Below are 55,630 nucleotides of genomic sequence, written 5' to 3' on the forward strand. Positions count from 1 at the left end.
ATGGTGTCAGTCCTTCCTGAGGAGGGCCGCCGCGTTGCCGCCGCGTACGGCGTGGAAGTCGGCCTCGGACAGGTGCGCGGCGCGCAGGGCGCCGAGGGGGTCCTCGGTGCCCATGTCGAAGGGGAAGTCGGAACCCAGCAGGACCCGGTCCGCGCCCGCCACCCGGACCAACTCCCGCAGCACGTACGGGTCGTGGACGAGCGAGTCGAAGTACAGCCGCCCGAGGTAGCTGCTGGGCGGGTGGGCACAGCCGGCGCCCGCGTCGGAGCGGGCGGACCAGGCGTGGTCGGAGCGGCCGATGTGGGTGGGCAGGTAGCCGCCGCCGTGCGCGGCGATCAGCTTCAGGCCGGGGTGCCGGTCCAGGACCCCGGAGAAGATGAGGTGCGAGAGGGCGACGGCGTTCTCGGTGGGCTGGCCGACGGTGTTGGACAGGTACCACTGGTCCAGGCGCTCGTCGAGGGTACACCCGAAGGGGTGCAGGAAGACGAGGGCGCCGGTCTCCTCGGCCCGGGTCCAGAAGGGTTCGTAGGCCGGGTCGGAGAGCTCCCGTCCCGGTGCGTGGCTGGAGATCTCGACGCCCAGCAGCTCCTGCTCCAGGGCGTGGTCGAGGGCGCGGACCGTGTGATCAGGGTGCTGGAGCGGCACGAGGCCGAGGCCGCGCAACCGGTCGGGTGCCGCCGAACAGTGCGCGGCGGTCGCCTCGTTGGCGAGCCGGTACAGCTTCTCGGCGGTCACCTCGTCGGCCCAGTAGTGGTAGTGCGAGGGCGAGGGGCTGACCAGTTGCACGTCCACGCCCTGGGCGTCCATCGCGGCCAGACGTACGGGGACGTCGGTCAGCCGAGGGAAGCGCTCGCGGACCATGGGCCCGCTGACCGCGAGGGCGGCGGGGCCGTTGCGGCGGGCGTCCAGCGCCCGCGCCTCGGCGAGCTCCGGCCGGCCCTCCACCAGGGCCTCGACCTCGGGCAGCAGGACATGTGCGTGGACGTCCACGGTGGGTGTGGTCACGGCAGCTCCCGGAGCATGGTCATGGTGCGGGCCATCAGGCCGGGCACGTCGGCGTCACGCACCCCGTCGAGCTGCCACCGCCCGATCTGCACGGACGCCTCCACGACCGGCCGGACACGGGCGATCCGCCGCGCGTGGTACGCCTGGAACAGCGCGTCGTCCCAGGTGTCGGACTCGGTCAGCATCCGGGCGAGCACCCACGCGTCCTCCAGGGACAGGGCGGCGCCCTGGGCGAGGGTGGGCGGGCAGCAGTGGGCGGCGTCACCGACGAGGACGACCCGGCCGCGGTGCCAGGAGCCCTCGACCAGCAGCCGGTCGAACCAGGTGTAGTTGACCTTCGCCGGGTCGGTGATGTGCTCGGTGATCTCCGGCCAGAAGCCGCCGTAGTGCCGGGTGAGGTGGCGCATCTCGTCCGCGTACGACTCGGGCGGTATGGAGGCGCGGTCGCGGTTGGCCTCGACGACGTACGCGTACAGGGTGGTGTCGCTGGTGGGGCAGTAGCCGGCGATGTACGCCGGGCCGCCGTAGGCGAGGTCGGTACGGGTGACGCCGGCCGGGCGCGGGGCCGCGATGCGCCAGATGGCCATGCCGGTCGGCTCGGGCTTGTCGACGATGCCGATCGCCGCGCGGGTCGAGGATCCGAGGCCGTCGGCGGCGATCACCAGGTCGTAGCGGTGCTCGGTGCCGTCGGAGAGGCGGACGCAGACGCCGTCGGCGTCCTGGTCCAGGATCTCGGCGGTGGTGCCGAGACGGATGGTGGCGCCGCCCGCGCGCACGGCGTCGATGAGGATCTGCTGGAGCCGGGGGCGCTGCATGCCGACGGTGGCGGGCAGGTCGTCGCCACCGGTGCGCAGGTCGTCCTGGGCGTGCAGGACGGTGCCGTCGGGGGCGGTGATGCCGACCGAGCCGAAGCCGAAGCCGGACGCCTCCACCTGCTCCCAGACGCCCAGCTCGCGCAGGACGCGCAGGGCGTTGCCCTGGAGGGTGATGCCGGAACCGGCGGTGGCGTTCCAGTCGTCCCTGGCCTCGATCAGGTCCACCGTGAGGCCGGCGCGGCGCAGCAGGATCGTTACGGCGTTGCCGGCCGCGCCGCCGCCGATGACGAGGACCGTGCGGGGTTGGGTCATGGGGAACTCCCTTGTTCCTCGGTCTACTTGACGGCGATCGGGTTGACGGGGGAGCCGACCGCGCCGGTGATGGGCAGGGGCGCGGCGGTGAGCCAGAACGCGTACACGCCGTCGGCCGCGCAGTCCTCGGCCAGGGCGTCCAGGTCCCACATCTCCCCGATGAGCAGGCCGAGGTGAGGGATGGCGACCTGGTGCAGGGGCTGGAAGGCGTGGTCGAACTCGTTGGGTCGTACCTCGAAGCCCCAGGTGTCGGTGGCGATCGCGGCGATCTCGGTGCCGTGCAGCCAGCCGGCCGTGGTGAACGACAGGCCCGGTGCGGGCCCGCCGGCGTACTCGCCCCAGCCGTCGCGGCGGACCCGGGTGAGCTGCCCCGTGCGCACCAGGACGAGGTCGCCGCGTCCCACGGTCACGCCGTGGGCCTCGGCGGTCGCCGTCAGGTGCTCCTCGGTGATCGCGAAGCCGTCCGGCAGTTCCCCGTCGTCGCCGACAACCCGGCCGACGTCAAGGAGCACCCCGCGGCCGGCGACGTGCGCGGCCATGTGCTCGATGCCGGTGACGAGGTCGCCGTCGGAGGTGACGACCTGCTCGGCCCGGCGTCCGTTCCATGCTTTGCCGTGGTCGAAGATGTGCCCGAGCCCGTCCCACTGAGTGGAGCACTGCAGCGGCATCGCGATCACGTCGTCGGCGCCGCCGATGCCGTGCGGCAGCCCCTGGTTGCCGAGGGCGGCGTCGGTGCCGGTGTCGAGCATGGTGTGCACCGGGTTGGTGCGCCGCCGCCAGCCCTTCTGCGGGCCGTTGATGTCGAAGCGCTGGGAGAGGGAGAAGCTCACTCCCCGCCGGATCAGCGCGGCGGCCTCCCGGCGCCCCGCCTCGTCCAGGAAGTTGAGGGTGCCGAGCACGTCGTCCTCGCCCCAGCGCCCCCAGTTCGAGTACGCCTTCGCGGCCCGGGCGATCGCGCCCTCGGGGTCGGTGCGGTCCAGGGTCACGGCGTCACCTCCGCCACGCAACGGGTGCGCTGGGCGCCGAGCCCGGTGATCGAACCGTCCATGACGTCGCCGTCGCGCAGCAGCCGGCCCCAGTGCATGCCGTTGCCGGCCGGGGAACCGGTGAGCACGAGGTCGCCGGGGAGCAGGCGGGCGGTCTGCGAGGCGTAGGAGACCATCCGCGCCACGTTGAAGATCATGTCCTTGGTGGACTCGTCCTGCATCGTCTCGCCGTTGAGCTTCAGCGTCAGCCGGAGGTCGTCCGGGTCGGCGATCGAGTCGGCGGGCACGATCCACGGGCCCAGCGGCGTGAACCCGGGCGCGTTCTTGCTGCGCAGCCAGTCCGTCCCGATCTGCGGCATGTCCCGCCGGAAGACGGTCGCCCGGTCGGTGAGGTCGTTGGCGATCGTGTAGCCGGCGACGTGGTCGAGGGCCTCCTCGACGGACACCCGGTGGGCGGGCCGGCCGATGACCGCCGCCAGCTCCAGCTCCCAGTCGGGCTTCTCGGCCCAGGCCGGGAGCACGACGTCGTCGTAGGGGCCGGTGACGGCGCTCGGCAGACCGATGAACACGTACGGCAGGTCCTCGGCCGCACGCCGGTCCATGATCTCCGCGGCCTCCGCACGCCGCTCCGCCTCCGGCCGTTCGTCGCCCGGCGCCCGGTGCGCGACGTGCAGGTCGATGACGTGCTGCCGGTAGTTCGCGCCGGACTGGAACACCTGACGCGGCTCGACCGGCGCGTGCACCCGGAAGTCGGCCAGCGGCCTCTTCCGCGCGCCGCTGTCGTCGGCCAGCGTCGCGAGCCGCGCGGCGGCCGTGTCCCAGACGGCCAGCAGGTCGCGGACGGTCAACTCCTCGTCCCCGAAGGCGGTTCGGAGGTCGAGAGCCCGGCCGTCGGGAGTGACCAGGGCGGGGAAGGGCGGCCCGTCCGGGGCCGAGAGAGTGGCGAGGGCGAAGGGTCCGGCGAAGAGTGCGGACGCGGCTTCAGGTTTCACGGACATGTCCTCCTGATTGCGGTGTGACCAATCTGGACCCGCCACCCGCGATCGGGGAAATAGATTCTGTGGATGACCAGCATCCACCGCACAGATTTCTCCTGGTCGGCGCCGTACAACCGGGGAAGAGCACGTGAAACCGCGTCGCCCGGACCTCGACCTCGTCGTCGCCCCGCGCCGCGCCGGCGGGCGGATGGCCCACGCGTCCGAGACGTGAGCCGGTTCACCGGCCCGGCATGTGGCCCCGGTGTTCCGTCCGCTGCCGGAGTTCGGCGAGGATCGTGGGGATCGCGTCCGCGTCCTGCGCCGTCACCACCACCACGACCTCGTCCTCGGGGGAAGGCCATTCGGCGGCGATCCGTACGGCCGGATGGTCCGTGAGGCGGTGCAGCAGTGCCGAAAGGTCGCTGTCGGCGGGAACCGGCAGCAGGTGCATCGCCGCCGTGGTCACGAAGGGCGCCGGGCGCGGCAGTTCACCGTCCGTGAGGGTCTCGACGAGCGAGCGGTACGGCTGTGCCGCGCCGCCGGTGGCGAGCGGCACGAGATGGGAGTTGATCAGGTCGCCGCCGAGCCGGGCGCCGATCTCCAGGACGACGGGGCCCTCGGCCGAGCAGCGCAGGTCCACGTGGAAGCCGCCGGTCTCGATGCCCACGGCGCGCACCGCGCGCTCGGCCGCCTCGTGCACGCGGGCGAGCTGCTCCGGGGCGAGCGCGGAGGGGACGATCGTAGTGGTCGTACGCAGCTCCCCGGGCGCCAGGTACTTGTCGGACACGGCGAGGATCACCACCTCGTCCCGGTGCACGAACCCGGAGACCGAGTGTTCACTCCCGTCGACGAACTCCTCGACCAGGAAGGCGTCGGAGTCCTCGTAGTTGAGGGACGTCAGCTTCACCAGCCCGTCCGGTTCGGTGTGCTCGTCGATCACGGCGGAACCGCGGCCCCCCGAGGAGTGGGCGAGCTTGAAGATCAGCGGAAGGCCCAGCTCCGCCACCGCGGCCGTCAGCTCGTCGGCCGTGGTCCCGCTGCGCCAGCGGGGGTTGAGGCCGTGGGGTTCGAGCGCCCGGCGCTGCGCGGCCTTGTCGAGGCACACGGCGGCCGCGGCGACCGAGGGCCCGTGCAGGCCGAGCGCCTCGGCCACCTTGGCGGCGACGTCCACGTAACGGTCGCCCCAGCACAGCACCGCCGCGGGCTCGTGTCCGCCGTCCCGTGCCTGCCGCAGGGCGCGGGCCGCGACGTCCTCGGCGGACTCCGTCCGGGTGAAGACGGCGACCCGGTCGTCGGGCAGCCCGGTGTGTCCGAGGCCGGTGTCGGAGTGGACGTACACGGCGTGGCCCAGCTCCGCCGCGGCGTCGAGCTCGGGCCGCCACTCGAGGGGGGAGCGGCGCAGGCCGAGATGGAGGACGGAACGGTCGGGGGACATGGGGGGCCTTCCTCGGGTCGCTGCACGCAAGAGAGTCGAGAGCCTACGGGCTCAGGGGCGCGGGCCTGTCAACTCGGTTGCTTCCTCTCACCGTTGTCCGCAGGGCGAGAATCACCTGGGCGACCGGCAGGTCGGGCGTGTGCGGCGGCGGCGAGTCCGGCCCGCCTCATCCCTCCGCGAGGCGGGCGGGGAAGCCTCCCGTGGCCACCGGGCCCCAACGGTGGGGAGTGACCCGAACGATGGACTTGCCCTGCTCGACCATGGCAGCCCGGTACTCGTCCCAGTCCGGGTGCTCGCCGGAGATGTTCCGGAAGTACTCCACGAGCGGTTCCACGGACTCCGGGGCGTCGATCACTTCCGCGTCTCCGTCGATCTGCACCCAGGGCCCGTTCCACTCGTCCGACAGCACGACGACGCTCACCGCGGCGTCGCGGCGCGCGTTGCGGGTCTTCGCCCGCTCGGGATAGGTGGACATCACCAGGCGTCCGGCGTCGTCCACTCCGCACGTCAGCGGTGATGCCTGGGGGGAGCCGTCGGCGCGTCGGGTGATCAGCAGGGCTCGATGGCGGGACCGCACGAATTCCAACAGGCCGTCCAGGTCGACGCGCGTGTTGGTGGCGATCGTACGACTCATTTCGGTGTCAGCCTTTCGAGAGAGGTCGAGCAGCGAAGGGGCCGGCCGTCGGCGTGGTCGGGCCCCGGGAGGCTTGCAGCATATGTGCGGGGTCGGCGGCCGGCTGCGGGCAGGACCGTGCGCAGGAGAGAGAACGAAGGGCGCGCCGTCCCGGCGTTGCTCGCCGATCGGCTGCGGCGGGATGGTCCGTCCCGGACGCCGCCGTCCCGGCGTTGCTCGCCGATCGGCTGCGGCGGGATGGTCCGTCCCGGACGAGTGACGGTACGGACTCGATCGCGGTGTCTTGGGCGCGGTGCCTCGAGCGTTCGGTTCGGCTCGGTTCGACGCGTGCGGTGGCGCGACTCCGGCCGGGCCGAGGGCTGCTGCGGCAACCGCATCCCGCACGGGGCGCGACGATCCAGGCGGAGAGCGGAGGGAGGGCCGGTCCGGCCGGTCACTCGGGCAGAGCCGTCCGGAACGCCGTCACCTCGCCCTGCGCGTGGCCTCGTCGACGAGGAAACCGACCCCGATGCCGAGCATCCACGTGTCCTTCGCCAGTGCCGTGCCCTCCTGCGTCGGCCGCAGGCTGCCCTCCTCACGCATACCGGGAGTGCGCAGGTACAGACCCACCAGCCCGGCCGAGAACGCGGTCAGGCCGATCCCCGCCACCACCGTCGGCACGACCGGCAGCAGGAGCGCGGCACCGAGCGCCATCTCACTGGCCGAGAGCAGGCGAACGAAGGTGGCGGGCCGCAGCTTGCCCAGGAACGGATAGGCGTTCTTCGCCATGCCGTGCAACTGAGTGGCGCTCTGCTCGTCGACGCCACGTTTCGCCACGCCGGAGTTGAGGATGAAGGCTCCGGTGGCCAGTCGTGGTGCCACATGCCTGGGTTCGACGGGCAGACGCATGGGAGCTCCTCGCGGCGGTTCAGGCGGACGCGTCCGAGCCTAGGGCGCGCGACGGCACCACGCAGTGCGGGAGAGGGAGGGTTGAGCCGATCGGGAGCCTCGCCGCGTACGCCCCCGCCCGTACGCGGCGTCACTCCCGACGCCGGACGTCTTGGCGGCGCGCCGGCCCGCGCGGACCACGCCGAGCCGATGTTCTCGGACGCGAAGTCCACCACGGCCCGTTGCCGCCAGCGGCGCCCTGACGGCCCGGTGACCCGGGGCTGCGCCGGAACCGGCCGGTTCCTAGCATGGCGTCATGACCGGCAGGGTTCCCGAGGCGATGCGGGCGGCGTACATCGACTGCGTCGGCCCGGCCGACGGCATTCTCTACGGGGAACTCCCCGTGCCTCCCGTGGGGCCCACGGACGTGCTCGTGCGCGTCGACGCCGTGGCCGTCAACCCCGTGGACACCTTCGTACGGTCCGGGGCGTACGCCACGCCGCTGCCGTTCCCCTTCGTCGTGGGCCGCGACCTGGTGGGCGCGGTCGCCATGGCCGGCCCCGGCGCGCCCGGCTTCTCCCCCGGGCAACGCGTGTGGTGCAACAGCCTGGGCCACGCGGGCCGCCAGGGAGCCTGCGCGCAGTACGCGACGGTCGCCGCCGAACGGCTCTACGCGGCGCCGCCCGACATCGCCGGGGAGCACCTCGTGGCGGCCGCCCACCCGGCGGCGTCGGCCTGGCTGGCGCTGTTCCGGCACGGGCGGCTGAGGCCGGGGGAGACCGTGTACATCGGTGGCGGGGCCGGAAACGTGGGCGGCGCCGCCGTCGCGCTGGCCGCGCGGGCCGGGGCACGGGTGGTCGCCACGGCGCGTGCCGAGGACGCCCCGTGGGTGCGCGGGCTGGGTGCCGCCGAGGTGCTCGACCACCGGTCGCCCGATCTCGTCGGGCAGGCGCGCCGGGCCGCGCCCGACGGCTACGACGTCCACCTGGACACCTCCGGGCGCGGGGCGCTCGCCGACGCCGTGGACCTGCTGGCGCACGGCGGGCGCCTGGTCGCGATGGTCGGTCTGGGCAGGGCGGCCACCGAACTGCCGGTGGGACGGCTGTACACCAGGGACGCGAGCATCGTGGGGTTCGCCATCAGCAACGCCACCACCGCCGACCTCGCCGCGGCCGCGGAGGGCGTCGTACGCCTGCTGGGACAGACGCCGTGGCGCCCGCGCGTCGCCGGTCGCCTGCCCTTGTCGATGACTGCGGAGGCCCACCGCAGGCTGGAGGCCGGGGAGGTGCGGGGGCGCCTCGTCCTCACGGTCGCGGCAGGCAACGGACGGTGAGCATCCGCCGGGCGTGTCCGAACGGGGCCCGTCACCGGCCCGGCGGGGTGCCGCCCTCGTCCGGCGTCCCCGCGTGCGGGCGCACCGTGCCCAGACAGCGCCGCACGCTGATCTCGATGACGACCCTCGCCGGGTTCGCCCGGGGCTGCCGGTAGCGGGCCGCGTACCGGGCCTCCGCGTCCCGGACCGCCTCGGCGTCCTCCCGCACGGTCGCGACGCCCTCCAGGGTGGACCAGCGCCTGCCGTCCACCTGGCTCACGGCCACGACGGGACGCTCCGCCCGCTCGACGTTGCGCACCTTGGCGGTACCCCGGCTCGTGATGACCCGTGCCGTGCGGGTGGCGTGGTCGTACGTCACCCCGACGGGGACCAGGTGCGGGGTTCCGTCGGCGCGCGGCGTCGACAGGAAGCACACCCGGCGCTCCTGCCAGAACCTCACGAACTCCGCGTCCGCGTCGTCCCGTGCCCCGGTGTCCATCTGATCTCCTTGCGTGAGCTGTGGGCGTTCCCGTCGGCCGGGACGGCATCGTCGGCACCGCCCGGCGCCCCCGGCCGGACCGTGCCCCGGCCGGACCGTGCCCCGGCCGGCTCGTGCCGTGGGCGGATCGCGCGCCTGGGCGAAGGAGCCGACCGGCGAAGGAACCTTAGCCGGAAACGGTGGAAGGACCCGGCCAGGGGGTGACACCGGCCCGCCCACGGGGAAGCCGTGTCCCGAAGGTTCGCGCACCGCCGACGGGACGGAGACAGGGGATGGCCACCACGCCGGGCGGGACCCGAGCGCCCACGACGTCGCCCCAGAGCATCCGGCTGCCCGGCATCCTCCTCGGGATCGGACTCGGCGGCTTCGTCGACGGCATCCTGCTCCACCAGCTCCTCCAGTGGCACCACATGCTCACCAGCACCAACCACGACCGGATCGGCGTCAAGTACTACAGCCCGCACACCGTCTCCGGGCTGGAGATGAACACCGTGTGGGACGGCATCTTCCACGCGGTGTGCTGGACCGCCGTGCTGCTCGGCCTGGCCGTGCTGTACTCCCGGGTCACGCACAACCGCCGGGCGGTGTGGGGCTCACGGGTGCTGTGGGGCTGGATCCTGGCCGGGTGGGGCGTGTTCAACCTGGTCGAAGGTCTCCTCGACCACCAGATCCTGGGCATCCATCACGTCCACGGAGGCCCCCACCAGGCGTGGTGGGACGCCGCCTTCCTGGTCCTCGGCGCCCTGTTCCTGATCGGCGGCCACCTGCTCCAGCGCGGTGGACGGCCCATCGACCCCGACACACCCCGCGGCGCCGTCCGGGCCGGAGGCCACGCCTGATGGACGGCGCCCCCGCCGGGCACCACGAGGGTCCGGGCAGCGGCGCCGGTCTGCTGGAGGCCGCGCCGACCGTGCTGGTGCCGACCCTGCTGCTCGCCGCGGCCGGGGGGTACCTGCTCGCCGTACGCCGGGCCCGTCGCCGCAACCCCGAGCGGGGCTGGAGCGGTTGGCGGTCGGCGTCGTTCCTCGGCGGACTGGCCGTACTGGCCGTCGCGCTGCTGCCGCCGCTCGGGCCGGCCGCGCACACCGACTTCCGGGGGCACATGGCCCAGCACATGCTCGTCGGCATGTACGCCCCACTGGCGCTGGTACTGGCCGCACCGGTCACGCTGGCGCTCCGCACCCTGCCACCGGCGCCGGCCCGTCGGCTGACCGCACTGCTGCACGGCCGTCCCGCGCGGCTCCTCACCCGCCCCGCCGTGGCGCTCGCCCTGAGCACCGGCACCCTGGGACTGCTGTACTTCACCCCGTTGTACGACTCGGTGACGGGCCACCCCGCGGGGCACTGGCTGCTGAACGCCCACTTCCTGGCCTCCGGATGCCTCTTCGCCCACGCCGTCGCCGGCCCCGATCCGGCACCCGCACGGCCCGTCGTACCGGCCCGGCTGGCGTACCTCGGCGTCGCCGTCACCGCCCACGCCCTGATCGCCCAGGCGATGTACGGCGGCTTCTTCGTCCACATCCACGCACCCGTCGACCGGGTCCGGCAGGGCGCGGAGATCATGTACTACGCCGGGGACGTCGCCGAACTGCTGCTCGCAGCGGCTCTGGTGGCCACCTGGCGGCCCGAGCGTCGCGGCCGGCCCGCCCGTGCTCCGTCACCGGCGGGCCCGGCCTCAGGCCGCGTCCCGGCCGGGTGACCGGTGCTCGGCGCGTTCCGGGCCGCGGGCCGGCGCAGCCTCGGCTCTGCCACCCGGAAGGAGACGCAGATGCCGGCGCCGGGCGTGCCGGGCCGGACCCCCGTCGCCGAAGAGCCGGTCCTCCAGGTACGTCATGGCGAACAGAAGCAGCCCCAGTCCGGGCAGCAGTAGGACGGCAACGGTAACCACGTCGCAGGTCCCCCCTCCGCTGTGGATGACGTCCTTGCGGGTGCCCGGGCCGGTGCCGGTGATGGGCCGTCACCGGGTGAAGATGCCGCAACCATCGGACAAAAAGGGTGAACCGGGAGCGGCCGACGGCGTCCGTGTGCCGAGGTGCGTCGGAAGGTCATGTTCGAACCGTCGGTGGGTAGGGACTGCCGACGGCAGAGACATGACCGCCGAGGAACGGAGCACCTGAGCCGATGACGCACACAGTCCCGCCCGCCGACCCGGCCACGGACCCGCAACTGGCGGCCTCGTGGTCGGACTGGGCCGGCGATCACACCGCGGCACTGATCGGGATACCGCTGCGCATCGCGCTCATCGTCGTCGTCCTGCTGGTGGTGCGCGCGGTGGCCAAGCGGGCCATCACCCGGGTCGTCCAGCGCGTGCTGGAACCGTCGGCCGGCGAGTCCGAGAGCAGCCGCCCCCGACGGTCGGGCCGCGGGGTCGTCGTACTGCACCGCGACCGGTCCCGGGCACGGCAACGCCGTGAGCAGCGGGCCCGGACCATCGGCTCGGTGCTCAGCAGCGCCATGACCGTCGTACTGTTCATGGTCGGCGTGGCGATGGTGCTCGACCAGGTGGGCATCGCCCTCGGTCCGCTGCTCGCCAGCGCCGGCGTCGTCGGCCTGGCGATCGGTTTCGGCGCGCAGAGCCTGGTCGCCGACTATCTGTCCGGCCTGCTGATCATGATCGAGGACCAGTACGGTGTCGGCGACTCGGTCGACCTCGGCGAGGCCGTCGGCGAGGTGGAGCAGGTGGGCCTGCGACTGACGCACGTGCGCGACCTCAACGGCGGCCTGTGGCACATCCGCAACGGCGAGATCCTGCGGGTCCGCAACGACAGCCAGGAATGGGCTCGCGCGGTCCTGGACGTCGCCGTGGCCTACGACGCGAACCTCGACACGGTCTACCGCGTGCTGGAGGAGGCCGGCCGCACGCTGCGCGAGGACCCCGACTACGCGGACGTCCTGCTCGAGGACGTCTCGGTGTGGGGCGTGCAGTCGCTGGACGCCGACGGGGTCACCGTGCGTCTCGCGGTCAGGACCGCGCCGCTTCAGCAGTGGGGCGTCACCCGCGAACTGCGGCGCCGGGTCAAGGACGCCCTGGACGCGGCGGACATCGAGATCCCCTTCGCGCGGGCCGTGTGGATGCGCGGCGACCCCCAGGGGCCCGGCTCCGCCGACGCCCTGCGCTGACATTGGGCCCGGCAGGCCCGGCAGGCCCGGCAGGCCCGGCAGGCCTCCCAGGCCTGGGAGGCCTGAGGGCGACGACCTCGCCGGTTTGCGGTATCGGCAAACGTATTCGCCGTTGCGGCGCCGGCGGGTGCAGCCTGCACCCAGGCGGGCCGCGGTCGTCGCGGCCCCGCCGAGCAGACGACCCGTCCGTCCTTCTGGAGGCACCATGACCGACATGCCGGCGCCGGCTCCCGCCGCGGAGTTCTGGGAATCCCGTTACCGCGACTCCGACCGCGTCTGGAGCGGCCGCCCCAACGGCCTGCTCGTCCGGGAGGCGAGCGACCTCACCCCCGGCACCGCACTGGACCTGGGCTGCGGCGAGGGGGCGGACGCCGTGTGGCTGGCCTCGCGGGGCTGGCGGGTCACCGGTGTCGACATCTCCGGCACCGCGCTCGACCGCGCCGCGGGGCACGCGGCCGAGGCCGGGGTGGGCGACCGCGTCGCCTGGGAACGCCACGAGCTGGGCCGGTCGTTCCCCGAGGGCTCCTTCGACCTGGTGAGCGCCCACTACCTGCAGTCCCCGGTCGCGCTCGACCAGCGGACGGTCCTGCGCAGCGCCGCGCACGCCGTCGCGGACGGCGGCACCCTGCTGGTCGTCATGCACGCCGGCTGGCCGTCGTGGCAGACCGAACCGCCCTTCGACGCCGTCTTCCCCACCCTGGACGGGGTGCTGGCCGAGCTCGCCCTCCCCGACGGCGAGTGGACCGTCGAGACCAAGGAGACCGTCCGCAGGCCGAGCGACTCACCCGCGGGCGTCAAGGGTTTCCGCGAGGACAACGTGTGGCGGCTGCGGCGGGTGTGAGGTCTGCCGGCGTCCGGCGTCCGGCCCCGGTTCCCGGGGGCCTCCCCGGGTACTCAGGTGGCGGGCGCGACCGCCACGGCGCGTGGGCACCGGGAGCGAGGGGGCGAGGAAGCGAGGGAGCGGCCATGGTCGGGAAGACGCCGTCGAGCAGGAAGAGACCGAGCGCGCGGAGCCCGTCGCACCCGGAGCGGTCGGCCGCGCGCCTGCGCCGTACCGCCGCCGAGGTGTTCGGCTGGGACAGCCTCCTGCCCGAGCAGCTGGAGGCCATGGAAGAGGTCCTGGCCGGCCGGGACACCCTGGTCGTCATGCCGACCGGCTCCGGCAAGTCGGCCGTCTACCAGGTTCCCGGTGTGCTGCTGAACGGCCCGGTCGTCGTCGTCTCGCCGCTGCTCGCCCTCCAGCGGGACCAGATCGCCGGCCTGCCCGACGACGCGCGCGCCCCCGGCGCCGTGGCGGTGAACTCCGACCTCACCGCCGCGCAGGCCGAGGCCGCCTGGGAGGCGGTGCGGCACGGCGACGCCCGGTTCCTGTACCTGTCGCCGGAACAGCTGGCCAAGGACGAGGTCGTGGAACGACTGGCCGCCACCGGACCCGCCCTCTTCGTGGTGGACGAGGCCCAGTGCGTGGCCTCCTGGGGCCACGACTTCCGGCCCGACTACCTCCGCCTGGAGCAGGCCGTACGACGCGTCGGCCGGCCCCCGGTGCTCGCCCTCACCGCGACCGCGGCCCCACCCGTGCGCCGGGAGATCACCGAACGGCTCGGCATGGACCGGCCCCGGACGACGGTGACCAGCTTCGACCGCCCGAACATCAGGCTCGAGGTCCGCCGCTTCCGGGACGAGGACGACCGGCACCGGGCCGTCGTCGAACGGGCCGCCGCCGAGCCGAAACCCGGCATCGTCTACGCGGCGACCCGCAAGGACACCGAGCGTTACGCCGAGGAGCTGGCCGGCCTCGGCCTGACCGCCGAGGCGTACCACGCCGGGCTGCGCTCCGCCGAACGGGCCCGCATCCACGACGCCTTCCTCGCCGGGGACGCCGATGTCGTGGTGGCGACCTCCGCGTTCGGGATGGGCATCGACAAGGAGGACGTACGGTTCGTGCTGCACGCCTCGCTGCCGGGCTCGCCGGACGCCTACTACCAGGAGATCGGGCGCTGCGGCCGGGACGGTGAGCCGGCCCTCGCCGTACTGCACTACCGGCCCGAGGACACCGGCATGCGGACGTACTTCGCCGCCCACGCCCCCGGCCGCGGTGCGCTGTCCGAGGTCGCCGACGCCGTCCACGACCACGAGAGCGACCCCGCCGGCCTGGACCGGCTGCGCCGGGACACCGGGCTGTCCCGCAACCGTGTCACCGCGGCGGTGAACCTGCTGGAGGAGTCCGGCGGTGTCGCCACGGGGGAGGACGGCGGCATCCGTCCGGACCCCGGCACCCCGCCCGACGCGGCGGCGGGCCGGGCCGAGGACGCCGCCGAGGCCCACCGGCGGACCGACCGGACCCGGGTCGAGATGGCGCGCGCGTACGCGGAGACGACCGGCTGCAGACGGCGGTTCCTGCTCGGTTACTTCGGCGAGGAGTACGAGCCACCGTGCGGCGCCTGCGACGTGTGCGAGGCACAGGGGGACGGGCCGGCACCGCGGGTCCATCCCAGCGCCTCCGCCTATCCGGTCGGCGCCCAGGTGCGGCACGCCGAGTGGGGCGAGGGCACGGTGCTGAGCGAGGACGGCGACCGCATCACCGTGCTGTTCGACCGGGCCGGCTACCGCACCCTGTCACTGGAGTCCCTGGCCGGCCGCGACGACCTGCTCACGGTGCTGAAGAGAGGCTGAGACATGACCCCGTCATCGAGAAGCCGGAGCGGTGACTCGACACGGGGTGGTTCCGGCGCGGGGCCGCGTCACGCGCCGGCCCCGCGCCGACCGGCCGCCGTGGGGCGGCTCACCGTCCGTCAGACGGGCTGCCAGAGGGCAGGCGTGTTCTCGGGCGACCACACACCCTGCGCCTGGTGGCTCTGCAGGCACCGGTACCGCAGGCCCGCGTGGTTCACCGTGGCCCCGGCCTCGTAGACACGGCCCGTGGCCCACGCGTCCGCCGCCACGTCGTCCTGGGGCGAGGGCGTTCCCGCCGCCGCGGAGGTGGTCGTCAGGGTGAGACCGAAGTCGCTGAGCAGCGGGTTGATCGGCTGGTAGAAGGTGGTCCCGCCGCTCGTGCAGTCGCCGGAGCCACCGGAGGTGGTGCCCTGGGCCTGGGCGCCCGCCACGAAGGGGCCCCCGGAGTCGCCGCCTTCCGCGCACACCGTCGTCTCGGTCAGCCCGTCGATGGTGCCCTCCGGGTATCTGACGCTCGTGTCGTGCTGCTGGACGGTGCCGCAGTGCCATCCGGTGGTGGAGCCGGAACGGCAGACCGACGCGCCCACGAGGGCCTCCACCGAGCCGGCCATCTGCACCTTCTGGCCGTCCTCGGCCCGGACGTCCGGGGTGGCGGACCAGTCGGCGTTGACGCCCACCCAGGCCATGTCCTTGCCGGGGAAGGTCGAAGCCTGGAAGACGCCCTGGTCGCTCTGGTCGAACCCGGTGGTTTCGGCCCCCGGCCTGCCGCAGTGACCGGCCGTGGCGAAGCCTTCCTGCTCGTCCTTGGTGACGGAGAACCCGACGGAGCAGCGGGCCCGGCCGTCGATGTAGTAGGCGTCGCCGCCGACGAGGTCCTTCAGCAGGCGCGGCCGGTTCGCCGACACCCGTACGCCCACGTCCTGGCCGTCGACCCCGGCGGCCTCGATGAAATCCTCCGCGGCCGCCTCGCCGGTGGCCTGGACCATGACCCGGTTGGCCTTCACGTCGACGTACCAGACCGTCGTCTCGGGGGTCTGCGCACGGACGGCGGTGGCGTCCAGCTTCTCCTTGATCGCCCTGAGCTCGCCCAGCCCCTTCTTGACGACCGCCGCCTTGGCGCCCTGCGCCTCGATGGCGGCGGTGTCCGCGGTGTCGGTGGTGGCGACGGTCAGCTCCGAGGAGGTCGCACCGCTCACCCAGGCGCCGGCGAAGCGGTCGCCCAGCGTGTTGCGCAGCAGGCCCGCGCGGGTGCCCGCCTCGGCCTCGTTGACCAGGCGGGTCGCCGCCTGGTCCGGCGTCAGCCTGAGGTCGCGTTCCATCGCGTGCAGCACCTGCGTCGACGGTTTGTCGGCGCCGAGCGTCTGGGCGGCGGTGGGCTGCGGCCCCGGCCCGGGCTCGGGTGCGGCCGACGCGGCCGGGGGAAGTGCGGTCAGGGCCAGGGCGCCGAGCGCGGTCAGGGCCGCGCGGCGGCTGCGTGCGGCATGTCTGCCGACCATGCGATGTGCCTCCTTCGAGTGCTGCGCGAGACAGCGGGGATGAGTGAGTGTCAGTGAGCGACGCGGGTGACGTCGGTGCGTCGGGGAGGTGGGGTGACGGTGCGGGTGCGACGGAGTCATAGGCCTTGCCGGAAAGTTCCCGGGCGATGTCGGGTCCGGGCGTCTTACGCGGTACGGGGGACGCACGCGGGTGCCAAGTGCAGTACGCGGACGCGCCCGTGCGCGCCGGGCCACGCTCAGACGGGCTTGAGCCCCGGGGCGCCCGCCTCGGTGACGAAGGACCCGGCCGTGGTGAGGGGAGCGCCGGGCGTGCTGATGGCGGAGACGGTCAGGAAGTCCAGGCGGGCCGCCTGACGGCCGAGTTCGGCCCGGACGTAGCCGCGCTTGCCGTTGTAGAACCTCATGTGCGGGTTGGCCCGCAGGTACAGGTCCCAGTTGGCGGGCTGCTCCACGCCGTCCCGGCCGCTGGCCACCGACGTGCAGGTGACCTCCGTGCCGACGGTGGCCGACGCCGGGTCGTCGAAGTCCTCCTTGACGTCCAGGGCGTAGCCCACGTGGACGTCGCCGGTGAGGATCAGCCAGTTGTCGACCCCGGCGGACCTCGCTCCGGCGACGACCCGGTCGCGTGAGGCGCGGTAGCCGTCCCAGGCGTCCATCGAGAGCGGGGCGTCGGCGGTCACGTCGAACTTGCGCTGGGAGAAGCAGACCTGCTGGGGCATGACGTTCCACAGCGCGGTCGAGCTCCGCCAGCCGTCGATCAGCCACGTCTCCTGCGCGGCTCCCGTGATGGTGCGCGCCGGGTCGTCCGACTCGGGCCCCGGGGCGTGCGGCCGGTCGTCGTAGGCCTGGTCGGAGCGGTACTGGCGGGTGTCGAGGATGTCGAACTGGGCGAGCGTGCCCCAGTGCAGCCGGCGGTACAGCCGCGCGTCGGGTCCCTGGGGCAGCTGGGCGGCGCGCAGCGGCTGGTTCTCCCAGTAGGCGCGGTAGGCGGCCGCCCGGCGCAGCAGGAACTCCTCCGGTGGGATGGCGTTCTCCGGGACGCTGCCGGCGTAGTTGTTCTCGGCCTCGTGGTCGTCCCAGGTGACGACGAACGGGTGCGCGGCGTGCGCGGCCCGCAGGTCCTCGTCGCTCTTGTAGAGCGCGTAGCGCAGCCGGTAGTCCGCGAGGGTCACGGTCTCCCGGTCGAACACGTCGGGGAGTGTGATGTCGGTGTAGTGGCGCTCCCCGCCCTCCGCGTTCACCGCGTACTCGTACAGGTAGTCGCCGAGGTGGAAGACCACGTCGACGTCGTCCTGGGCGAGGTGCCGGTGCACGGTGTAGTAGCCGTCCTGGTAGGCCTGGCAGGCGACGGCCGCCAGTCTCAGCGTCGACGTGGCGCTGTCCGCGGCGGGCGCGGTGCGGGTGCGGCCCGTCGGGCTGAGCCAGGTACCGGTCCGGAAGCGGTAGTAGTACACCGTGCCGGGCGTCAGGCCCCGCACGTCGACGTGCACGCTGTGGGCGTACTCGGCGTGCGCCTCGGCGGTGCCCCTGAACAGGACGGTCGCGAAGTGCTCGTCGAGGGCCATCTCCCACTCGACCGTGACCCGTTCCGTGCCCATCCCGCCGTCCTCGAGGAACGGCTCGGGCGCCAGCCGGGTCCACAGCAGCACCGAGTCCGGCAGGGGATCGCCGGAGGCGACGCCGAGCGTGAACGGATCGCTGCCGATCCGGGCGGTCCGCAGGGACGCGGCGACCGCGCCGCGGGCCGGCAGGTTGGTGGAGAAGGCGAGTGCGGCGGCGGCCGCGGTGACGGTGAGGAAACGCCGGCGGCGAAAGTGCCGGACGGCGGCGCCCAGCACGGCGTCGTGCGGGGAGAAGGCGTGTTCGGCCAGTCGGCGGTGACGGCCCGTGGGCGCCATCTGGTGTCCTCTCGTACGGAGCGGGGGCGGTCCGTGGGCGAGCGGCAGGGGGGCCGGACGGGCCCACGGCGGTCGCCCACGCACGCCGGCACGGAGTCTCGCGTCGCGTCGGGCCGGCGTGCGCGGCGCAGCCCCGGTCACGTCGCGACGGCGTCGACCGCGGTGCGCGGATCCCGCATGCTAGGCAGACCGCATGTCCGAAACCGGCAGGACGTGCGGAGTGATCACACAGGAGGCGGTACACGCGTGTGGACGTCTTCCGCCCGGGGCACCCGGTACGGACGGAGGACGGGTACGCGGCGGAGGAAGGCGGCGGGCGGATCCGATGGCCAGGACACGGCGCTACGACGTGGCGGCCTCCGGTCGCTGGTGGGACCGGGAGGACAACCGCTGGCTGCCGGCCGGCGAGGTGCACGCCTGGGAGCAGGGCATGAACCAGACCGTGTGCGGTCTGTCCCTGCACCGGTCGCAGCTGTCCCGGTTCCCCGCGGTGACCTGGAGCGATGTGCTGCCCGAGTCCGGCGGCGCGGCCGACGCCGTCCGCCGGGTCTGCCCCCGCTGCGCCGCCGCGGCCGGCCGCCGGGGTGCGGGGGCCCGACCGGGCCGGCGGCACGTGGATCCGCGGCCGTAGGGCCGGACGGGACGGTCCGGCCTCGGGCCACTGCCGCACGGCGCCTACGACGGCAGCGGGGCGCGACTGACACGGATCTTGGACTGGCCGTGCGGTCGCCGCTCCCGGGCGACCCGGGCGACGTGCAGCGGCCGTGTCCGGGACGGTGTCCCATGCCCGGATCCCCCCTCGTGTGGGGCGCAGCAGACAGCCGGCCAGGTGCGGCAACGTGCTCTTGCCCGCGTCGTTGCGGCCGACCAGAGCGGTGATGCGGCCGCGGGGCACCGTGAACCGACAGCCACGCAGGGCCCGGCCGCGGTGTGACCGGTACCGGAGCCCGAGGTCCGTGGCGTGCAGCGCGGCGGGCTCGTCGGGCCCGGTCATGCGTCAAACGCCGGTGAACGGGACGGCCGGTGCGTCACCCGACGTGTAGTCTCACCACGCGCCACGGCCCGGCCGCCGACTCCGCTGGAGGACACGCGTGACGACCACCACCCCGCCGGTCACCCTCGACGACGTCCGTTCCGCCGCCGCCCGCATCGAGGGCGTCGCGCACCGCACCCCGGTGCTGCGCTCGCGCACCCTCGACGCCCTCGTGGGCGCCGAGACCTTCCTGAAGTGCGAGAACTTCCAGCGGGTGGGCGCCTTCAAGTTCCGCGGCGCCTACAACGCGGCCTCCCGCCTCACGCCGGAGCAACTGGCCCGGGGCATCGCGGCCTACTCCTCCGGCAACCACGCCCAGGCCGTGGCCCTCGCGGCCCGGGAACTGGGCACCACCGCGGTGATCGTCATGCCCGAGGACGCACCCCCCTCCAAACGGGAGGCCACCGCCGCCTACGGTGCCGAGATCGTCACCTACGACCGCTACACCGGTGACCGCGTCGCCCTCGCCGAGGCCCTGGCCGCCGAACGGGGCCTGAGCATCGTCCCGCCCTACGACCATCCGCACGTCATCGCCGGACAGGGCACCGCCGCCCTCGAACTCATCGAGGAGGCGGGGGATCTGGGCGCGCTCGTCGCACCGGTGGGCGGCGGCGGACTGATCGCCGGGAGCGCCACCGCCGCCAAGGGCCTGCACGCCGGCACCGCGGTGATCGGCGTCGAACCGGAGGCCGGCGACGACACCAGGCGCTCCCTGGAGGCGGGCCGGCGCGTCACCGTCCCGGTGCCGCACACCATCGCCGACGGCCAGGCCCTGCACACCCCGGGTGAGCTGACCTTCTCCCTCAACCGGAGGCTGCTCGACGCCGTCGTGGTGGTCTCCGACGACGAGATCCGGGACGCGATGCGGTTCGCGTTCGAGCGACTGAAGATCGTCCTCGAACCGAGCGGCGCCACTCCACTGGCCGCCCTCCTCAACGGCCGCGTCGGCCCGCTGCCCCGCCGGGTCGGCGTGATCCTCTCCGGCGGCAACGTGGACGCCGCCCGCTTCGCCGACCTCTGCGGCACACCCCGCTGACACCGGGCGTGCGCCGGATGGCCGGGCCCGGTCGGCAGGCGGACGATGGAGTGGTGGGGAGGGAAAGGAGGAGCGTCATGTTCGAGGCCAAGACGCTCGACAAGCCGGACGAGCGGCGTGATTTCCCCCGTGGGCACCTCGAGGCCGTGCACATGGAAGGACTCGATTTCGCCGTCGCCACCTTCGAACCCGGCTGGCGCTGGTCGGAGTCGGTGGCGCCGATCGCGGGCACCGAGGACTGCATGATCCACCACAACTGCTACGTCGTCCAGGGACGCATGTGCGTCCGCATGGCGGACGACGGCACCGAGAGCGAGGTGGGTCCCGGCGACGTCTTCGTCTGCTCGCCCGGGCACGATGCCTGGGTCGTGGGGGACGAACAGTGCGTGGTGTACGACTTCGCCGGAGCCATGGCCAAGGAGTACGCCAAGGGCGACTAGGCGGACATCCGGCGCGTCACATCGGTGGCGACCGACGGGAAAGGGGGCGACCGACGGGGAACGAGCGAGGGGGCGACCGCAGTGACGGTCACCCCCTCCCGCACCGGCGGCCCGCTCACGCGGCCAGGGTCACCGCCCCGACCGCCGGTGTACGCAGCACCCGCCGGGCCGTCGCCAGGCTCGTGCCCAGCGTCACCGCCGCCGACACCGACACCATCGTGAGCCAGACGCCGAGGAACTGGTCCGGCAGCACCGCGTCGGTCCGCACCACCGTGAACGGCACCACGCCGGCCAGCGCGGCCACCGTCCCGAAGAACACCCCCGTGACCGTCAGGATCACGCCCTCGGCGCCGACCACGCCGAGCACCTGCCCGGGCGTCGCCCCCGCCAGCCGCTGCTGACCGAACTCACGGGAGCGGTACGTCGTCGCCGCGTACAGCGAGTTGACCAGCATCACGCAGACGAACACCGCGATGATGCCGACCACCGTCAGGTTGAGCGTCTCCAGGTTCTTGGCATCGACCGACTTGACCAGTCCGGAGGCCTTCACGGCGTCGCTCTCCACCGCCTGCATCGTGACCGTCGCCGTCGACACCGCCGTGAACAGGATCAGCGACACCAGGGTCCCGGCGAGATGACTCGCCCGCTGACGCAGGTTGCGCACGGCCAGCCAGCCGATCGCGCCCCTCAGCGGCAGCCGGTCCAGCACCCCATCGAGCAGCCGCGGCGACAGCAGCGCGAAACCGACCGACAGCAGGATCGCCCCGTAGGCCGGCGGCGCCATCAGCATCTCGTTCGTCGCGGAGAACAGGAAGGTGCAGCAGGCCGTCGCGGCACCGGTGGCCAGGGCGGCGTAGGCCAGGAAACGCTTGGCTCCCTCCCGTTCCCGGTTGCCCCGCGTCACCCGCCGCACGGCCAGGAACGCGGCGCCCGCCGACGCGAGCAGCGTGATGTCCACGCCGCTCATCAGCGCGATCGGACCGAAGGAGTACTCGACGGACCGCGCCACCTGCCCGGTGTCCTGGAACATCTCCAGCAGCGCCCGTCCGCCGAGCATCGCCGGGCCGACCGCCAGCACCGCGCCCACCAGGGCCACGGCCACCGCCTCGCCCACGACCATGCGCTTGATCTGTGCCGGGGTCGCCCCCGAGCAGCGCAGCAGCTCCAGCTCACGGGTGCGCTGACGCACGTTGACCGTCAGCGTCGAGGCGACCGCGAAGAACACCAGCAGGGTCCCGTAACCGCCGACGACCCCCGCCGCCGTGCCCAGCGTCGTCGAGCTCACCGCATCGATGCCGTCCTGGCCGGCCGTGTCGTGCATCGAGTTGAACGCCATGATGATCGCCGCGCCCAGGAAGGCGGACAGCAGGGTCGCGAGAAACCGTCCGGGGCGTTGCCGGATCGACCGCAGGGCCAGCACGAGCATCGCTCACACCCCCGCGGACACGTCGTCGCCCAGGTGCGCGAGCCGCTCCGCGACCGCGTCCGGCGTCGGGGCGTCCATCCGCCCCACCAGCCGTCCGTCGGCGAGGAAGAGGACCGAGTCGGCGTACGAGGCGGCGACCGGGTCGTGCGTCACCATCACCACGGTCCGGCCGTGCACCCGCACCGCATCCTGCAACAGCAGCATCACCTGTCGCGCACTGCGGGTGTCCAGCGCGCCCGTCGGCTCGTCCGCGAAGATCACCCGGGGCTCGGTGACCAGCGCGCGGGCGATCGCCACCCGCTGCCGCTGACCGCCGGAGAGCTGGTCGGGACGGTGGCCCAGCCGGTCCCCGAGTCCGACCGTGGTCAGGATCTCCAGCGTCCGCTTCCGGTCGACGCGCCGCCCGGCGAGCTTGAGCGGCAGCACCGTGTTCTGCGCGACCGTCAGCGTCTCCAGCAGGTTGTACTGCTGGAACACGAACCCGACCCGGCCGCGCCGGAACTTCGTCAGCTCCGCCTCACCGCTGCCCGTCAGCTCCTTGCCGTCCACGCACACGATGCCGCTGTCCGGCCGGTCAAGCCCCGCCGCGCACTGCAGCAGCGTGGACTTGCCCGACCCCGACGGCCCCATCACCGCGGTGAAGGTGCCGCGTCCCAGGCTCAGCGTCACGCCGTCCAACGCGGTCACGGCGTTCTCGGCGGTGCCGTAGGACCTGGTCACCTTGACCAGGCGGAGCGCCTCGGGGGCGGGGCCCGGGTCGCGGTGGCCTCGTACGCCGGTGCGAAACATCGCCATCACCTTCCGTGCGGCACCACCCTGCGCGGTGCCTCGTCGAAGAGGCTACGGAGCGGGGGGCCCGGGCACACGGGGCGCAAAACCCGTATCGGGGGTGTACTCAGTGACACCTCGCCCCGGCGTGCGTCACGATGATCGTCATGATCGACGAAATAACGTGGCTCGCCGAACGGCAGTGCGTCGACGCCAGCGGCCACAGCGTGCTGATGTCCCGTGAACTGACCCCGGAGGAACTGGTGTCGCGCATCGCCGGGGACGCCTCCCCGGTGCGGCGGACCGCCTGCCACCTCGGTGAGCTGACCGGTCGGCAGGTCAACGACGTGCTGGACGAACTCTACGACTGGATCCACGACGGGCTCGCCCTGCGCCACGGACGCGACGGCGACTGGTCGTTCGCGGTCTGCTACGGCGGCTGGCCGGGCGCGCTGGAGGACCCGGGGGCCGTGTCACGCGGCGGAGCCCACGTGTTCCACCTCGAGTACGAGGAGGAGAACGGCAAACCGGTGCCGCCGCAGTTCGCCTACTACCACGACGGCCGGTACCGGTGCGGCTTCAACCTGCACCTGGACCACTCCTGGGGGTACGACGGCGTCGACGGGGACCCCGAACTGTCGCGCCGGATCGAGACGATGCTCGCGGCCGCAGGACTCCCCGAGGAGGACCCCGACGACCTGGAGGCCGTGCACCGCGCCTCGCTGGACGTCCTCGGCCAGGTCTTCGGCCTCGCACTGCCCCGGCAGCGGATCGTGGAGGGCACCCTCGACGCCGTGGTCCTCGAAGAGGCCGACTGACCTCTTCGCTCACCCGTCCACCAGCACCACCTCCAGGGTGCGCGGACCGTGCACCCCTTCGACCCGGTCCAGCTCGATGTCACTGGTCGCCGACGGACCGGAGATCCAGGTCAGCGGGCGTGCCGGGTCGAGGCGCCCGAGGGCCTCGGGGACGGAGGAGACCACCTGGTCCGGCACCCGTACGACGCAGATGTGGTGGTCGGGGACGAGGGTGATGCGACGGCGCCCCTGGTCGGGGGAGCCGTCCAGGACGATCGTCCCGGTCTCGGCGACGGCGACGGCGCAGCCCGTGACCACGCTGTCGACCCGGTCGAGTTCCGGCGCCGTACTCGCGGCCCGGTCCTGGACGAGGGTCGCGTCGACGGACTCCAGCCACTGTGCCGGCAACCCGGGCGGAAGCACCACGCTCCGCGTACCGTGCGCGGACAGGAGACGGGCCAGCAGCCCGGGCAGCTCCTCGTCCGTACACCGGTGCACGACCGCCCGGTAGTCCGCCAGGTTCTCGGCGAGCAGCTCCACCGTCCGGGCGACGGTCCGCCGCCCGTGCTCACGAAGGTAGTCCCGGGCGATCGCCCGCTCGTACGGCTCGTCGTCGCGTGGCACGTCCGCGAGGGCGCGCCGCACGCGGCCCAGGACGCGTTCCCTGCTGGTCCCGCTGCTCACTTCGCCCCGCCCTTTCCGCCCTGCGTGCGCTGCCACCAGTCCCGGAACGGTTCCACCGGCACCTCGGGGAGGTCCCGGCTGCCGCTCCACGCCCGGCCCGGCCCGGGAAGCGTGCGCGGATGGAAACGCCGGGTGCGCGACGCCATCCGCTGGCCGGTGCGGAGCGCGCCCGGATGCGTGAACGCCCACTGCGCCGCCCGCATCGCCGCCCGCTCGACGGCGTGTCCCTTGGCCGGTTTCAGCACCACCTTGTTGCCGTTCCGGACGGCCGGCCCGCCCTGGACCACCCGCTCCCGCAGGTGCACCAGCACCTCGGGGATGTCGATGGCGACCGGGCACACCTCGTAGCAGGCACCGCACAGCGAGGAGGCGTACGGCAGGGAGGCGTCGATCGCGCTGCCCGTGCCCCGCAGCTGAGGGCTGAGGATGGCGCCGATCGGGCCCGGGTACACCGAGCCGTAGGCGTGGCCGCCCGCCCGCTCGTACACCGGGCAGACGTTCAGACAGGCCGAGCAGCGGATGCAGCGCAGGGCCTGGCGGCCGACCTGGTCGGCGAGGGTGTCGGTGCGGCCGTTGTCGAGCAGGACCAGGTGGAAGGTCCGCGGGCCGTCCTCGTCGGCGGTGCCGGTCCACATGGACGTGTACGGGTTCATCCGTTCGGCCGTCGAGGAGCGGGGGAGGGTCTGCAGGAAGACCTCCAGGTCCCGCCAGCTCGGCACGATCTTCTCGATGCCGACGACCGAGATCAGTGTCTCGGGCAGGGTCAGGCACATCCGGCCGTTGCCCTCGGACTCCACGACCACGAGCGTGCCGGTCTCGGCGACCATGAAGTTGGCGCCGGAGATGCCGACCTTGGCCCGCAGGAACTTCTCCCGCAGGTGCAGCCGTGCCGCCTCCGCCAGTTCGGCGGGCGAGTCCGTCAGACCCCCGGGCGCCGGGCGGCCCCACTCGCTCATCTCCTTGGCGAAGATGTCCCGGATCTCGCCCCGGTTGCGGTGGATCGCCGGCACCAGGATGTGCGAGGGGCGGTCCTTGCCCAACTGCACGATCAGCTCGGCGAGATCGGTCTCGTAGGCGTGGATGCCCGCGGCCTCCAGCGCCTCGTTGAGACCGATCTCCTGCGTGGCCATCGACTTGACCTTGACGACCTCGCTCTCGCCGGTCTCCTTCACCAGCCGCGTCACGATCCGGTTGGCCTCGTCCGCGTCGGCCGCCCAGTGGACGATGCCGCCCGCCGCCGTGACCGCCTCCTCCACCTGCACCAGATAGCGGTCGAGGTGGCGCAGCGTGTGGTCCTTGATCTGCTTCCCGGCCTCGCGCAGCGCCGCCCAGTCGTCCAGTTCCGCGACCGCGCGGGCCCGCTTGTCCCGGATGGTGTGCGTGGCGTGGCGCAGGTTGCCCCGCAGCGTCGTGTCGCGCACGGCGGTGCGCGCCGCCTCGGGGAAGGCCGGCATCCCCAGGTACGTCCCGCTCATCCGGCCGCCTCCCGCTCCGTGCTCGCCAGGATCTCCGCGATGTGCACCGGCCGCATGCCCGTCCGCAGCCGCGTCATCGTCCCGCCGATGTGCATCAGACAGGAGTTGTCGGCCGCGCACAGCACCTCCGCGCCGGTCGACTCGGCGTTGCGCACCTTGTCCGCGCCCATCGCCGCCGACACGTCGGAGTTCTTCACGGCGAAGGTGCCGCCGAAGCCGCAGCACTCCTCCGCTCCCGGCAACTCGACCAGCTCCAGCCCCTCCACCGCCTCCAGCAGCCGCCGGGGCCGGTCACCCAGCCCCAGACCACGCAGCCCGTGACAGGTCGGGTGGTACGTGACCGTGTGCGGATAGTACGCCCCCACGTCCGTCACCCCCAGCACGTCCACCAGGAACTCCGTCAGCTCGTACGTCTTCGGCACCACCGGCGCCAGGGTGGCGGCGAGGGTGTCCCCGCGGCCCTCGGCGCGGGCGCGCTCGCCCATGCGGGGATACAGCTCCCGCACCATCGCGCCGCACGATCCCGACGGCGTCACGATCGCGTCGTAGTCCTTGAAGACCTCGGAGAAGTGCCGGGCCAGCGGCTCCGCCTCGTGCCGGTACCCGGTGTTGTAGTGCGCCTGCCCGCAGCAGGTCTGGGCCATCGGGAAGTCGACCTCGACCCCCAGCCCGGTGAGCAGTTTCACGACGGCACGGCCGGTGTCCGGATAGAGCGTGTCGTTGACGCAGGTCAGGAACAGGGCGACACGCATCGCGGCTCCTCGGGGTTGATCATCGGATGAACGCAGGGTAGTCGGGGGAACGCGGGCCGGGCAGACCCCGCTCACCGGTCGGCGAGTCGGGCCTCGGCCGCCCGCCAGAGCGCCGTGTCGCCGCGCGGCTCGTACCGGGTCAACGACTGCGTACGGACGAGCAGTCGGCGCATATCGGCCAGGTCGCCGACCGTGCCGTGGGCCCGGGCCTGCACGAGGACGTTGCCGAGCGCGGCGGCCTCCGTCGGACCCGCCACCACCGGCAGCCCGCAGGCGTCGGCGGTCAGTTGGCACAGCAGCGCGTTGCGGGTGCCGCCGCCGACGACGTGCACCACGTCGACCGGGTGCCCGGCGAGCCGCTGGGCGTCCTCGACGGCCCTGCGGTGGGCCAGCGCGAGCGAGTCGAGGATGCAGCGGGTCACCTCGGCGGGCGTCCGGGGCACCGGCTGCCCCGAGGCGCGGCAGGCCTCGGCGATCCGCTCCGGCATCCGGCCCGGCGCCAGGAACGCCGCGTCGCCCGCGTCCACGACCGACCGCAGCGCCGGCACCCGGGCCGCCGCCGACAGCAGCTCGCCCAGGTCCGGGTCGCCCCAGGCCCGCACGCACTCCTGGAGCAGCCACAGCCCCATGATGTTGCGCAGGTACCGTACGGTGCCGTCCAGCCCCAGCTCGTTGGTGAAGTTGGCGGCGCGGCTCTCCTCCGTCAGCACCGGGGCGGTCAGCTCCAGCCCGGCCAGCGACCAGGTCCCGGTGCAGATGTACGCGAACCGCTCGCCCGCGGCCGGGACGGCGGCCACCGCGGACGCGGTGTCGTGCGAACCGACCGTCGTCACCGGCACGGGGCCCTCCAGCCCCGTCTCCTCCAGCACCCGGGGCCGCAGCACCCCCGCCGGATCGCCCGGCCGGCGCAGCGGCGCGAACAGGCCGAGGTCGATGCCGAGCCGGTCCGCGACGTCGTGCGACCAGTCGCGGGTGCGGGGGTCGATCAGCTGGGTCGTGGAGGCGTTGGTCAGCTCCGTGCCCTGCTCGCCGGTCAGCCAGTGGGACAGCAGGTCCGGAATCAGCAACAGCCGCCGCGCCTGCTCGAACTGGGCCGTGCCGCGGGCCGCGACCAACTGGTACAGGGTGTTGAAGGGCGCGTACTGCAACCCGGTCGCCGCGTACAGCTCCGCCGCGGGCAAGGTGGCCCACACCTTCTCCGCGACGCCCTCGGTGCGTGCGTCGCGGTAGTGCACGGGGTTGCCGAGCAGTGCCCCGTCGGCGTCGAGCAGGCCGTAGTCGACGGCCCAGCTGTCGATGCCGACCGAGTCGACCGGGCCGGCCGCCCGCAGCCCGTCCAGGACACCGGCGTACAGCGCGAGGACGTCCCAGCGCAGCCCCTCGGGCGTGCGGACGGGCCGGTTGGGGAAGCGGTGGGCCTCGGTCAGCTCCAGGCTGTCGGGGCCCGCGCGGCCGACCATGACGCGCCCACTGGACGCGCCGAGGTCGACCGCGGCGTACGACTTCACCGTGCCGCTCATCGTCAGGGCGCCGCTCACCGCAGGAAGGCGGCGGCGACACCCGCGTCGACCGGGACGTGCAGGCCGGTGGTGTGGGTCAGGTCGCCGCCGGTCAGCGCGAACACGGCGTTCGCGACGTGCTCCGGCAGGACCTCCCGCTTCAGCAGCGTGCGCTGCGCGTAGAACTCGCCCAGCTTCTCCTCCGGCACCCCGTACACGGCCGCCCGCTGCGCGCCCCAGCCGCCCGCGAAGATCCCCGAACCCCGCACCACGCCGTCCGGGTTGACCCCGTTGACGCGGATGCCGTGCTCGCCGAGCTCGGCGGCGAGCAGCCGTACCTGATGGGCCTGGTCGGCCTTGGTGGCGGAGTAGGCGATGTTGTTCGGGCCGGCGAAGACCGCGTTCTTCGAGGCGATGTAGACGATGTCGCCGCCCAGCTCCTGCGCGGTCATCACCCGGGCCGCCTCGCGCGAGACGAGGAAGGAGCCGCGGGCCATGATGTCGTGCTGGAGGTCCCAGTCCTCGGCGGAGGTCTCCAGCAGCGGCTTGGAGATGGAGATGCCCGCGTTGTTGACCACCAGGTCGACCCCGCCGAACGCCAGCACGGCGGTGCGGAACGCCTCGGCGATCTGCTCCTCGGACGTGACGTCCACGGTGACGGCGACGGCCTTGTCCGGCCCGCCCAGCTCCTCGGCGACCGCGGCGGCGTTCTCGCCGTCGAGGTCGGCGATCACCACGCAGGCGCCCTCGGCGACCAGCCGCTGCGCGATGGCCCTGCCGATGCCGGAACCGGCGCCGGTGACCAGGGCGGTCCGGGTGGCCAGCGGCTTGGGCTTCGGCATCCGCTGGAGCTTCGCCTCCTCCAGCGCCCAGTACTCGATGCGGAACTTCTCCGACTCCTCGATCGGCGCGTACGTCGACACCGACTCCGCCCCGCGCATCACGTTGATCGCGTTGACGTAGAACTCGCCGGCCACCCGGGCGGTCTGCTTGTCCTTGCCGAAGCTGAACATGCCCACGCCCGGCACCAGCACGATCGCCGGGTCGGCGCCGCGCATGGCGGGGGAGTCCGGCTCGGCGTGCCGCTCGTAGTAGGCGGCGTACTCCTCGCGGTAGGCGGCGTGCAGTTCCTTCAGCCGGGCGACCGTCTCCTCCAGTGGGGCGGTCGGCGGAAGGTCGAGGACCAGGGGCCGGACCTTGGTGCGCAGGAAGTGGTCGGGGCAGGAGGTGCCGAGGGCGGCGAGCCGCGGGTGCTCGGCGCGGGCGAGGAAGTCCAGGACCACGTCGGCGTCGGTGAAGTGCCCGACCTGCGGCCGGTCCTGGGAGGCGAGGCCACGGACGTACGGCGCCAGCGCCGCCGCCCGCTCCCGCCGCTCCGCCTCGGGCAGCGCCTCGTACCCGTCGACCACCGCGCCGAACGGTTCGGCCTTCCCCCGCTCGGCGAGGAAGGCCTCGGCGGTGCGGATGATGTGCAGCGAGTTGCGCTCGCACTCCTCGGAGGTGTCGCCCCAGGCGGTGATGCCGTGCCCGCCGAGCACACACCCGATGGCCTGCGGGTTGGCCTCCTTGACCGCCGCGATGTCCAGCCCGAGCTGGAAACCGGGCCGCCGCCACGGCACCCACACCACGGTGTCGCCGAAGCACTCGGCGGTCAGCTTCTCCCCGTCCGCGGCGCAGGCCAGCGCGATCCCGGAGTCGGGGTGGAGGTGGTCGACGTGCGCGGCCTCGACGAGCCCGTGCATCGCGGTGTCGATCGAGGGCGCGGCGCCGCCCTTGCCGTGCAGGCAGTAGTCGAAGGCGGCGACCATCTCGTCCTCGCGCTCGACGCCCGGGTAGACGTCCTTGAGCGCCCGCATGCGGTCCAGCCGCAGCACGGCCAGCCCCGCCTCGGTGAGCGTCCCGAGATCCCCACCGGATCCCTTGACCCACATCAGTTCCACGTCACCCCCGGTGACGGGATCGGTCTCGGTGCCCTTCGCGGACGCGTTGCCGCCGGCGTAGTTGGTGTTACGGGGGTCGGCGCCGAGCCGGTGGGAACGGGCGAGGAGGGCATCGGCAGCAGGGTGGGTCGCCATGTCTTCACAGTCCTTCTTGAACGAGGGGTGGGGGAGCGCCCCTCTTGAGGGGCGCGGGGAACTGCGCGACCAGCCACAACCGGCCCGCAGTCGCAAAACGACAGAAACCCGGCAGACGCCTACGCCCCCCACCCGGCCTGCTGCCCACCAACCCGCTCGGCGACAACCTTCTCCGCCCACCCGCAGGAGCGATACGCCTTGAGGGGCTCGGGGGCCAGCCCCATCTCCTCCCGCACCTCACGGAGCAGCGGACGCACGTCCGTGTTGTACGCGTCCATCAGCACGGCGTTCGCCTCGAGAACGTCCCCCGCCCGCTGCGCGGCGCCCAGCGCCTCCGCGTCGACCAGCAACGCCTTGGCCGTGGCCTCCTGCACATTCATCACCGACCGGACAATGGCCGGAATCTTCGCCTCGATGTTGTGGCACTGGTCGAGCATGAACGCCACATCGGAGGTGAACCCGCCCCCGCGCACCACCTCGTACATGATCCGGAACAGCTGGAAGGGGTCGGCCGCGCCGACCATCAGGTCGTCGTCCGCGTAGAACCGCGAGTTGAAGTCGAACCCGCCGAGCTTGCCCTCCCGCAGCAGCGTCGCCACGATGAACTCGATGTTCGTGCCGGGCGCGTGATGCCCGGTGTCGACCACGACCTGCGCCTTCTCGCCCAGCTTCAGACAGTGGGCGTACGCCGTGCCCCAGTCCGGCACGTCCGTCGTGTAGAACGCCGGCTCGAACAGCTTGTACTCCAGCAGCATCCGCTGCCCCTCGCCGAGCCGCTCGTACACCTCGGCCAGCCCTTCGGCCAGCCGGTCCTGCCGGGACCGGATGTCGTCCTGGCCGGGGTAGTTGGTGCCGTCGGCGAACCACAGTTTCAGGTCACGCGACCCGGTTGCGTCCATGATGTCGACGCACTCCAGCAGGTGGTCCACGGCCTTCCTGCGCACCACCGCGTCCGGGTGGCAGATGCTGCCCAGCTTGTAGTCGTCGTCCTGGAACGTGTTGGAGTTGATCGCGCCGATCCGCACGCCCCGCTCCTCGGCGTGCTTGCCCAGCGCGGCGTAGTCCTCGACCTTGTCCCACGGGATGTGCAGGGCGACGGTCGGGGCCACGCCGGTGAACTCGTGCACCTTCGCTGCGTCGTCCAGCTTCTCGAACGGGTCGCGCGGCACGCCGGCCTGGGCGAACACCTTGAAGCGGGTGCCCGAGTTGCCGTACGCCCACGACGGCGTCTCGACGACCTGGGTCTTGAGCGCGGCCTTCACCGCGGCGAGCTCGGTCACTTCGGCGCTCCTGTGGCATCGGGTCGTGACCAGCTGTGAGACACGACCATGTGTGAAACGATTCAGAACGCGAAGTTATGAGCCACCCGAGGGGGTGTCAACCCTTCCGGCCGTCCCAGCTCTTCGTGACTCGGCCGTGACCTTCGGCTATCGAAAGTTTTTCGACCCAAACCCATTGACGTGACATGCCCTGACTGCGCTACCGTCCCGGCAACCCAGTTGAAACCTTTCACGACGCCGTGAGGGCCGTCCCGCCCGGCGTCGTCGAGGAGCCCCCATGACCCACCCGTCCGACGCGGGTAAGGCCCCGGTCCTGGCGCTCAGGGACGTCTCCAAGTCCTTCGGCGCGGTCCGGGCCCTGCGGGACGTCTCCCTGGAGCTGTTTCCCGGCGAGGTGCACGCCCTCGCCGGTGAGAACGGTGCCGGCAAGTCGACCCTCATCAAGACGCTCGCCGGAGTGCACCGGCCGGACGCCGGCCAGGTGCTGCTCGACGGTGCGCCGGTAGTCTTCCACGGCCCCGGCGACGCCCGCGATGCCGGTATCGCCGTCATCTACCAGGAGCCGACCCTCTTCCCCGACCTGTCGATCGCCGAGAACATCTTCATGGGCCGCCAGCCCCGGCGCGCCCTCGGCCGTATCGACCACAAGGCGACCCACGCCGCCACCGCCGACCTGATGCGGCGCCTCGGGGTCGAGCTCGACCCCGACCGCCCGGCGCGCGGCCTGTCCATCGCGGACCAGCAGATCGTGGAGATCGCCAAGGCCCTCTCCTTCGACGCCCGCGTCCTGATCATGGACGAGCCGACGGCCGCCCTCACCGGCAGCGAGGTGGCCCGCCTCTTCGGCGTCGTGCGCACCCTGCGGGACCAGGGTGCCGCCGTGCTCTTCATCTCCCACCGGCTGGAGGAGATCTTCCAGATCTGCCGACGCGTCACCACGCTGCGCGACGGCGCCTGGATCGCCAGTGAGCCGCTGGACGGCATGACCGAGGACGACCTGGTCCGCCGCATGGTCGGCCGCGACCTCGACGAGCTCTACCCCAAGCAGGAGGTCCAGCCCGGCGAGGTCGCGCTGAGCGTGCGCCGGCTGACCCGCGAGGGCGTCTTCACCGACGTCTCCTTCGAGGTGCGGCGCGGCGAGATCGTCGGCCTCGCCGGACTGGTCGGCGCCGGGCGCACCGAGGTGGCCCGCGCCGTGTTCGGCGTGGACCGCTGGGACGCCGGTGAGGTGGAGGTGGACGGCCGCGCACTCGTCAACGGCGCCCCGTCCACCGCCATGGCCGCCGGACTCGCCCTCGTCCCGGAGGACCGGCGGGCCCAGGGCCTGGTGATGGACATGTCCATCGAGCGCAACATCGGCCTCACCGGCCTTCGTACGACCGTGAAGGCCGGGCTGATGGACCGGAGCGCCGAGCGCAGCCGGTCCCTGGACTGGGCGGTCAAGCTCCAGGTGAAGTACGCCCGCATCGCCGACACCGTCTCCACCCTCTCCGGCGGCAACCAGCAGAAGGTCGTCCTCGCCAAGTGGCTGGCCACCGGCCCCAAGGTGCTGATCGTCGACGAGCCGACCCGCGGCATCGACGTCGGGACCAAGGCCGAGGTCCACCGGCTGCTGAGCGAACTGGCCGCCGACGGCGTGGCCGTCCTCATGATCTCCTCCGACCTGCCGGAGGTCCTCGGCATGGCCGACCGCGTGCTGGTGATGCACGAGGGCCGGCTGACCGCGGAGATCCCCCGCACCGACGCCACCGAGGAGACCGTGATGGCCGCAGCCACGGGGAGGGCCGCCGCATGACGGTCACCGCACCCGACCAGGCCCCCGTCGCCGATGTGCCCGAGGCCGGCGCCACCCGGCTCGTCGACCGCATCTTCAGGATGCGCGAACTGGCCATCCTGCTCGTCTTCCTGGTGATGATCGCCGTCACCCAGGCCGGCAACAGCGAGTTCCTGTCCGAGCAGGGCATCAAGGACCTGCTGCTGAACGCCACCATCCTGGTCCTGGTCGCCACCGGCCAGTCCCTGGTCGTCATCACCCGCAACGTCGACCTGTCGGTCGGCTCCACCCTCGGCATCAGCGCCTTCGCCGCGGGCACGTACCTCCAGGACGGCGGCAACCCCGTCGTGGCCGTGCTGCTCGCGGTGCTGATGGGTGTCGGCTTCGGCCTCCTCAACGGACTGCTCGTCAGCCTCGGCCAGGTGCCCGCCCTCGTCGTCACCCTCGGCACCCTGTACATCATCCGCGGCATCGACTCCATCTGGGTCGGCTCCCGCCAGATCACCGCGGCCGACCTGCCCGGCGGCTTCGTCGACTTCGGCTCCGGCGGCCTGTCCGCGGTGCCGTGGCTGGCCATGATCGCCGTCGCGGTGCTGATCGCCACGGCCTACTACCTCAAGCACTTCGGCAGCGGGCGCGAGCTGTACGCGCTCGGCTCCAACCCGGAGGCGGCCCGGCTGGCCGGCATCCCCGTCCGCAAGCGGATCCTCACCGCGTACACCTTCTGCGGTGCCCTCGCCGGCCTCGCGGGCGCCCTGTACCTGGCCCGGTTCGGCAACGTCGACTCCGGTACCGGCAACGGCTACGAGCTGACCGTCGTCAGCGCGGTCGTGGTCGGCGGCGTGGTCTTCACCGGCGGCTCCGGCAGCGTCTACGGCGCGGCCCTCGGCGCGCTGCTGCTCACCTCGATCAACAGCATGCTGCCCGCCCTCGGCGTCAGCTCCGTGTGGGTGCTGGCCATCAACGGGATCCTGCTCATCCTCGCCATCGCGGTCGACCGGATCGTCGCGCTGCGCGTGGCCACCGCCCTGAAGAAGAGGAACGCCCGCCATGGCTGACAGTTCCCTGACCCGCGCCATCCGCTGGGACACGGTCGTGGGTGCGCTCCTCGTCGTCGTCCTGCTGTTCTCCTTCGGTTTCGTCGACGGGTTCGGCAACTCCCTCAACCTGTCCTTCCTGATCGGCAACACCCTGCCGATCGCGCTCATCGCCCTGCCGATGACGCTGCTCGTGGTCTCCGGTGAGATCGACCTGTCGGTCGCGTCCACCGCGGGTCTGTCCGGCGCGGTGATGGGCGCCCTGTGGAACCAGGGCATGACCATCGAGACGATCATCCCGATCTGCCTGCTGCTCGGTGTGGCGTGCGGGCTGCTCAACGGCCTCCTGGTGACCCGCCTCGGCCTGCCCTCCCTCGCCGTCACCATCGGCACGCTGGCCGCCTACCGGGGCATCGCGCAGATCGTGCTCGGCTCCGACGCGGTGACCGACTTCCCCGCGCAGTACCTGGACTTCGCGGCCGGCCGCATCGGCGACACCTTCGTCCCGTACGCCTTCCTGCCGTTCCTCGTGCTGCTCGCCATCGCCGTGGTCGCCCTGCACGCCACCCCGTTCGGGCGGTCGCTGTTCGCCATCGGCGCCAGCGAGGAGGCCGCGCGCTTCGCCGGCATCCGGGTCCGGCGGCAGAAGCTCATCCTGTTCACGCTGACCGGCCTGATGTCCTCCCTCACCGGCATCTTCTGGGCGCTGCACTACGCCAGCGCCCGCTACGACAACGCCACCGGCCTGGAGCTCTCCGTCGTCGCCGCCGTACTCCTCGGCGGCATCGACTTCGACGGCGGCAAGGGCACGCTGGGCGGCGCGATCGCCGGAGTGTTCCTGCTCGGCGCGTTGCAGAACGTGATGAGCCTCCAGGACGTCTCCGCCCAGTCGCAGATCCTGGTCACCGGCGTCCTGCTCGTCCTGTCCGTTCTCGGCCCCCGGGTCGCGCGCCAGATCTCCGTCGCGCGGGCCGGACGCAGAGCGGCATCGCCACCCCTTCCCAAGGCACCCACGCCCACTTCGTAACCGGCTCAGCCCACCCTTTGAAGGAACACATGATGCGCAAGTCGTCGATCCGCCGCACCTGCGCGGCTCTCGCCGCCGTCACCTCCCTCGCCCTGGCCGCCACCGCCTGCGGCGGCACCACGAAGGAGGACGTCAAGGACGAGGGCGGCCAGGCCGCGACCGCCGGCAAGGCGGACCCGAACGCAGCCACCAAGAAGGGGCTGACCGTCGGCTTCCTGCCCAAGCAGGTCAACAACCCCTACTTCACCGTCGCCGACAAGGGCGGCGAGAAGGCGCTGAAGGAACTCGGCTCCAGCTACAAGGAGGTCGGCCCCTCCAGCGCCACCGACACCGCCGGCCAGGTCTCCTACGTCAACACGCTCACCCAGCAGCAGGTCGACGCCATGGCCGTCTCCGCGCAGGACCCGGGCGCCCTGTGCACCGCGCTCAAGCAGGCCATCAAGAACGGCATCAAGGTCGTCACCTACGACTCGGACACCAAGCCCGAGTGCCGCAACGCCTTCATCTCCCAGGCCTCCGCCGACGACCTCGGCCGCACCGAGGTGCAGCTGCTCGCCGAGCAGATCGGCTACAAGGGCGAGATCGCGATCCTCTCCGCCGCGCAGACCGCGACGAACCAGAACGCCTGGATCGAGATCATGAAGGACGAGCTCAAGGACCCGAAGTACAAGGACATCAAGCTCGTCAAGGTCGCCTACGGCAACGACGACGCCCAGCAGTCCTTCCAGCAGACCCAGGGCCTGCTCCAGGAGCACCCGAACCTGAAGGGGATCATCTCCCCGACCACCGTCGGCATCAAGGCCGCCGCCCAGTACCTCTCCGGCTCCAAGTACAAGGGCAAGGTCAAGCTGACCGGGCTCGGCACCCCCAACGACATGCGCAACTACGTCAAGAACGGCACCGTCGAGGCGTTCGAGCTCTGGGACCCGGCCAAGCTCGGCGAACTGGCGGCGCGCACCGCCGTCGCCCTGTCGTCCGGGCAGATCACCGGCAAGGAGGGCGAGACCTTCAAGGCCGGCGCGATGGGTGAGTACACCATCGGCAAGGACGGCGTGATCAACCTCGGCAAGCCGACCGTGTTCAACGCGAAGAACATCGACCAGTTCAACTTCTGACGGCTCGACTTCAAGAACGGGAGCGGTACTTCATGCAGCGCGTCTGTTTCCTGCTCAAGGTCCGCCAGGACCGGATCGCGGAGTACCGCGAACGTCACGCCGCCGTGTGGCCGGAGATGTGCGAGGCACTCTCCGCCACCGGCTGGCACAACTACTCGCTCTTCCTGCGCGACGACGGCCTGCTCGTCGGCTACCTGGAGACCGAGGACTTCGCGGCGGCGCAGGCCGGCATGGAGGCCACCGAGGTCAACGCCCGCTGGCAGGCGGAGATGGGGCCGCTCTTCGAGTCGCTCGACGGAGCCCGCCCCGACGAGGCGATGAAACCGCTCACCGAGGTGTTCCATCTCGCCTGAGGACCGCGCCTGAGGGCCTTGCCTCAGGACCTCGCCCCGGGGCCGCGCCCGAGGTCCTCGCCCGGCAACGGATTCCTCCGCGACGGGCGTGGTGCCGCCGGGGCGGGAGGCCGACCGCCGCCCGGCACACCGCCGGCCCCACCCCGCGGTACGACGAACTCCCGCGGCGGCGGCTCGCCCTGGGGCCACCACGCCCCCCGGCGCTCCACGTCGTCGACTTCCCACGCCCGCCCGACGGGGGCCCACCCTGGGCGGCGCGGGTAATGTGAAGGTCTTCCGGCCGCCCCGCGTCCCTGGTGCGTTTTCCTAGCTCGACCCTGGAGGTCCCTGCCCGATGGCCCAGTCGGTGGGTATCAAGGACGTCGCCCGCGCCGCCGGAGTCTCCGTGGGCACGGTCTCCAACGTCATCAACCGCCCGGACACCGTCGCGACCGAGACCCGCGCGCGCGTGCTGTCCGCGATCGACCGCCTCGGCTACGTCCGCAGCGAGTCCGCGCGCCAGCTGCGCGCCGGCCGCAGCCGGATCATGGGGCTGCTCGTCCTGGACATGGGCAACCCCTTCTTCGTCGACGTCGCGCGCGGTGCCGAGCGCGCCGCGCGCGACGCCGGGCTCGGCGTGATGGTCTGCAACAGCGCCCAGAACCCGGGGGAGGAGGCCGAGTACCTCTCGCTCTTCGCCGAGCAGCGGGTCCGGGGCGTCCTGCTGACGCCGGCCGACGCCACCGGCCGCAACATCGAGGGCTTCCGGCGCCACAACATCCCCTTCGTCCTGGTCGACCGGGTCGCCGAGGGCACCACCGAGTGCTCGGTCTCCGTCGACGACGTCGCGGGCGGCGCGCTGGCGGTGCGCCACCTCGTGGACGCCGGACACCGCTCCATCGCCTACGTCAGCGGGCCGCCCGGCCTCAACCAGGTGCACGACCGCCGCACCGGTGCCCTGCAGGCGCTCGCCGAGGCCGGCCTCGGCCCCGAGGCCCTGCGTGAACTGCCCACCGAACGCCTCGACGTCGCCGCGGGCCGGGACGCCGGCGCCCGCCTCCTCGGCCTCGCCGACCGGCCGACCGCCGTCTTCTGCGCCAACGACCTCCTCGCCCTCGGCGTCCTGCAGGCCATGTACGCGGCCGGGGTCGGCGTCCCCGACGACCTCGCGATCGTCGGCTACGACGACATCGAGTTCGCCGCCGCCGCGGCCGTCCCGCTCACCTCGGTGCGCCAGCCCGCCGTCACCATGGGTGCCATGGCCGCCGAGCTGCTCCTGGAGGAGACGGAGTCGCAGGGCGCGGACCGGGCCCACGCGCACCGGCGGGTCGTGCTCCAGCCCGAACTGGTGGTGCGGCGCTCCAGCCTCGCCGCCCGCTGACGCACCCGTCAGCACGATTTCATGATCCCGGGGGTCGGCGGCCGCAGAAGCATGTGCTGAACTGGGACACGGCCGAAAGATCCGTCCGTACGATCCCTCCGTCCCGGGAGCCCCGTTGAGTCTCAGCTACCGTCAGCCCGGCGTCGTCCTCACCGACCGCCGTTTCACCGTGCCCCTCGACCACGAGAACCCCTCCGGCGAGACGATCGAGCTGTACGCCCGCGAGGCCGTGGCGAGCGAGAAGGCACACCAGGACCTGCCGTGGCTGGTCTACCTCCAGGGCGGCCCCGGCTTCGGGGCCAACCGTTTCGTCGGCCGCCCCGCCTGGCTCGGCCGCGCCCTGAAGGACTACCGGGTGCTGCTCCTCGACCAGCGCGGCACCGGCGCCTCCACCCCCGCCAATCGGCAGACGCTCCCGTTGCGCGGCGGCCCCGCCGAGCAGGCCGACTACCTCACGCGCTTCCGCGCCGACTCCATCGTCCGGGACTGCGAGGCGATCCGCCCCGCGGTCACCGGCGGCGCGCCCTGGACCGTCCTCGGCCAGAGCTTCGGCGGCTTCTGCACCGTCGCCTACCTCTCCCTCGCCCCCGAGGGCCTGGACACCGCCCTGATCACCGGCGGCCTGCCCTCCCTGGACGCCCACGCCGACGACGTCTACCGGGCCGCCTTCCCGCGTATCGAGCGCAAGGTCGTCGCGCACTACGCCCGCTATCCGCAGGACGTCGAACGCGCCCGCCGCATCGCCGACCACCTGCTCACCCACGACGTGGTCCTGCCGAACGGCTACCGCCTCACCGTCGAGGCCTTCCAGTCCCTCGGCATCCTCCTCGGCGGCAGCGAGGGCAGCCACCGCCTGCACTTCCTCCTGGAGGACGCCTTCGTCCGCACGCCGCGGGGGCACGAGCTGTCCGACGCGTTCCAGGAGGAGGCGCAGAACCTCCTGTCGTACGCGGGCCACCCGCTCTACGCCCTCGTCCACGAGGCCATCTACGGTCAGGACGCGCGCCCCACCGACTGGTCTGCCGAGCGGGTCCGCGCCGAGTTCCCGCGGTTCGACGCCGCGAAGACCCTGGCCGGCGACGAGCCCCTGCTGTTCACCGGCGAGTCGATCCACCCCTGGATGTTCGACTGCGACCCGGCGCTGCGTCCGCTGCGCGAGACGGCCGAGCTGCTCGCCGCCCGCACCGACTGGACGCCGCTGTACGACCGGGCCCGCCTCGCCGTCAACGAGGTGCCGGTCGCCGCGGCCGTCTACCACGACGACATGTACGTCGACACCGCCCACGCCCTCACCACCGCCCGTGCGATCCGCGGGCTGCGCACCTGGGTCACCGACGAGTTCGAGCACGACGGCGTACGGGCCGGCGGCCCCCGCGTCCTGGACCGGCTGCTGTCGCTCGCCCGCGACGAGGCGTGAGGGACGACCCCCGGACACCGGGTGCGGTGTCACCGGCACGGGTTAGTGTGCGGGCATGACGGAGCCGGTGACCACCCAACTGGAGCCCATGCCCGCCGACTGGCGGCGCGCCCTCGCCGTCGTCGCCCACCCCGACGACCTGGAGTACGGCTGCTCGGCGGCGGTCGCCGCCTGGACCGACGAGGGCCGCGAGGTCGCCTACGTGCTCGCGACGCGGGGCGAGGCGGGCATCGACACGCTGCCGCCCGCCGAGTGCGGCCCGTTGCGGGAGCGGGAGCAGCGGGCGAGCGCGGCCGTGGTCGGGGTGAGCGAGGTGGAGTTCCTCGGTCACCGGGACGGTGTCGTGGAGTACGGCATCGCCCTGCGCCGCGACATCGCCGCCGCGATCCGCCGCCACCGGCCCGAGCTGGTCATCACCCTCAACCACCGGGACACCTGGGGCGGCGTCGCCTGGAACACCCCGGACCACGTCGCCGTCGGCCGTGCCACGCTCGACGCGGTGGCCGACGCCGGCAACCGGTGGATCTTCCCGGAGCTGACCGAGCGGGGCCTCGAACCCTGGGACGGCGTGCGCTGGGTCGCGGTCGCCGGTTCCTCCTCGCCCACGCACGCGGTGGACGCCACACCCGGGCTGGAGCGCGCGGTGCGCTCCCTGCTCGAGCACCGGACGTACCTCGAGGTGCTGACCGAGGAGGACCCCGAGACGTACGTGCGCGGGTTCCTCACCGGGTACGCCGAGGCCGCGGGTGAGCGGTTCGGCGGGAGGCCGGCGGTGACCTTCGAGGTCTTCGGCCGGTAGCGGCAGGCGGGCACCGACGGCGTTCGCCGCGCCGGCGGTCCGTATGCTGCACACCATGCGAGAACTCACGGACCAGGCGGAACTGCGCGGCGACTGCGAGCGGTGCTTCGGCCTGTGCTGCGTCGCCCTGCCGTTCGCCCGCTCGGCGGACTTCGCGATCGACAAGGACGCCGGGAAGCCCTGCCCGAACCTCCGGGGCGACCACCGCTGCGGCATTCACGCGGGGCTGCGCCGGCACGGCTTCACCGGCTGCACGGTCTACGACTGCTTCGGCGCCGGGCAGAAGGTCTCGCAGGTCACCTTCGGGGGACAGGACTGGCGTACCGGCCCGCCGGAGCGGACACGCCTCGTGTTCGACGTGTTCCCGGTGGTCCGCCAGCTGCACGAGCTGCTCTGGTACCTGACGGAGGCGCTGACCCTGCCCGCGGCCCGCCCGGTCCACGCCGACCTGCGCCGGGCCCTGACCGACACCGAACGCCTCACCGACGGGGCCCCCGAGGAACTGGCCGCGCTGGACGTGGCCGCGCACCGGCAGCGGGTCAACGTGCTCCTGCTCCGTACCAGCGAGCTGGTGCGGGCCGGCACCCGCGGCAGGAAGAAGAACCGCCGCAACGCCGACCTGATGGGTGCCCGGCTCAGGGGCGCCGACCTCAGCGGGGCCGACCTGCGCGGCGCCTACCTCATCGCCGCCGACCTCACCGGCGCCGACCTGCGCGGCGCCGACCTGATCGGCGCGGACCTGCGCGACGCCGACCTGACGGACGCGGACCTGACGGGCGCCTTCTTCCTGACCCAGCCGCAGCTCACCGCGGCCCGGGGCGGTGCCGGCACCAGACTGCCGGACTCAGTCACCCGCCCGGTGCACTGGACAGCGCGGCCCTGACCCGGCGTCCCCGGCGACGGGCGCGCGGTCCGGGTGCGCGGGGGCCTCCGGGGCCGCCGGGGCCCGGCGTTCCAGGCGCAGCCGCAGCCCCTGAGGCATCAGCGTGAGCCGTTCGGTCACCCGCAGCCGGTACTCCGGCTCGGCCCGCAGCTCGTAGCGGCGCAGCAGCAGTCCGAGCACCAGCGTGGCCTCGTGCAGTGCGAACTGCCGCCCGATGCACGCCCGCGCACCCGTCCCGAACGGCTTGAAGGTGTGCGGGGCGCGCGACCGTACGGCCTGCGCGTCGAAGCGGTCCGGATCGAACCGCTCGGCGTCCGGCCCCCACACCTCGGGGTCACGGTGCAGCATCCCGGTGAGCACCAGCGCCCAGGCCCCGCGCCGCATGGGATGCGCGCCGCCCAGCACGGTGTCCTCGCGGGCCTCCCGCGCGAAGGCGGGCGCGGTCGGCCACAGCCGCAGCGACTCGTCCAGCACCCGGCGCACGTACCGCAGTCTGGCCACCTGCTCGTAGCCGGGCGCCTCGGTGTCGCCCCAGACGCGGTCCACCTCGGCGCGGGCCCGGGCCGCGACGTCGGGGTGCTGGGAGAGATAGTGCAGGGCGAAGGAGAGCGCGCCCGAGGTGGTCTCGTGTCCGGCCACCAGGAACGTGATGACCTGGCGGCGGACGTTCTCCGGTGACAGCCGCTCACCGGTCTCGGGATGGGCCGTCTCCAGCATCCGGTCGAGCAGGTCGCCCGCCCCGCCCTCGCCGCGGGCGGCGCGGCGGTCGCGGACCAGGTCGTCGACCGTGCGGTTGAGGTAGGCGATGTCGGCGGCGTTGCGGCGGCCCGCGCCGCGCAGCAGCCACGGGGCCAGCGGGGCGGGCACGGTGTTGATGCGCTGCGCGTGGGTGAGCGTGCCCACCATCGCGGTGACGAAGGGATGCGGGCGGGAGCGCTCGAAGGAGCCGAAGTCGTGCCCGAACCCGGTGCGCGCGATCGTCTCCAGCGTCAGCTTGGTCATGTCGCCGGGCACGTCCACCGCCCGTCCCGCCGCCCGGGCCCGGTCCCACGCGTCGGTGAGCCGTGCGGCCACGTCCAGCATCGTCAGGTGGTAGCCCGCCATGGCCTCGCGGCTGAAACCGGGCGCCAGGACGTCGTGCGCGAGCTGCCAGTTCGGCTCGTGGTTGTACGCCGTGAACAGCCCGTCACCGGCGACGGGGCGCAGGTTGGCCACGCCGAGCCCCACGTGCTTGGCGAACCGCGTCTCGTCCGCCAGGTCGGCGGCGAGCGCGGCACCCCACACGAACACGAACTCCTTGCCGAAGACCCGCCGCCGGAAGATCGGCCCCAGCTGCCGCGCGTACCGCAGCGAGTCCTGCATGGGCGTGCGCCGGCCGGCCCCGACCACGTCCCCGAGCAGGGGGAGGCGGTGGGGAGGGTGCGGGATGCGGTGCAGTTCGGGCCAGCCGATCCCGGCGCTGCGGAACCCCTTCGGCCGTCCGTCCCGGGCCGGCCCGTTCATCGTCTCCGCCATGACGCGATCTCCCTTGACGCAGCGGTGCGTTGCAGGTGCAGAGCAAGCGTGTTGTACATGGATTCAATAACCTGCCTCAGTCTCGTCCCGTCGTTGAACCGGCGTCAAGTAAGGTGCGGGCATGGCCGCCGACCACAGCGGGCGCGCACGCCGCCGGCTCAGCACCGAGGAGCGTCGGGAGCAGTTGCTCTCGGTGGGAGCGCGACTGTTCTCGGAGAGCCCCTACGACGACGTGTGGATCGAGCGGGTCGCCGAGATCGCCGGAGTCTCCCGCGGCCTGCTGTACCACTACTTCCCGGGCAAGCGGGATTTCTTCGCGGCGGTCGTCGAGCGGGAGAGTGAGCGCATGCTGCGGATGACGGCGGCCGTGCCGGGGATCCCGGTCCGTGAGCAGCTCACCGCCGGCCTGGACGCGTACCTGGGGTACGTCCAGGCCCACGCGCACGGCTACCGCGCCTTCCACCGTGCCGACGCCACCGGCGACGAGGCCGTGCGGCGCGTCTACCGACAGGCGCTCGCCGCGCAGGAACGGCAGATCCTCGCGGCCCTGGCCGCCGACCCGGAGTTCGGCCCCGCCTTCGGGGAGCGGACCGACGTACGGCTGGCGGTGCGCGGCTGGCTGGCGTTCACCACCGCGGTGTGCCTGGAGTGGCTGCGGGATCCGGAGCCGGCCCGGGAGCAGGTGCGCGATCTGTGCGCACGGGCCCTGCTCGGCGCGATCACGCCGTCGTGAGCGCCCCCGTCGTACGCCGGAGGGCGTGTGCAAGGCGCTGAAGCGCTCCCCGGTACGGCGGAACGTCACGCACGGACCCCCCTCGTGGTTGGCGCTCACTCCGATCTCCGATAGCTTAGGCAAGCCTTACCTAATGAACTGATGACGGAGGTTGGGGATGGGTGACCACCACACCTGGACGGCCGCGCCCGCCGCGGCGGAGCAGGCCCGCTCCGTGCTCGCCACCGCATGGTCCTGCGCGGTGACCGCGGAGGGCGGCCGCGAGGAGTTCGTCGGCGCGCACACCGTGGCCGACGACGGCCGCGTACTCCTGCACGTGCCCGAGGACAGCGCCCTGCTCGCGGCGGCCATCTGCGCGCCGCGCGGAGAGCCGTCCGCCGTGCTCGAGTTCGCCGACGTCGCGCCGGTCCCGGTACGGGCCCGGATCAGGGCCCGGCTCTGGCTCGCCGGCTGGTGTTCCCCGCAGGACGGCCACCTGGCGTTCCGGCCCACGCGCGTGGTGCTCCGGCAGCCCTCCGGTGCCGTGGTGGTCGACGTCGACGAGTTCGCCGCCGCCGCACCCGACCCGCTGGCCACGGCCGAGGCCCGGCTGCTGACCCACCTCGCCGACTGCCACGGCGACGCGGTGGAGCGGCTCACCCGGCTCGTCGACGCGGACACCCTGCACGGCGCGGTCCGGGTGCGGCCGCTCGCCGTCGACCGGCACGGACTGACGCTGCGCGTCGAACGCGAGCGCGGCCACGGCGACGTACGACTGCCGTTCCACGCACCCGCCGACGACGTCGCGCGGCTCACCGAGCGTGTGCACGTGCTGCTGGCGCAGGCGGGCACGGCGTCGTGCCCGCGGGCCCTACAGCGGCAGCGCACAGACGGCGACGGGTGAGGCGAAGGGCCCTCCCGCCGAACGCAGTTCACCGCTGTCCCGCGCCACGTGGAACACGCTGACGGTGCCGGACCTCTGGTTCGCCGCGAACAGCAGCCCACCGCCCGGCGAGAAGGCGATCTGCCGCGGGAAGTCGCCGCCCACCGGCACCGTGTCCAGCAGCCGGAGCCGGGCGCCGTCCGCCTCCACGGCGTAGCGCGTCAGGCTGTTGTGCCCCCGGTTGGCGAGGAAGGCGTACGCACCGTCGGCCGTCACCAGGATCTGCGCCGGATGGTTGGTGCCGGACCCCGTGCCAGTGGACTGCGCCTCGCCGATGGTCAGGCGCCCGGTGTCCGGATCGTAGGCGCAGGCCGCCACGGTGTTGTCGACCTCGTTGGCGAGATAGGCGTGGCGCCCGCCGGGATGGAAGGTGAGGTGGCGCGGGCCGGCTCCCGGCCGGGTCCGCGCCCGCGCGACCTCGGTGAGCGTGCCCGCCCCCTCGTCCAGGCGATAGGTGTGAACGGTGTCCGTACCCAGGTCCACGGCGAGGACATGGCCTGCGTCCGGGCTGGTGACGATCTGGTGGGCGTGCGGACCCCGCTGCCCGGGACCGGGCGGGGGAGCGGAGTGCGTGACCAGGTCGGTGCGCTCCCCGAGCGCGCCCGAGGCGTCGATCGGATGCACGGCGACGCTGCCCGAACCGTAGTTGGCGCTGAGCAGCCAGCGCCCGCCCGGGTGCACGGACAGATGGCAGGGCCCCGCGCCGCCGGTGCCGCGGCTGCCCAGGACCGCGTGGTCGGACAGGCGGACGGCGGTCACCGCCCCTTCCTCGCGCTCGTTCACCGCGTACAGCGTGCGCCCGTCGGGGTGCGCCGCCAGATACGACGGATCGGCCACGCCGGTGACGGTGCCCCGGTCGGTGATCCGGCCCGTGCGGGGGTCGTACGCGGCGAGGCCGATGCCCTTGCCGCCGCCCTCGACCGAGGTGTAGGTGCCGAGGAGGAGCGGGCGCGGCCCGGGGGTCCCGCTTTCCCGGCCCGACGCTCCGGTGCTCGCGCCCGGTGCCTCGGGCGTCGCCGCCCGGCCGGGTGCCGACGGGTCGCCGCATGCCGTCGCCGCCGGGAACGCCGCCGCGGCGGCGGCCGTCCGTGCGAGGGTGCCGACGAACCGGCGCCTGCTCCAGCCGTCACCGCTCATGCCCGCGCCGCTCCCGTTCGTCGGTCGTCTCCTTCCGCCCGCCCCGCCCCGGCCGGACCGTGTCACCCGGCCACCTCTACCAGTCCCCGTCCTCCACCGGTGTGCCCGGAGCGTCCCCCAGCGGCTTCACCTGATGCGGTGCGGGCACCTGCCACGGCTCGTGGTCGTCCCCGACCCAGTCCCCGACCGGCTTGACGTCCTGGAGCGGCTCGGTGGGCGCGAGGTCGTGGGCGTCCTGGTCGTAGTAGTCGTACCAAGGCAGACCGGCCCGTGTGTACGCGGCGCGGTCCACGGGGGACGGCGGCGGTGCCTCGCCCGTGATGCGCCGCCACTGGGGAGGCGTCACCAGATGCACGAAGACCCGGCCCGCGGGTGGCTCGGCCCAGTCCGTCAGCGGCCGTTCGTCGCGGTACACCTCCTGCCGCAGGGAGCCTCCGACGCCGAGCCCCATCGCCGGCGCGGACCGGGCCCGGGCCGCGCCGGGGGACGCCGGAGCGGCACCCGGCGCGGGCGGGGCGGACATCGGCATCGCGGCGCCGAAGGCTCCACCGGAACGGGCCGCCGCGCGGCGCGCCGACTCCGCCCGGCGGCGCTCCTCCTCCCGCCACAGGGCCAGCTCCCGGTCGTTGAGCCGGAACGCCTGCAACTGCACGCCGCCCCAGACCTCCTCGCCGGTGACCTGGCCCTCGACGGTCGCCCCGAGGCCCAGCGGCACCGCCACGAACTGGCGGACCGTACCCGTCCCGGAGTTGATGCCGTCCAGCCAGGGCTGACGGGGGAGGACCACGTAGTTCTGGGGCTCGCGGGAGAGTCGGTCGCTCCACGGCCTGCCCGAGACCGCGCACACCTTGCCCACCCCGACCTGGAGCGCGGCGGGCTCCGCCGTGCCGGCGAAACTCAGCCACATGGCCTCACGCAGGTACACCGGCAGCATCACGCCGCCGCGTGCCCGCCACGCCTCGGGCACGGTGTCGGCGTGGTCGGCGACCCGACGGACCGGGAACTCACCGAGCCCGGGCGGCAGCGGATGGGTACCCGTCTCCGGCAGCCGCAGGGTGCGCACGAAACGGACCGCCGCACCGCCCGGCAGCCGCAGCGTGTTCCCGTCGATCCGCACGCTGGTGTCGGTCATCCGTACGCCCCCTCTCCCTGCGGCGGGTCCTCCCGCCTCATCACTTGGAACGCCGGCGGGCGGCGCCGCGGTTCCGGCCCAGGGACATCCACCCGCACAGCCGGTCCCGCAGCTCGGTCAGCCGCGGCATGCGCTCGCGCATCTCGCGCGTGTGGCGGTCGAGCTCCTCCAGGAGCCGGCGCGAACGGTGCTCGGTGTCCATCTCGTCGATGATGCGGTTGACCTCGGTCAGCACCGCGCCCTGCAGCTGCCACTGCCGCGCGTCGCGCTGGACCCCGTCCAGGAGCAGCTGGGCCAGCTTGTCCCGGGTGGACGCGGCCTGCCGCAGCTCGGCGGAGAGGCGTTCCTCCGCGGACTCGGCGTCCTCGCTGGCGCTGGTGGTGACCAGGACCGCGAAGCTCACCACGGCGTCGGCGATCTCGGACAGCAACTGCTCGATGGTGGCGCCCGTCTCCGGTGGGAACAAGGGCTCCGGCTCACGTTCCTTGGCGAGGTCGGTGAACGTGCGGGCGAGCACCCGCAGTACCACCGTGCAGATCTCCAGGGTGTCCAGACCGGTGCGCAGCACCACGCGGTGGAGCAGCCCCTCGCGCACGCGGGGATTGAGCCGCAGGCTGTCCTCGGCCTGCCGGAGGTCCTCGTCCACCTCGGCGATGTCGTGGTCGAGACGGCGGGCCTCGTGCAGCCTGGCCGCCGCCTCGAGGAACGGCGTGCTGCCCGCGGCCTCCTCACCCATGCGCAGCATCAGCTGCCGCAGCCGCCGGGCCAGCCCTTCGATCGACTCGCCCGCCTGCTCGACCCACACCGGCGGGGCCAGGACCAGGTTGAAGGCCAGCCCGACGATCGCCCCGATCAGCGTCTCCACCACCCGGGCCCACGCCAGGCTCCCGTGCGAGGTCACACCCAGCACCAGCATCGCGCTGATCGCCACCTCGGCCACGAACTCGTGCGCCCGCACCAGGTGCCCGACGCCCAGCGCCGCCACGATCACCAGGGCCAGGCTCCACCAGCTCAGCCCGACCAGCTTACTGAAGGCGATGGCGACCAGGACACCGGCCACCACGGCGTTCACCCGGCGGAAGCTCATCTTGAGTGTCGCGTACAGGGTCACCTGGACGACCAGCAGCGCGGTGAGGGGCGCGGTGAGCGGCGCCGCCGACTTGTCGGGAGTCAGCCGGACCGCGATGACATACGCGATCGAGGCCGCGGCGGCCGAGCGCAGTGCCTGCACCACCATGGGGTCCTTGAGCCACTTCACCCGCCGCACAGCCGAAGCCGCAGTCCTACGTACATCCCGCATCCTCGGGCTGTTCCCTTCGCCGGGCGCCTCGAACGTACCCGGACAGGACGGTAACCGTACGAAGGAGGCGGGGCGGTGCTCACGCGCCGTACGCCGCCGGACATCCGATCGTCAGGCGGCGACCTTGGCGAGGAAGGCGGACAGGTTGCCCAGGGTCCGGGCGACCTGCTCGTCCAGGGTCAGGCTCTCCTCGAAGCGGGCGCCGCCCTCCGGCACCTTCCTGCCCCGCAGATACAGGGGGCAGGCGAGGTCGGTGCACATGTACAGACCGACCGAGTTGCCCTCGCGGCCGGCCGGGCCCGCCTTGCGCGCGGTCATCAGCGACACCCCGCCCCGGGGGTGAGTGGTCAGACACAACGCGCACATGCTGCGCTGGAGGAAGCCACGCCGGCCCGGCTGGAAACGCAGGGCCACGCCGGTCGGGCGACCGTCCTGCGCGGTGACCAGATAGCTGCGGTCGGGCGCTCCCGGATCCCGCCAGCCCAGGAAGTCGAGGTCGTCCCAGGGGCGCTCGTCGAGGTCACGGGGGACGGCCAGCCGCTTGGCCTCGCCCTTCGAGCAGTTGATGAACGAGTCGCGGATGTCCCGCTCGGTGAGTGGTCTCATGGAAAGCCTCCCGCTGCGATGCCGATACGAACCTAGGGCTCCTAGGATTCTGCCTAGGGTAGATAGCCGCGGGCCGGGAAGGCCACTGGATTTCAGCGAGCGGCAGTTCACGGCATGAATGAGGAGAAGAGCGAAATCGCGGGCGGCACCTCCGCAGAGGTAGGTTGCAGGCCGGGCAGGGTTCGGGAGGAGTCACATGGCGGGGCGGAACGGGCGCACGGTGCGCGACCTCAGGAGGGCCAACCGTACGGCCGTGCTGCAGCGGCTCTACTTCGACGGACCGCTCAGCCGTTTCGAGCTGGGCCCGGCGACCGGGCTGAGCTCCGGCTCCGTCAGCAACGTCGTCGCCGACCTGGTCGCCGACGGCCTGGTCGAGGAGGCCGGCAGCGTCGACTCCGACGGCGGCAGGCCCCGCACCCTGCTGCGCGTGACGCCCGGCAGCGGCCACATGATCGGCGTGGACGTCGGCGAGACCCGGGTGCGCGTCGAGCTGTTCGACCTGACGCTCACCGAACTGGCCCGCGCCGAGCGCCCGCTGACCGGGCAGCGGTACGACGTCGAGGTGATCGTCGGCCACATCCGCGACGGCATCGCCGAGGTGCTGACCACGGCCGGCCTGGCACCCGAGCGGCTGCTCGGCGTCGGAATCGGTGTGCCGGGCATCGTCGAGCACACCCAGGACCGGGGCGCCGTCGTGCACGGCCAGACCATCGGCTGGGACGCGGTCCCGCTGGAGGCCCTGCTCCGCGCCGGCTCCCCGCTGCCCGGCACCGTCCCCTACCTCATCGACAACGGCGCCAAGACCCTCGGCCAGGCCGAGATGTGGTTCGGTGCCGGACGCGGTGCCCGCAACGCGGTCGTGGTCCTCTTCGGTTCCGGCGTCGGCGCGAGCCTCGTCACGCCCGAGGCCGAGCACGGCCGGGCGGTCGAGTGGGGGCACCTGACGGTCCGGGTCAGAGGGCGCCGCTGCCGCTGCGGGGCGCTCGGCTGCCTGGAGGCGTACGCCGGCGCCGAGTCGCTGCTGGCCCGCTGGCGGGAGGAAGGCGGCCGGGTGCCCTCCGGCACCGACGAGGAGACGGCACTGACCTCGATGCTCGCCGCCGCCTATCCGCCCGACGGCCAGGCGGCCGACCCGGTCGCGCTCGCCGTCCTGGAGGAGACCGCCGAGTACCTCGGCGCCGGCCTGTCCGACCTGATCAACCTCTTCCAGCCCGAGCGCATCCTCATCGGCGGCTGGGCGGGGCTCCGGCTGGGCAGCCGCTTCCTGCCCGCCGTACGCCGTCACGCGGTGTCGTACGCGCTGCGGCATCCCGCCGGGAAGGTGACGGTCGATCTGGGGCGGCTCGGCCCGGACGCGGTCACCGTCGGCGCCGCGATCCTGCCGCTGGCCGCCTTCTTCGCCCGCGGCGGCCGACGCCCGGAGCCGGCACCCGAGTACCCGGTCCCCGCCTGGCGCACGGCGATCGAGGAGCGCGCGCCGCGCTGAGGTTTCACCGGTCGCCCCGGAGGTACCCGATGTCGTTCACACGACCGGGAGGACCACAGAAAGGGAGGGCGCCGTGACCGATCACCGCCTCGAAGGACCGGGCGAGAACGGTGCGCCCGTTCCGCGGGACCTGCCGGACCAGCAGGCGGGGACCGGCGAGGACCCGTGGGACGCCGCTCCCGCCGGCGCGCCGCCCGAGACGCCGGACGGCGGGGGCTCCGAGGGCGCCGAAGGCGACGCGGACTCCGCCGCCGGCGACGAGGCCGAGGCGCCCCGGCCCGCGACCGGCTCCGGCTCCGACCACGGTTCCGACGACTCCGACGACTCCGACGTTCCCGACACGGACGAGGCGGGGACGGGCCGTAGGGGCGCACCGCATTCCGGCGCCGTCCACCCCGAGCACCCCGTGCCCGACGAGTCCTCCGGCTGACCCGTCACCGTCGGCGCCTCCGCACGCCGGGCACCGCGGGGGCGGTACGGGCACCGCAACCCGTACCGCCCCCGGGACTTCTCAGCCGACCTTGCGCCCCCGCAGAGGCTCCGTGGCCGCCCCCGCGCCCTGCTGGAGGCCCAGCAGGAACTCCTCCAGCACCTCCGTCGCCGTGTGCACCGGGCGCCAGCCCAGCTCGGCGCGTGCCCGCGTGCAGTCCATGAGCGGCAGCCGCAGCACCGCGTCGAACAGGTGGGGGGAGGCGGGCAGCAGATGCAGCCTCCACGCGGCGGCGATCGCCGAGCGGGCCGCGGTGCGGGGCAGGCGTACCGGACGCGCGCCGAACATCTCGCCCAGCAGCCCGGCGTCGACCGGCGGCTCGGCCGCGAGGTTGAAGGGGCCCCGGGCGTCCTCGGAGCGCGCCGCCAGCCGGTAGGCGCCCGCCGCGTCGTCGGTGTGCAACACCTGCACCCGCAGCCCGGGAATGTCCGGCAGGAAGGGCAGGAGCTCCGGACGCGCCGCCGGACCCGGCAGGAACTTGCCGCCGAAGATCCGGCGCTGCTCACTGGCCGACTCCCGCTTGAAGAGGAAGGCCGGCCGCATCCGCACCACCCGGATCCCCGGATGGTCGCGCTCGAAGATGTCCAGCGCACGTTCCAGATAGGCCTTCTCCCGGCAGTACGCGGCGTCCGGCCAGCCGTGCGTCGGCCACGACTCGTCCACCGCGTGGTCCTTCGGCCCCGGCGAGTACGCGCCGACCGAGGAGGCGTGCACCAGCGCCGGCACCCCGGCCGCGGCCACCGCCTCGAAGACCCGGATGGAGCCGAGCACGTTCGTGCGCCAGGTCGTCGCCGGGTCGTGCGTGGGCTGGAACGCCCAGGCCAGATGCACCACGGCGTCGGCGCCGGCGAAGTGCCCGGTCAGGTCCGCCCGCTCCGAGGCCAGGTCCACCGCGGCCCACTCCGCCTTGGCAGGCGACCACTCGGGGATCCGCCGGGCCAGCCCCAGCACGGACCCGACCTCCGGGTCCTCCGTGAGGAGCCGCACCACGCTGGTGCCCACGTTGCCCGTGGCACCCGTGACCACGATCCTGCTGCCTGTTCCGCTGCTCACCCTGCGCTCCTCTCGGCCGCCTGCCCGTGCAGTCCGTGCGGAGGTCACCGGGTACCCCACCTCGCCGGAGGCATGAGGACGGACGGGGCACGGAGGCAAAGAAGAGCCCCGATCGTGACGGGGGAATCACGATCGGGGCGGTATGAGGCGGATACGGACGGCGGTCGCCTCTCGGCGAAAGGCTCCACAGGGCTTCAGCCGAACGATCGTCCCTGTGGGCAATAGGTGAGGCCCGGGGACACTGTCCCGTCCGTACCCACGCTGTGTTCAACGGGAACGGCCCTCCACGTGTTCCGCAGCCTGTCATGTTCTGGGGTGATCCACATCACTGTGTCCGAGGCTCGCGGACGACGTCGGCCCACAGGTTCTCGGCCTGCAGCAGCAGTGTGCCGAGGACCGCGGTCCGCGCGGGCCCCTGCTGTTGCCGAAGCCCCTCCTGCAACCGCCGGTGCAGCTCCTCCATCGTCGCCTCCGTCGCCTCGGTCGTCGCCTCCTCCGGAGGGTTCCCGACGGCCTCGCCCAGCAGCCGGCCGGCCTCCCCGTGGCATGCGTCGCCGATCAGCTGCAGCAGGCGGGCGTACAGGTCGAGCACCCGACCCTCGGGCGGGGCGGGCGTCCGGTGCTCGTCGGCCGCCACCGCCAGCGTCCGGGTCAGCGCCGTGATGTTCCCGGTGACGTGGCTCCACCGCCGGTCCTCGTCCTCGGACGGGACGGTGGCGGGCGCGCGGTGCAGCTTGCGCAGCGGCCCGGAGGTCAGGCGCAGGCTCTCCCGGCTCCAGGACCGGGCCGAGTACAGCGCGTCCAGCCGCCGCTGCAGCCGCGCCGACTCGTCCGACCAGCCGGCCGCGCTCTGCGCGTCCCACTCGGGATCCCGCAGGCCGGCGGCGACGGAGTGCAGGACATCGCCCGACTCCCGGGCCAGTGCCGCGAGGTTCTCGCGTACGTCCCTCAGGTGGATCGGCGGCAGCACGAGGGCGTTGACCGCCACCCCGATGACCGCGCCGAGCGCCGCCTGTCCCACCCGGTGCCCGACCGCGGAGGCCGAGACCGCGGTGCCGGAGACCAGGACGAACACCGCGGTGGTGGCCGCGTAGATGCCCTGCTGGCCGAAGCGGGACCAGTTGGCGACCAGCATCAGCAGCGGCAGGGACAGCGCCAGCGCCCCCGTGTTGTCGTCCGTGATCGCCTGTGCGGCCGACGCCACGAGGGCCCCGGCACAGATCGCCGAGAACTGCTGCGCGGCCTGCCGCACCGAGCTGTAGACCGTGGCCTGGACGAGGACGAGCGCCACCCAGGGCGCCATCAGTGCCATCGGGTCGTCCAGCCAGACGCCTGCCACGGCCCAGGCGAGCAGTGCCGCGCCCGCCGCCTTCAGCGACTGCACGACCAGGTCGCGTTCCCGTCCGGGTCCCCGCCAGGCGGCCCGGACGGCCCGCCCGACGGCACCCGCCTCCCACCGCACCGCGGCCACCGGCCGTCGCCCCCGGAACAGCTCCCTGACGGTACTCGTCACAGCGGTCATGCGGGGCCGGGTATCCAGGTGATCGGCTGACGCATGAGGACGTGAGCCACGACACGACGCACGTCACGACGGCCCGTGCGACTCATGCGAACGGGCTCTGCTTCAGGGAGGCCAGCAGGTCGGCCGGGTCGGCGTAGACCGCGTCCGCGCCCGCCTCCTCCAGGTCGGCGCGGGGCAGGCCGCCGCAGAGCACGGCCACGCAGCGCACCCCGGCCCTGCTGCCCGCGCGCATGTCCCAGACGGTGTCGCCGACGAAGACCGCCCGCTCGGCCGGCACCCCGGCCAGTTCCAGGGCGTGCTCGACCGGGTCGGGCGCCGGCTTGCCCGCGTCGACGTCGTCGGCGCTCGCGGTGGCGTCGATCGCGTCGTCCGCGTCGATCGCGCGCCGCAGCGCGCCCAGCTCCGGGCCGCCCGCCGAGGTGGCGAGGACCACCTTCCAGCCCTCGCCGGCCAGGCGGCGCAGCAGGTTCCCGGCGTCCGGCAGCGCGGGCAGCCGGTCGAAGTACTGTCCGTACAGCGCCTTGTGGGCGGCGCTCAGCTCCGCGTCCTGGTCCTGGTCCCGGTCCTCGCCCAGCAGCTGCCCGATGAGGTCGCCGGAGGCGAGACCCACGGCCCGGTGCACGGCGTGCATGGGCACCCGGTGGCCCGCCTGCCGGAACGCCTCCCACCACGTGACCACGTGCAGGTGATTGGTGTCGACGAGAGTCCCGTCGACGTCGAACACGGCCGCCCGTTCCATGCACCGTCCCCTTCCTTGTCTTCCTTGTCTTCCTTGTCTTCCACGGTTTCTTCGGTTTCTTCGGCTCCCTCGGCTTTCGGCTGGTCACGGGTACCACGTCAGCGCCCCGCCACTCCGGACGGCGTACGCCCCTGCCTGGTCCAGCCCAGCAGTGCGTCCAGTGACCACGTGGTGACCACCCGCTCCGCGGGCACCCCGCACTCCTCGGCCCGGGCGCACCCGTGGATCTGCCAGTCCAGTTGGCCGGGCGCGTGCGCGTCGGTGTCGATCGAGAACAGCACGCCCGCCTCCACCGCCCGGCGCAGCAGCCGCCGCGGCGGGTCGAGCCGCTCCGGCCGGCTGTTGATCTCCACGGCCGTGCCGGACTCCGCGCAGGCGGCGAACACCGCGTCCGCGTCGAACTCCGACTCCGGCCGCCCCCGCCCGGTCAGCAGCCGCCCGGTGCAGTGCCCGAGGACGTCCGCGTGCGGATCGCCAACGGCGGCCACCATGCGGCGGGTCATCGAGCGGGCGTCCATCCGCAGCTTGGAGTGCACCGACACCACCACGACGTCCAGGCGCTCCAGCAGCTCCGGTTCCTGGTCCAGCGAGCCGTCCTCCAGGATGTCGCACTCGATGCCGGTCAGCAGCCGGAACGGCGCCCAGGTCTCGTTGAGCTCCGCCACCACGTCCAGCTGCTCGCGCAGCCGCGCGGGGGAGAGGCCGCGCGCCACCGTCAGCCGCGGCGAGTGGTCCGTCAGCGCCGCCCACTGGTGCCCGAGCGCCGCCGCGGCCCGGCCCATCTCCTCGATGGGGCTGCCGCCGTCCGACCAGTCGGAGTGCAGATGGCAGTCGCCGCGCAGACGCGCCCGCAAGTTCTCACCGCCGAGCGCGAGCGGGGTGTCCGCCTCGCCCTCCAGCTTCTCCAGGTAACCGGGCACCTGGCCGGCCATCGCCTCGCGCGCCGCCTGCGCCGTCTTCGGCCCGACGCCCTTCAGCGACTCCAGCGACCCGGCCGCCCCGGCCCGCTCGCGCAGCTCGTCGGCGGTCAGCCCACCGAGTACCCGGGCGGCGGTGCGGAAGGCACGGACGCGGTACGTCGGCGCCTGCGACCGCTCCAGCAGGAAGGCGATCCGCTCCAGCGCCTCGACGGGGTCCATCGCCACCTCCTCCCTCGGGCCTCGGCACCTCCAGGGTTGCCCAGCGCCCCGCGGACCGCACGACGGGCCGAGCGGTTTGCCCCCGGCCCACCCGGGTACTGCGATGCCCCGGCACCGATGCCCCGGCGCGGACGCCGCAGCGCGGGCGCCCCGGCGCAGGTGCTCGCTCCGTCACCCGGCTCCGCGCCCACGAGGAGGCCCGTCATGCCCAGCCCCGCCCCGTCCGACGCCAAGGTGGCCGTGATCACCGGCTCCGACTCCGGCATCGGCCGCGCCACCGCCGTACGCCTCGCCGAGGCGGGGATGGACGTCGGCATCACCTGGCACACCGACGAGCAGGGCGCCGAGCGGACCGCCGAGGAGGTCCGTGCCCTGGGGCGCCGGGCCGAGACCGCCCGGGTGGACCTGACCCGGCTGCCCGAGGCCGCGGAGACGGTGGACGGGCTCTGCGAACGGCTCGGCCGGATCGACGTCCTGGTCAACAACGCCGGTACGGGCACCGCCACGCCCTTCCTCGACCTGGGCCTCGACGACCTGCGGCACGTCCTGGACGTCGACCTGGCCGGCCCGTTCCTGTGCGGGCAGAAGGCGGCCCGGCGCATGATCCACCAGGGGGCCGGCGGCCGGATCGTCAACGTGACCTCGGTGCACGAGCACCAGCCGCGGGTGGGCGCCGCCCCGTACTGCGCGGCCAAGGGCGGGCTCGGCCTGCTCACGCAGGTCATGGCGATCGAGCTCGCGGAGCACGGCATCACCGTCAACGCGGTCGCCCCCGGGGAGATCGCCACGCCCATGAC

Annotated in this window: 52 protein-coding genes (1 of these 52 cut by a window edge); 24 read left to right on the forward strand and 28 right to left on the reverse strand. The window is 73.2% G+C overall.

The window, feature by feature from the left end; genetic code table 11:
* Positions 1-6 precede the first annotated feature (6 nt).
* From RM812_RS20215 to RM812_RS20245, 7 genes are all read right to left on the reverse strand, one after another.
* Positions 7-1,005, reverse strand: a complete 999-nt coding sequence (locus RM812_RS20215; protein ID WP_311574415.1) for an amidohydrolase family protein — start codon at positions 1,003-1,005, stop codon at positions 7-9.
* Positions 1,002-2,132: an FAD-dependent oxidoreductase gene (locus tag RM812_RS20220; RefSeq protein ID WP_311574417.1), complete on the reverse strand. Its 1,131-nt coding sequence runs from the start codon at positions 2,130-2,132 to the stop codon at positions 1,002-1,004. Before RM812_RS20220 ends, RM812_RS20215 begins: the two co-directional genes overlap by 4 nt.
* Positions 2,133-2,155: 23 nt before the next feature.
* Positions 2,156-3,118 carry a cyclase family protein gene (locus RM812_RS20225; RefSeq protein ID WP_311574419.1) on the reverse strand — a complete coding sequence of 321 codons (963 nt, stop codon included), beginning with the start codon at positions 3,116-3,118 and terminating at the stop codon, positions 2,156-2,158.
* Entirely contained in the window at positions 3,115-4,116 is a 1,002-nt protein-coding gene (locus RM812_RS20230) for a fumarylacetoacetate hydrolase family protein (RefSeq protein ID WP_311574420.1), read from the reverse strand. Before RM812_RS20230 ends, RM812_RS20225 begins: the two co-directional genes overlap by 4 nt.
* 217 nt (positions 4,117-4,333) lie before the next feature.
* Positions 4,334-5,530, reverse strand: a complete 1,197-nt coding sequence (locus RM812_RS20235; RefSeq protein ID WP_311574422.1) for an ATP-grasp domain-containing protein — start codon at positions 5,528-5,530, stop codon at positions 4,334-4,336.
* Between the two features lie 166 nt (positions 5,531-5,696).
* On the reverse strand, positions 5,697-6,164 hold the full coding sequence (locus tag RM812_RS20240; RefSeq protein ID WP_311574424.1) for a PPOX class F420-dependent oxidoreductase: 468 nt from the start codon (positions 6,162-6,164) through the stop codon (positions 5,697-5,699).
* A 462-nt stretch (positions 6,165-6,626) separates the two neighbouring features.
* Positions 6,627-7,052: a hypothetical protein gene (locus RM812_RS20245; protein ID WP_311574426.1), complete on the reverse strand. Its 426-nt coding sequence runs from the start codon at positions 7,050-7,052 to the stop codon at positions 6,627-6,629.
* Positions 7,053-7,347: 295 nt separating this feature from the next.
* Between RM812_RS20245 and RM812_RS20250 the strand changes: the two genes are divergently transcribed.
* Positions 7,348-8,364 carry an NADPH:quinone reductase gene (locus RM812_RS20250; RefSeq protein ID WP_311574428.1) on the forward strand — a complete coding sequence of 339 codons (1,017 nt, stop codon included), beginning with the start codon at positions 7,348-7,350 and terminating at the stop codon, positions 8,362-8,364.
* 31 nt (positions 8,365-8,395) lie between these two features.
* Here the strand turns inward: RM812_RS20250 and RM812_RS20255 are convergent, their stop codons facing one another.
* Positions 8,396-8,842, reverse strand: a complete 447-nt coding sequence (locus tag RM812_RS20255) for a pyridoxamine 5'-phosphate oxidase family protein (RefSeq protein WP_311574430.1) — start codon at positions 8,840-8,842, stop codon at positions 8,396-8,398.
* Positions 8,843-9,114: 272 nt separating this feature from the next.
* On the opposite strand from RM812_RS20255, the gene RM812_RS20260 reads away from it, so the two are divergent.
* Together RM812_RS20260 and RM812_RS20265 are read left to right on the forward strand one after the other, a co-directional pair.
* Positions 9,115-9,681, forward strand: coding sequence for a DUF2243 domain-containing protein (locus tag RM812_RS20260; protein ID WP_311574431.1), 567 nt, complete (start codon positions 9,115-9,117; stop codon positions 9,679-9,681).
* The gene (locus RM812_RS20265) at positions 9,681-10,541 is read left to right on the forward strand and encodes a cytochrome c oxidase assembly protein (protein WP_311574433.1); all 861 of its coding nucleotides are present in this window, start codon (positions 9,681-9,683) and stop codon (positions 10,539-10,541) included. The genes RM812_RS20260 and RM812_RS20265 overlap by 1 nt, the downstream gene beginning before the upstream one ends.
* Here the strand turns inward: RM812_RS20265 and RM812_RS20270 are convergent.
* The gene (locus RM812_RS20270) at positions 10,518-10,730 is read right to left on the reverse strand and encodes a hypothetical protein (RefSeq protein ID WP_311574435.1); all 213 of its coding nucleotides are present in this window, start codon (positions 10,728-10,730) and stop codon (positions 10,518-10,520) included. The two genes, RM812_RS20265 and RM812_RS20270, sit on opposite strands and share 24 nt — an antisense overlap.
* 233 nt (positions 10,731-10,963) lie before the next feature.
* On the opposite strand from RM812_RS20270, the gene RM812_RS20275 reads away from it, so the two are divergent.
* The 3 genes from RM812_RS20275 (at position 10,964) to RM812_RS20285 (ending at position 14,635) form a co-directional block, all read left to right on the forward strand.
* Positions 10,964-11,962 carry a mechanosensitive ion channel family protein gene (locus tag RM812_RS20275; RefSeq protein ID WP_311574437.1) on the forward strand — a complete coding sequence of 333 codons (999 nt, stop codon included), beginning with the start codon at positions 10,964-10,966 and terminating at the stop codon, positions 11,960-11,962.
* Positions 11,963-12,167: 205 nt separating this feature from the next.
* Entirely contained in the window at positions 12,168-12,803 is a 636-nt protein-coding gene (locus RM812_RS20280) for a class I SAM-dependent methyltransferase (RefSeq protein ID WP_311574439.1), read from the forward strand.
* Between the two features lie 125 nt (positions 12,804-12,928).
* Positions 12,929-14,635: a RecQ family ATP-dependent DNA helicase gene (locus RM812_RS20285; RefSeq protein ID WP_311574441.1), complete on the forward strand. Its 1,707-nt coding sequence runs from the start codon at positions 12,929-12,931 to the stop codon at positions 14,633-14,635.
* A gap of 119 nt (positions 14,636-14,754) precedes the next feature.
* Here the strand turns inward: RM812_RS20285 and RM812_RS20290 are convergent, their stop codons facing one another.
* On the reverse strand, positions 14,755-16,131 hold the full coding sequence (locus RM812_RS20290) for an alpha-lytic protease prodomain-containing protein (RefSeq protein ID WP_311574443.1): 1,377 nt from the start codon (positions 16,129-16,131) through the stop codon (positions 14,755-14,757).
* Between the two features lie 236 nt (positions 16,132-16,367).
* Positions 16,368-18,029, reverse strand: coding sequence for an alkaline phosphatase D family protein (locus tag RM812_RS20295; protein ID WP_311574445.1), 1,662 nt, complete (start codon positions 18,027-18,029; stop codon positions 16,368-16,370).
* Between the two features lie 325 nt (positions 18,030-18,354).
* On the opposite strand from RM812_RS20295, the gene RM812_RS20300 reads away from it, so the two are divergent.
* The 3 genes from RM812_RS20300 to RM812_RS20310 all read left to right on the forward strand — a co-directional run bounded on the left by RM812_RS20300 (position 18,355) and on the right by RM812_RS20310 (position 20,538).
* Entirely contained in the window at positions 18,355-18,660 is a 306-nt protein-coding gene (locus RM812_RS20300; protein WP_311574447.1) for a hypothetical protein, read from the forward strand.
* A gap of 460 nt (positions 18,661-19,120) precedes the next feature.
* Positions 19,121-20,098, forward strand: a complete 978-nt coding sequence (locus RM812_RS20305; RefSeq protein WP_311574448.1) for a pyridoxal-phosphate dependent enzyme — start codon at positions 19,121-19,123, stop codon at positions 20,096-20,098.
* A 77-nt stretch (positions 20,099-20,175) separates the two neighbouring features.
* On the forward strand, positions 20,176-20,538 hold the full coding sequence (locus tag RM812_RS20310) for a cupin domain-containing protein (RefSeq protein WP_311574450.1): 363 nt from the start codon (positions 20,176-20,178) through the stop codon (positions 20,536-20,538).
* 115 nt (positions 20,539-20,653) lie between these two features.
* On the opposite strand, the gene RM812_RS20315 is transcribed toward RM812_RS20310, so the two are convergent.
* The gene (locus tag RM812_RS20315; RefSeq protein ID WP_311574452.1) at positions 20,654-21,964 is read right to left on the reverse strand and encodes an ABC transporter permease; all 1,311 of its coding nucleotides are present in this window, start codon (positions 21,962-21,964) and stop codon (positions 20,654-20,656) included.
* Between the two features lie 3 nt (positions 21,965-21,967).
* Entirely contained in the window at positions 21,968-22,753 is a 786-nt protein-coding gene (locus tag RM812_RS20320; protein ID WP_311574454.1) for an ABC transporter ATP-binding protein, read from the reverse strand.
* Positions 22,754-22,899: 146 nt separating this feature from the next.
* On the opposite strand from RM812_RS20320, the gene RM812_RS20325 reads away from it, so the two are divergent.
* A complete protein-coding gene (locus RM812_RS20325; protein ID WP_311574456.1) occupies positions 22,900-23,550 on the forward strand; it encodes a DUF6461 domain-containing protein in 651 nt (216 codons plus the stop codon).
* Between the two features lie 9 nt (positions 23,551-23,559).
* Here RM812_RS20325 and RM812_RS20330 read toward each other — a convergent pair whose 3' ends face one another.
* From RM812_RS20330 to rhaI, 6 genes are all read right to left on the reverse strand, one after another.
* Positions 23,560-24,213, reverse strand: coding sequence for a LutC/YkgG family protein (locus RM812_RS20330; RefSeq protein ID WP_311574458.1), 654 nt, complete (start codon positions 24,211-24,213; stop codon positions 23,560-23,562).
* Positions 24,210-25,688, reverse strand: a complete 1,479-nt coding sequence (locus RM812_RS20335; protein ID WP_311574460.1) for a LutB/LldF family L-lactate oxidation iron-sulfur protein — start codon at positions 25,686-25,688, stop codon at positions 24,210-24,212. Before RM812_RS20335 ends, RM812_RS20330 begins: the two co-directional genes overlap by 4 nt.
* Positions 25,685-26,440 (reverse strand): (Fe-S)-binding protein, encoded by a 756-nt coding sequence (locus RM812_RS20340; RefSeq protein ID WP_311574462.1) that lies wholly within the window; start codon positions 26,438-26,440, stop codon positions 25,685-25,687. Before RM812_RS20340 ends, RM812_RS20335 begins: the two co-directional genes overlap by 4 nt.
* Before the next feature lie 71 nt (positions 26,441-26,511).
* Complete coding sequence (locus RM812_RS20345) at positions 26,512-27,960, reverse strand: rhamnulokinase (RefSeq protein WP_311574652.1); 1,449 nt, start codon at positions 27,958-27,960, stop codon at positions 26,512-26,514.
* Positions 27,961-27,974: 14 nt separating this feature from the next.
* Positions 27,975-30,014 (reverse strand): bifunctional aldolase/short-chain dehydrogenase, encoded by a 2,040-nt coding sequence (locus tag RM812_RS20350; protein WP_311574464.1) that lies wholly within the window; start codon positions 30,012-30,014, stop codon positions 27,975-27,977.
* A gap of 119 nt (positions 30,015-30,133) precedes the next feature.
* A complete protein-coding gene (gene rhaI / locus RM812_RS20355) occupies positions 30,134-31,294 on the reverse strand; it encodes an L-rhamnose isomerase (RefSeq protein ID WP_311574466.1) in 1,161 nt (386 codons plus the stop codon).
* Positions 31,295-31,571: 277 nt separating this feature from the next.
* Here rhaI and RM812_RS20360 point away from each other — a divergent pair, with 277 nt between their 5' ends.
* From RM812_RS20360 to RM812_RS20400, 9 genes are all read left to right on the forward strand, one after another.
* On the forward strand, positions 31,572-33,089 hold the full coding sequence (locus tag RM812_RS20360; RefSeq protein ID WP_311574468.1) for a sugar ABC transporter ATP-binding protein: 1,518 nt from the start codon (positions 31,572-31,574) through the stop codon (positions 33,087-33,089).
* Entirely contained in the window at positions 33,086-34,126 is a 1,041-nt protein-coding gene (locus RM812_RS20365) for an ABC transporter permease (protein WP_311574469.1), read from the forward strand. The genes RM812_RS20360 and RM812_RS20365 overlap by 4 nt, the downstream gene beginning before the upstream one ends.
* On the forward strand, positions 34,119-35,132 hold the full coding sequence (locus RM812_RS20370; protein WP_311574472.1) for an ABC transporter permease: 1,014 nt from the start codon (positions 34,119-34,121) through the stop codon (positions 35,130-35,132). The genes RM812_RS20365 and RM812_RS20370 overlap by 8 nt, the downstream gene beginning before the upstream one ends.
* 32 nt (positions 35,133-35,164) lie before the next feature.
* On the forward strand, positions 35,165-36,247 hold the full coding sequence (gene rhaS / locus RM812_RS20375; RefSeq protein WP_311574655.1) for a rhamnose ABC transporter substrate-binding protein: 1,083 nt from the start codon (positions 35,165-35,167) through the stop codon (positions 36,245-36,247).
* 32 nt (positions 36,248-36,279) lie between these two features.
* Positions 36,280-36,600, forward strand: a complete 321-nt coding sequence (locus RM812_RS20380; RefSeq protein ID WP_030185674.1) for an L-rhamnose mutarotase — start codon at positions 36,280-36,282, stop codon at positions 36,598-36,600.
* Between the two features lie 334 nt (positions 36,601-36,934).
* Positions 36,935-37,960, forward strand: a complete 1,026-nt coding sequence (locus RM812_RS20385; protein WP_311574475.1) for a LacI family DNA-binding transcriptional regulator — start codon at positions 36,935-36,937, stop codon at positions 37,958-37,960.
* Between the two features lie 115 nt (positions 37,961-38,075).
* A complete protein-coding gene (locus RM812_RS20390) occupies positions 38,076-39,377 on the forward strand; it encodes an alpha/beta fold hydrolase (protein ID WP_311574477.1) in 1,302 nt (433 codons plus the stop codon).
* 55 nt (positions 39,378-39,432) lie between these two features.
* Complete coding sequence (locus tag RM812_RS20395; protein ID WP_311574479.1) at positions 39,433-40,176, forward strand: PIG-L deacetylase family protein; 744 nt, start codon at positions 39,433-39,435, stop codon at positions 40,174-40,176.
* A gap of 43 nt (positions 40,177-40,219) precedes the next feature.
* Positions 40,220-41,059 carry a pentapeptide repeat-containing protein gene (locus RM812_RS20400; protein WP_311574481.1) on the forward strand — a complete coding sequence of 280 codons (840 nt, stop codon included), beginning with the start codon at positions 40,220-40,222 and terminating at the stop codon, positions 41,057-41,059.
* On the opposite strand, the gene RM812_RS20405 is transcribed toward RM812_RS20400, so the two are convergent.
* Positions 41,021-42,574: a cytochrome P450 gene (locus RM812_RS20405; RefSeq protein ID WP_311574482.1), complete on the reverse strand. Its 1,554-nt coding sequence runs from the start codon at positions 42,572-42,574 to the stop codon at positions 41,021-41,023. The two genes, RM812_RS20400 and RM812_RS20405, sit on opposite strands and share 39 nt — an antisense overlap.
* A gap of 121 nt (positions 42,575-42,695) precedes the next feature.
* On the opposite strand from RM812_RS20405, the gene RM812_RS20410 reads away from it, so the two are divergent.
* Together RM812_RS20410 and RM812_RS20415 are read left to right on the forward strand one after the other, a co-directional pair.
* The gene (locus tag RM812_RS20410; protein WP_311574484.1) at positions 42,696-43,307 is read left to right on the forward strand and encodes a TetR/AcrR family transcriptional regulator; all 612 of its coding nucleotides are present in this window, start codon (positions 42,696-42,698) and stop codon (positions 43,305-43,307) included.
* Positions 43,308-43,464: 157 nt separating this feature from the next.
* Complete coding sequence (locus tag RM812_RS20415; protein WP_311574486.1) at positions 43,465-44,190, forward strand: DUF2470 domain-containing protein; 726 nt, start codon at positions 43,465-43,467, stop codon at positions 44,188-44,190.
* On the opposite strand, the gene RM812_RS20420 is transcribed toward RM812_RS20415, so the two are convergent.
* The 4 genes from RM812_RS20420 to RM812_RS20435 form a co-directional block, all read right to left on the reverse strand.
* A complete protein-coding gene (locus RM812_RS20420; RefSeq protein WP_311574488.1) occupies positions 44,158-45,366 on the reverse strand; it encodes a lactonase family protein in 1,209 nt (402 codons plus the stop codon). The genes RM812_RS20415 and RM812_RS20420 overlap by 33 nt on opposite strands.
* Positions 45,367-45,442: 76 nt before the next feature.
* Positions 45,443-46,498 carry a hypothetical protein gene (locus RM812_RS20425; RefSeq protein WP_311574490.1) on the reverse strand — a complete coding sequence of 352 codons (1,056 nt, stop codon included), beginning with the start codon at positions 46,496-46,498 and terminating at the stop codon, positions 45,443-45,445.
* Positions 46,499-46,538: 40 nt separating this feature from the next.
* Positions 46,539-47,798, reverse strand: a complete 1,260-nt coding sequence (locus RM812_RS20430; RefSeq protein WP_311574492.1) for an FUSC family protein — start codon at positions 47,796-47,798, stop codon at positions 46,539-46,541.
* 111 nt (positions 47,799-47,909) lie between these two features.
* On the reverse strand, positions 47,910-48,404 hold the full coding sequence (locus tag RM812_RS20435; RefSeq protein ID WP_311574494.1) for an FBP domain-containing protein: 495 nt from the start codon (positions 48,402-48,404) through the stop codon (positions 47,910-47,912).
* A gap of 196 nt (positions 48,405-48,600) precedes the next feature.
* Here RM812_RS20435 and RM812_RS20440 point away from each other — a divergent pair, with 196 nt between their 5' ends.
* Both RM812_RS20440 and RM812_RS20445 read left to right on the forward strand, forming a co-directional pair.
* Positions 48,601-49,890: an ROK family transcriptional regulator gene (locus RM812_RS20440; protein ID WP_311574496.1), complete on the forward strand. Its 1,290-nt coding sequence runs from the start codon at positions 48,601-48,603 to the stop codon at positions 49,888-49,890.
* A gap of 73 nt (positions 49,891-49,963) precedes the next feature.
* Positions 49,964-50,320, forward strand: a complete 357-nt coding sequence (locus RM812_RS20445) for a hypothetical protein (RefSeq protein ID WP_311574498.1) — start codon at positions 49,964-49,966, stop codon at positions 50,318-50,320.
* Between the two features lie 81 nt (positions 50,321-50,401).
* Here RM812_RS20445 and RM812_RS20450 read toward each other — a convergent pair whose 3' ends face one another.
* The 4 genes from RM812_RS20450 to RM812_RS20465 all read right to left on the reverse strand — a co-directional run bounded on the left by RM812_RS20450 (position 50,402) and on the right by RM812_RS20465 (position 54,833).
* Positions 50,402-51,433, reverse strand: coding sequence for an SDR family oxidoreductase (locus RM812_RS20450; protein WP_311574500.1), 1,032 nt, complete (start codon positions 51,431-51,433; stop codon positions 50,402-50,404).
* A 325-nt stretch (positions 51,434-51,758) separates the two neighbouring features.
* Positions 51,759-52,955, reverse strand: a complete 1,197-nt coding sequence (locus tag RM812_RS20455; protein WP_311574502.1) for an FUSC family protein — start codon at positions 52,953-52,955, stop codon at positions 51,759-51,761.
* Between the two features lie 82 nt (positions 52,956-53,037).
* Positions 53,038-53,694 (reverse strand): HAD family hydrolase, encoded by a 657-nt coding sequence (locus tag RM812_RS20460; protein ID WP_311574503.1) that lies wholly within the window; start codon positions 53,692-53,694, stop codon positions 53,038-53,040.
* Between the two features lie 98 nt (positions 53,695-53,792).
* Positions 53,793-54,833: a PHP domain-containing protein gene (locus RM812_RS20465; protein ID WP_311574505.1), complete on the reverse strand. Its 1,041-nt coding sequence runs from the start codon at positions 54,831-54,833 to the stop codon at positions 53,793-53,795.
* Between the two features lie 204 nt (positions 54,834-55,037).
* Here RM812_RS20465 and RM812_RS20470 point away from each other — a divergent pair, with 204 nt between their 5' ends.
* Positions 55,038-55,630, forward strand: the 5' portion of a protein-coding gene (locus tag RM812_RS20470; protein ID WP_311574507.1) for an SDR family oxidoreductase. Its footprint extends 217 nt past the window's final position; only the first 593 of its 810 coding nucleotides appear in the window; it begins with the start codon at positions 55,038-55,040; its stop codon lies off the right edge, out of view.

Origin of the sequence: Streptomyces lancefieldiae, assembly GCF_031845825.1 — a bacterium.
Classification (GTDB): domain Bacteria; phylum Actinomycetota; class Actinomycetes; order Streptomycetales; family Streptomycetaceae; genus Streptomyces; species Streptomyces lancefieldiae.

Bases quoted from the DNA above. Each gene is read 5' to 3' on its own strand.
- RM812_RS20460 (WP_311574503.1), bottom strand. From the start codon at position 53,694: ATGGAACGGGCGGCCGTGTTCGACGTCGACGGGACTCTCGTCGACACC.
- RM812_RS20230 (WP_311574420.1), bottom strand. From the start codon at position 4,116: ATGTCCGTGAAACCTGAAGCCGCGTCCGCACTCTTCGCCGGACCCTTC.
- RM812_RS20405 (WP_311574482.1), bottom strand. From the start codon at position 42,574: ATGGCGGAGACGATGAACGGGCCGGCCCGGGACGGACGGCCGAAGGGG.
- RM812_RS20420 (WP_311574488.1), bottom strand. From the start codon at position 45,366: ATGAGCGGTGACGGCTGGAGCAGGCGCCGGTTCGTCGGCACCCTCGCA.
- RM812_RS20285 (WP_311574441.1), top strand. From the start codon at position 12,929: ATGGTCGGGAAGACGCCGTCGAGCAGGAAGAGACCGAGCGCGCGGAGC.
- RM812_RS20465 (WP_311574505.1), bottom strand. From the start codon at position 54,833: ATGGACCCCGTCGAGGCGCTGGAGCGGATCGCCTTCCTGCTGGAGCGG.
- RM812_RS20430 (WP_311574492.1), bottom strand. From the start codon at position 47,798: ATGCGGGATGTACGTAGGACTGCGGCTTCGGCTGTGCGGCGGGTGAAG.
- RM812_RS20310 (WP_311574450.1), top strand. From the start codon at position 20,176: ATGTTCGAGGCCAAGACGCTCGACAAGCCGGACGAGCGGCGTGATTTC.
- RM812_RS20385 (WP_311574475.1), top strand. From the start codon at position 36,935: ATGGCCCAGTCGGTGGGTATCAAGGACGTCGCCCGCGCCGCCGGAGTC.
- RM812_RS20435 (WP_311574494.1), bottom strand. From the start codon at position 48,404: ATGAGACCACTCACCGAGCGGGACATCCGCGACTCGTTCATCAACTGC.
- RM812_RS20220 (WP_311574417.1), bottom strand. From the start codon at position 2,132: ATGACCCAACCCCGCACGGTCCTCGTCATCGGCGGCGGCGCGGCCGGC.
- RM812_RS20365 (WP_311574469.1), top strand. From the start codon at position 33,086: ATGACGGTCACCGCACCCGACCAGGCCCCCGTCGCCGATGTGCCCGAG.
- RM812_RS20315 (WP_311574452.1), bottom strand. From the start codon at position 21,964: ATGCTCGTGCTGGCCCTGCGGTCGATCCGGCAACGCCCCGGACGGTTT.
- RM812_RS20240 (WP_311574424.1), bottom strand. From the start codon at position 6,164: ATGAGTCGTACGATCGCCACCAACACGCGCGTCGACCTGGACGGCCTG.
- RM812_RS20400 (WP_311574481.1), top strand. From the start codon at position 40,220: ATGCTGCACACCATGCGAGAACTCACGGACCAGGCGGAACTGCGCGGC.
- RM812_RS20250 (WP_311574428.1), top strand. From the start codon at position 7,348: ATGACCGGCAGGGTTCCCGAGGCGATGCGGGCGGCGTACATCGACTGC.
- rhaS (WP_311574655.1), top strand. From the start codon at position 35,165: ATGCGCAAGTCGTCGATCCGCCGCACCTGCGCGGCTCTCGCCGCCGTC.
- RM812_RS20360 (WP_311574468.1), top strand. From the start codon at position 31,572: ATGACCCACCCGTCCGACGCGGGTAAGGCCCCGGTCCTGGCGCTCAGG.
- RM812_RS20425 (WP_311574490.1), bottom strand. From the start codon at position 46,498: ATGACCGACACCAGCGTGCGGATCGACGGGAACACGCTGCGGCTGCCG.
- RM812_RS20455 (WP_311574502.1), bottom strand. From the start codon at position 52,955: ATGACCGCTGTGACGAGTACCGTCAGGGAGCTGTTCCGGGGGCGACGG.
- RM812_RS20415 (WP_311574486.1), top strand. From the start codon at position 43,465: ATGGGTGACCACCACACCTGGACGGCCGCGCCCGCCGCGGCGGAGCAG.
- RM812_RS20235 (WP_311574422.1), bottom strand. From the start codon at position 5,530: ATGTCCCCCGACCGTTCCGTCCTCCATCTCGGCCTGCGCCGCTCCCCC.
- RM812_RS20265 (WP_311574433.1), top strand. From the start codon at position 9,681: ATGGACGGCGCCCCCGCCGGGCACCACGAGGGTCCGGGCAGCGGCGCC.
- RM812_RS20255 (WP_311574430.1), bottom strand. From the start codon at position 8,842: ATGGACACCGGGGCACGGGACGACGCGGACGCGGAGTTCGTGAGGTTC.
- RM812_RS20290 (WP_311574443.1), bottom strand. From the start codon at position 16,131: ATGGTCGGCAGACATGCCGCACGCAGCCGCCGCGCGGCCCTGACCGCG.
- RM812_RS20325 (WP_311574456.1), top strand. From the start codon at position 22,900: ATGATCGACGAAATAACGTGGCTCGCCGAACGGCAGTGCGTCGACGCC.
- RM812_RS20280 (WP_311574439.1), top strand. From the start codon at position 12,168: ATGACCGACATGCCGGCGCCGGCTCCCGCCGCGGAGTTCTGGGAATCC.
- RM812_RS20345 (WP_311574652.1), bottom strand. From the start codon at position 27,960: ATGAGCGGCACGGTGAAGTCGTACGCCGCGGTCGACCTCGGCGCGTCC.
- RM812_RS20340 (WP_311574462.1), bottom strand. From the start codon at position 26,440: ATGCGTGTCGCCCTGTTCCTGACCTGCGTCAACGACACGCTCTATCCG.
- RM812_RS20370 (WP_311574472.1), top strand. From the start codon at position 34,119: ATGGCTGACAGTTCCCTGACCCGCGCCATCCGCTGGGACACGGTCGTG.
- RM812_RS20350 (WP_311574464.1), bottom strand. From the start codon at position 30,014: ATGGCGACCCACCCTGCTGCCGATGCCCTCCTCGCCCGTTCCCACCGG.
- RM812_RS20320 (WP_311574454.1), bottom strand. From the start codon at position 22,753: ATGTTTCGCACCGGCGTACGAGGCCACCGCGACCCGGGCCCCGCCCCC.
- RM812_RS20245 (WP_311574426.1), bottom strand. From the start codon at position 7,052: ATGCGTCTGCCCGTCGAACCCAGGCATGTGGCACCACGACTGGCCACC.
- RM812_RS20380 (WP_030185674.1), top strand. From the start codon at position 36,280: ATGCAGCGCGTCTGTTTCCTGCTCAAGGTCCGCCAGGACCGGATCGCG.
- RM812_RS20395 (WP_311574479.1), top strand. From the start codon at position 39,433: ATGACGGAGCCGGTGACCACCCAACTGGAGCCCATGCCCGCCGACTGG.
- RM812_RS20335 (WP_311574460.1), bottom strand. From the start codon at position 25,688: ATGAGCGGGACGTACCTGGGGATGCCGGCCTTCCCCGAGGCGGCGCGC.
- RM812_RS20440 (WP_311574496.1), top strand. From the start codon at position 48,601: ATGGCGGGGCGGAACGGGCGCACGGTGCGCGACCTCAGGAGGGCCAAC.
- RM812_RS20295 (WP_311574445.1), bottom strand. From the start codon at position 18,029: ATGGCGCCCACGGGCCGTCACCGCCGACTGGCCGAACACGCCTTCTCC.
- RM812_RS20410 (WP_311574484.1), top strand. From the start codon at position 42,696: ATGGCCGCCGACCACAGCGGGCGCGCACGCCGCCGGCTCAGCACCGAG.
- RM812_RS20260 (WP_311574431.1), top strand. From the start codon at position 9,115: ATGGCCACCACGCCGGGCGGGACCCGAGCGCCCACGACGTCGCCCCAG.
- RM812_RS20300 (WP_311574447.1), top strand. From the start codon at position 18,355: ATGGCCAGGACACGGCGCTACGACGTGGCGGCCTCCGGTCGCTGGTGG.
- RM812_RS20275 (WP_311574437.1), top strand. From the start codon at position 10,964: ATGACGCACACAGTCCCGCCCGCCGACCCGGCCACGGACCCGCAACTG.